This window comes from Enterobacter sp. PP-008-ECC_S150 (assembly GCF_045257065.1).
In the GTDB taxonomy this organism is placed as follows: Bacteria; Pseudomonadota; Gammaproteobacteria; order Enterobacterales; family Enterobacteriaceae; genus Enterobacter; species Enterobacter chengduensis.
In genome coordinates this window covers 1-57,671 of sequence record NZ_JBJHHG010000023.1, presented here as the reverse complement: position 1 = coordinate 57,671, position 57,671 = coordinate 1, and the positions used below count along the sequence as shown (strand labels likewise).

Sequence of the window (57,671 nt, the reverse complement as noted above, 5' to 3'; positions counted from 1 at the left end):
GCAGTCTGGGCAGGATGGTTGCCCAAAGCTCGGCTCAGAAGGGTCATACTCAGGGTGGTTCTCGATAATACTGAGGATCAGCTTCTCAGTCAGAGAACAATCTGTCAGTGGCTTATCAAGCAAACGCTCACCTTCTGCAATTTCTGCTTCGGTAACGAATGTGATTGCTTCTTGTGCCATTTTTGCCTGCTCCTGAGTGCAGGGAATAATAAACGACGCCTGAGTATAATTATCTGCCACAGTTGACTCCTTGATTATTTAATTAATGTATTTGATGAGAAGATCATAACAAATACACTAATACCAACTAATAACCTGAAGGCGTTTTTTTAGAAAAAATATTAAGAAGAAGAATATGAACACTACCTCATCTTAAATTAATATCATTCAGGATTAATATTCATTTTTGCAAATAAAAACCGCCAGACGGCGGCTTTTATAAAGAGGGAAATATCATTGGAAGTTGAAATTACTTCACGGCAGGCCGACAAATTACGCGACTGCTGTGAGCTGAAGCGAAACTTGTAGAGGAAACTATAATCACCTTTTCTAAGTCGTCGGCACTGTCAGCAATATGATGCCGGAAAGCCTCCTCTGCATCACCAGGGGAGTCGGCTTCGACCAGGTAGGCCTGATCATCATCATCAAACATAATGCGCCCGGAAATGAGATAAAGTCGGCTCAAATCTGGCGTTGCTGCGCTCGTGCTTCGTTCGTTCAGATTCATTTTTTCTCCGTCTGTTGCTCGTAAAAAGAATGACGCCGGTTTAAAAGGCGTCGCCAGGGTTCGGGCTAAAACGCAGGGTTGCCATCGAGGAAGCTCATTGGCTGGCCAATAGCGGATGCCACCCTGAGAATTTCACCTGGTGTGGCATAACGCAGCATTTCAGAGCGTCCAAATTTCTGATACTCATCTACTGACATCTTTCTCCACTCTGGGTGAGGATCTTTTCCGCACAGTGACCAGTTGCTTTCAGAGGAATCACGACGGAGAACGTACACATCAAGCGAGGCTGTAAGCCCACTTCCATATCCCCGCTGCGCTACAATACGAACCTGAGAACCATCGTCGCGTTGCAACGTCTGGGTTAATTTCGTGATAGGATCCTGAGAATGCATGCCATTTACCTCGTTTTCAAAAGATTTACCGTAAGTAAATGATACCGAATCGAGAATTCTGGCTAATAGGTCAGAAGAAAAAATAATGAATATTTTTGAAGTGTAGGATAATGATTAGAATAAAATGGCCTGAATAAATCGCTAGCGGTTAAATCCGCTTATTTCAGAGAAGCTCTGATTTAGTAGTTAGGGAAAACGATGCGGTGAAAAGTAACTTTTACACCGCAATTCAGAAAAAAGTTTCAATTAGTCACATTACGAATAACCCGGCTTACTTTCGCATGTGCGTTCCCCTGGATGTTAAAGTAAAGCCCCTCAGGCAGACTCGTCGCCCACTTAACTCCTCGCTCAGCCATACGCTTCGGTGTTTCCAGCCAACCACGAGGAATATTGCCCGTAACGTCACCGATAACCCGTGAAATGCATGCTGCTACCCGGATGCCGCCGGGAATATCGCATTCGGATTCAACAATATGCATAACCTCAAATAAAGCACCATGCCGCTGGACATGATCGCCAATGTGCAACTCGATAGGAGAAACCATTTCTGTATCTGACTTCATATCTGTCCACCTTTAATTTAGAAACCGTCTAAATTACCAATATAGTTAATGTACCGGATGTTAATTCAACAAGTTCTGTATCACAACCATCAGTTTTTTTTGTTGGGTCTATATCGGAGAAACAAGTGAATATTGAATACACTCGTTAATACAGACAACCGGAAATGAATGGCACCCTAATTATCTCTGCGGCGTATGCTAAGCCGTTAATATTGTCATTTTATGGTAGAAACAATGCAAAATGAATAAACCGCTTGTCGCTTCAAACCACTTTATCAAAACCGTTAACTTGCATTAAGCCCGATACAGTTCGGCGAGCTCGTCCAGCATGGGGTTACTCTTATATCCCGGTGCGGCCGTAAAAAGGTTTCGGGAAATCGCCAGCCATTCCATGATTTTGTCCGTCGCCAGCCAACGTCTGCCAAGTCGCTCGGCTGCGATGGGAACTTTATGCAGGCCAGCGAAGGGATCTACAACAAGATCTCCCGGCTCTGTCAAAAACTCAATCAGAAACGCTGCAAGCCTGGTAGGAGACGTTGCACCATGCAGCGGAAAACCTAGCTCGCGGGCAATGGAATGGCAAAATCTCGTATCAGCGCAGCTATTGCCGTAAAACAAAGTATTTTTGGGGATCGTTCCTTCTGTTTTATTTCCAAAGGATCCGCTTTTAAGCTGGTACGCCCCATCACCATAAAAGGTCGTGCGATTTTCACCGCCTGCTGCCTGCAATTTAAGATGCTGCTCTGAATGCGGTTGCAGTACACGTAAGTTGTTTGAACGAACCTTACTCGCATCATTGGTAAACCACAGCACAGGCTCATACGATGAGCAGAGCTGCACTCGTTGCTTACATGCCCAGTGCGTTGGCGATGGGGGCTTACTGCGATTCACCCACTGAAGCCTGTCCATGAGCTCAAGCCCCAGCTTGTCACATAATGCCAGTGTCAGACGCTCCAGATACAGAGAACGTGAAGGCCTGCCCCTATTAAAGCTATCTTGAGTGATATTCAATGCCACACTTGCGCCGGGTACAAGCTGTTTCACGATCGGTTCGAGGATACGCAGAAGCCAGTCAATATAAACCTGCTCGCCACGCCCCCCGCCATGCCCGTAGTCTCTTGAATTTCGAAGGAGGTAAGGCGGCGAGGTCAGGCAAAGATGAATTTGCTCTGTGATATTGCTGAAGAAGGCATAGGCGTTTCCAAAAACCGATGCCCCAAGAGAAGTTGAGAAACCGACAACACAGAGCTTTTCCCATGACTCGTGTAGGTTTGTTTTCGTCTTAGAGGAGTATCTCCAGACGCCCCGTTTTTCTGGAACGCGTTCGATGACTCCGGCCTGCCGAAGAGTCTGCTGAAACCAGCGTACTTTGTGTTTGACGCCGCTGGTTCTGGTTTTATCTGACCCAAATTCTTTCAGTTCGTGCAATTCGGCATCCGACATGCCAGTTTCACGCTGCACTTCGCGATAAAGCTCGTCGTTGCTCAACGGCAATTCGGAGGCTGCGTAGATCCGTGCAATTAAATCCGTAGAAATCGTGCTCATCAGCCATCCTTAATGGAGATGCAGTTTAAATATCGGCCTGATGGTTGGAAGGGGGATTACTAAATCAAACCGATCTGTTTATTTATAGGCTTTGTCAGGTCATGCAGCACAGCTGGGCATGCGCAAAGAGACCCAGTCTTCTTTAGCGGAGACACCTTCAAAAGTTGTACTCAATCAGCCCCAAGATTTTGAAACTCAATGTGCTTTTGCTCACACTCCTCCCTGCCCCACGAGCCCTGCCATTCACAGATGTCCCGGTACTTAATTTCCAGCTTATCCATCTGTGAGAGGTTAGCTGTTGCGAAGTCTGGCCATATGTCGTGCCAGCATGCGTTGTACGTGACGCCTGCTGGTGGGCAATACATCATTGCATCAGCATGGATAATTTCAACGCGAGGATCGTTTGCAAACGAGGCCGCAACGAGGTTAATAACGTCCTGTTCTTTTTCAATTACTGTTACATGGGTTACATCTTCTTTTTGAAGAATGGCGTGAAGCACCATCCCCAGACCAAGACCATTAATGAGCACGCGCCCGGTGGCTCGCTCTAAAAAATCCTGGCAGGTTCTGATCTCCATCGGGGTATTGGACATCACCACATCCCAGCCGTTGGACAAACGCCGATATCTACCGGGCGGGATAAACTCGTCTGTATTACCTGTATACTCGGCACGAAGGGCGAGGCTCATCGCCTTATCTGCGGTAATTTCGAATGTGTCCAGTTTCCAGGTTCCGGACGTGCCGTCTTTAACGGGTAAATCAGAAAAGCAGCTCTTCATCAAGGCAACCAAAATTCCAGTAATGTTGTTACGCTGAACCTATCACAAACCTGCTCTTAATACAGTTATCAGGAGTGACAGCGATCTTTGAGGAATCGTTTAAATCACGGGCATCCTGTAGCGGACGCCCGATATTTAATCAAATGTCGCAGGTGTTAAAGGAAGCGTTGCAAAGTTGCAACGTCTTCTGGAGCAACCTCCACGCAGCTCCTGACACTGTAGTGATTTTCGCCGTTGTAGTCGTAAACCCCACCGTCTTCAAAACTCAGCTGTTCAAGCTCGCCATGGCACTCTGAAATGAGTGCCGTCTGGCAAGCATTTTTCTCACAATCGCTGACGAGTAACCGAACATAGCTATTCTCATGGTCGCCGTTTCGGTTCTGGATTTTAACGATAAAGTGTTTTTCAGACATTTGTGCCTCCAGCACAGTTTGAGGTTAATTTAGCGTTGCCCCGGCTCACCGGGGCAAGAATAAATCAACCCTTAATGAAACTGTGCCCCCAGGTGTTAGGCTTAAATGCCTGCTCTTTGATATATGTTTTCATTACCTTGCAGGTTTTTTTCAGGGCTTTGGTATTGGCATCGGTTACTGAGATAAAATGGCGAGAATAACGGTTTTCCCGGTATTGCTTATCAGCGTTTGGGTCAATTGCTTCGCTTTGCAGGAGTCCTTCGTGCCTGCCAATTACTATTACGTAGTTCATTTCACCTGAAACACGATCCGTGAGTAATTGAATGGAAATATCAGTCGCTCGCGTGGCCTGGCTAGCAGAAATTTTTGCATGTAAGAAAGCTCCCTTTCGAAAGTTGGCCGGAGTCAAACCTGTAATATCCTCGGTGCTAAAATTAAGTGAAGATAGAGTTGAAAATAAATCACAGCTAATGACTTCAGTATTATTAGACATAACCCGGCTCCGCTCATATTCATGTTAAGGTAATTATATCAGGTTGATAGCATTACCTAATAACTTGGTGGCAAAAAGTTGTGGTTTTTGATTAACTAAAATTGATGTTCTCAATACTGCTCAAGAATTCTTTCTTTACACCCGGAGTAAAAGGTATACGTTCAATGTATTTATAAAGCGTCGCAAAGGTTTTGGTTTCAATGTTTCGTGAAATAACATCATCAATCGGGTCTTCGAACATATTAATAAAAACATCAATATGCTGCTCTCCGCTTTCTGAAGCTAAAGAGAGAATACAGACCACTTCAATGTAGCGGTTATCCTGCTCTGCAATGAACAACCAGTGCCCTTCGTTAAAGGCTGGTGCAGCACTGAAGCGTTTTACAACAATTTCTGAAAGAGCATATCCTGCCTGATCCAACAGATTAATAAAGTTGAGTTGAGTTGAAACCACGTCTAACGCTTTCATAAAACCTCCTTTTCATCTGTACTTATTATACTGTTACCCATCCCCCCAGCTAATAACCTCCCAGCAAACTTTCAAAAAAAATACCACCTTTAATTAGAATTGAACACATCCTTTTTAAATAACAAAAAGGATTATGAAACCCACAATGTTTGTGATGTGCCACCAAGGAAAAGTAACTTTTATGTGCTCATAAATCTTATTTCGTATTCACTTTCCTTTGTCTTTCGGTCGTAGATTATCAGGGGAAGCATAAGAAGAATATGTGAGGTTTAAGCAAATGCGGTGATCGGGCATTATAATTTGGTGAGGCTATTATAAGTGGATAAAGATAGTCGTAGGTATAGGATCAGGTTAAATTGCATTTTCCCGGTTGCCTTCCCTGGCCTACCGGTTTCAGCTCAGATACTAAGACCAGCGGTAATACTTAAAATATTCCTCATTTGCAGCTATAAACTCCCTCAAACCGTTCATTAATCCCTTCTCAAACGCTGTCACGATAAACCGGTAACCGTCCAGTGTTTCAATGTAGTAAATACCGCCTGGTGTAATTCCAACATGCAACACCTCGGCTGTCATCATAAACTGGCCTTCCGGAAAATCATGCGAAAGGTAAATGAAACCAGTAGTGGCCGATGCGGGTGTGGCATTCACTAAGACCCCGTTAAACTGCTGCCCGTGCCTCGCCGGTACAAGCTCACTTCCCCTGGTTGACTTATCAAGCAGCCTCTTAACATCTTTTTCTTCTTTTAACGAGGTATAGACCCGCACATCACTGTCATCACCTGGGCGAGAGCCGGTGCCAACATGAGCAAGACGACGGTAAGCACTGCGCATATTAACGTGGCAGGATGCCCCTGCTCTACCCTGAAGCCTTACGCCAAAGTCTTCGCAAAGTAACAAAATCTGACGTAGCTGGTTTTCATGCACGGACGCTGAGAGTGAAAGATTGAAACAGGAAAAGGTCAGTTCTAAAACCTTTTCGCGTTTGTCATTGAAATGAGCTTCCAGCCTGATGACTGGCTTTTCCGACATTGCAAAAGCTTTGTCCGTTACTCTGTACCGGCATTCATCTCCGAAACATTCTTTAACAACGCTGGCTATGACCGTGTCGTGTTCTCCATCTTCCGGAGCTGGCACAAAGATTTCAAATTGTGCCGGTGTATCCGGCTCAAGCAGAACGGGATAGAGACGCGGAGAATTAAGCAAAGCGCATTCAGAATTAATGAGCTTAACCCAGGCGCTTTTGTCGTCCGGATCCTTAAGCTGCTGTCCAAGGTTATCGCAAAAGTCAACTATCTGACGGGTATGCTCATCCGTGACTGCACAGATCAGGTTAAGACCATGCGTGGCCATACGCAGTTCCCGGGTTCGGGACTGGGAATTGATCGACCAGGGGTTAAGTGAAAGCGAAATAGGGCTTATGGAAGGGACGACCGTCTCATTCTGCAAATCTGTAAGCTGGCAGTTCGCAGTAGGCTTCGGGGAAAGGGTACTAAATATGTAACTTGCCTGTTGTTTAGTACTGGCCTGGATATAAAACATCGCGTCCATGCTTGTATCCCGGGATGAAATTGAAAATAGCTTCATTTTTAACCTTAATGGATGAGCGATTTATAGTCATGTGCAGACAAATGAACATTATGTGCGCCATCATTCCATTCAAAGAATAATCGATACTTAGAGTTTACTCGAATGGAGGAATAACGGTTTGACGTCATTCTTAAGCGTTCATAACGCAAGCTGTTGGATAATAACTCCCGCTCACTCTGGACATTATCCAGCGTTTCAAGTCGACACAGAATTGCGTTAATAATTTCAGAAGGAATACCTGCCGTTGTTTTTCCATTACGGAAGAACTTTTCAAGCCGTCTGTCTTTAAATGAATGGATCATAGTTCCTCCGTAATAATTGACCTTAAAATTAAATTAAAAGGGCTTTGAATTAATGAATACCTAAAATGCGGGCGGCAACTGCCAGCTGCTTATCACTTAACTGACGCTGGTGGGTTAAAGAAGACTTAAGGCTTTCCAGAAAATTATTACTACTGGATTGTTGGGTGATTGCATCAACCATTTTTTGATGAGACCTGCACCATGCTGTGAACGCAGAACTGTGGGCGCTTTCAGTCCTTAAACGCTCGTCTTGCAGGGATGCTGACACTTTGCGGGCAGCTTGCGCATTAATGCGGTACAGCGCATTCAGCGTGTAAGCAGTACGGGTCGTTTCGAGGCTGTAACCCGTGGCTTTACAAGCCATACAGCGACTTCTATAAAAATGCTTACGCTCTCCCCGCCCATTGCATTTATCGCAAACAATACGAAAAGTATATTCCGCAGTACCTTTTACAGAATCAACACAGCGGATTTTTGCGCTGGAGATTTCAATTCCACTGCGATCATAATATTTGGTCATAATGTGATTCCTCCGGTTAGTTCTGGAGTAATCATGACAGAATGAATCTACTGGCTAATAACCTGAGAGTAAATATTTTAAAAAAACATTGAGAGAGGGTCTGCAAATTTATACACGAAGGATTCAAATATAATTTGTTTAAAAAATTAAGAGCATTCTGAAGTAAAATTGCATCAAAAAGCATTCATGGATAAATCATGTACTGGTGCCAGCGATTTAAACGAGGACATTGTTCCGGTGTAATTACACAGTTTAGCATCATAGATTATAACCAAAAGGAAGGAGTCCTTCCCGTCTCGGGAATATTACTTTCCCGTTTGCAGTTTAAGAGACACTTAATGAGAAAGTAATAATTAAGTCATGCTCAACTCTACATTTTACATTGAGGATGGCGTAACAGGGTACGGCATACTACCGTACCCTTGTGTAGGGTTTATGTTTGAGGGAATTCTATAGCAAATGTGGCCGTGCCAGATTGACCACTTACAGCGGGAGTAACGGGATATGTGCGCTCTTCACCATTACCAAGATCCAGTGACAGCGATTTAGTTTCACCAGGCTGGACCGTAACTCCGGCAACCGTAACGCCGAACTGGGCGTTTTTCTGAACAGTCAGGGTTCCGTTTAACTGTCCGGTAATGATAGAACCGTCCTGACGACGCAACACACTGGTTCGGATGATGGCCAGCGGCGTGTTGTCCGTTGCTTTCAGTGCTACGGCTGTGGCCAGCGTCTTGAGATTATCCAGCATAATCAGGTTAGCTGGCTGGTAGGTAAAATTAAGCGTTTTAGTGGTCCGGTTACCTGATTCGTCAATAGCCAGAGCCTCCAGATGATACATCTGTCCCGATTCGTCAGTATTGGGGAAGATTCTGGGGTATTCAGGAATAAAGACATCCTTGGATAGCGGCGTGAATGCAAGGGTGACCTTTTCAGAGTTAGGTCCACCAGCGAGCTGAAGCGATATCAGGGAAGCATCCCCAGAGGCATCAGTAACGCTTATGCGTAGGTTCTCAAGCCCTTTAACCAGTTTTCCTTCTGCGTCTGCGCCATTAAAGCTGAACGCAATAACCGGAAGCGTTGAGTCAATTTTCAGCGGTGCATTAAGCGTTTTGGTTCCTGTGTTTCCAACAAGATCCGTGGCAGACACGCTAACAACCGTATAATCCCCGTCCGGTAGACCAGCGTATGAGAAAGTGGCGTTTTTGGTTTTATAATCGCTTTCACTGACAGTCACAGGCTTCAGGGTGAAAGTTTCCCCCCGGGCATTTTTAAGGGTGGCTTCGAAAACTTTGGTATCCCAGTAGCTGATGTTCCAGGCGTTGACGCGATCATTATCGGTGGCCGTCATAGTGATTGTCTTGGAGGCCTTGTTTACCTGAGCGACATTAACCACCGGTGGGTTGTTATCCCAGATAACCGTAAAATTACCAGCAAGCGCATCGAATATGCTGTCACCATCTTTTCCCGAGTAAAGATGCAGATACTCAAATCCTTTGTCACTGGTGTAGTTGAAGTTAACCGTCATCTCGCATGAACTTTGTCCGACAGGAATAGTGCAGAACCAGGCTGCATTTTTTACCGTTCTGAACTTTTGCACGTATGGTCGGGGTTCTGCGGTTACCTTTATGCGGCTAATGGTGGCGGTTTTAACGCTGATTGAGGCCTGAGTTAACCACTCACTGGTATCACTCCGGTACATCTCTTTAGCCACTATCTTCGGGGCTATTTCCATCGCCGGGGCTGGAGTGAAGTTGAGGGAGTTATGATGAATTCGTCTTACTCCTCCCGCCAGAGTCTGAAATTCATGATAAGTATCCCCCACATTTGGATATATGTATTTGAAAGTATAGATATTATAAGTGCTATCGGACGTCTGGAAATTCGAGTCCGCCCAGCCATATTTGGAACCGTTAACAGCAGTAAAGTCACTTTTCTTCCTTAATACCCGTACGGAAATAGGGTTCTGGAAGACGGTCATGCCAGACTGATAGGAGACCCATGATCCGGTAGTGGCGTCCTGCACCTGGATGATATCGTCAGGCTTAACCCGATCAATTACGCTTCGGCGGCTTAGTTCGCTCCTGTTTCCCGCTTTGTCATAAAGGTAGATCCCCACTTTATATTCAGAGCGGTTTTCCGGTGCCAGGGCATTGCTGCTTGCGTCGGCGACTTGAACGGTTACGCTACCTTCCACTGTATTAATTTCCGCTGGCTTTTTACGCTCCACTCCAGCGGCATCGGTTATGAAATATTCAGCATTAGCAAGCCCGGAACCTTTATCACTCAGTCCATTAAAGACCAGTGCCTGGACGCTGGCGTACTGCATACCGGCTGGTACTGAAGTGAAGATCGCTTCGCTGCCAAAGTTCCACCCATTTCTCGTATAACTTATGGTACCCGTTGCCGGAGGCGTTCGGTCAATTGCAAGCGGGTAATCCTGCCGGGAGACCTCCTTCCCTTGCAAGTCGGTAATCACCTCTCTGAGGGTGAAGCTATCTTCTCCCATCGCTGGTACGGTCAGAGTCTTGCCGTAATAATCAAAGCCTGTCGAAGATGTGGTACGGTCATCAACGGTAACCAGGCTGCTTTTCGTGCTCCAGATGAGGCTCCCGTCACTTTTCAGCAGACTGAGCGTAATATAACGGTCCAGACCGGAAATAACGGCAACGTCAAAGCTCGTTACCGGATTAATCCATACGGATGCAGGCGATACGGTCTTTTTAACGTTCAGGGTATCTTTAAAGCTGAATTCTGCGATTTCAGCGGAAGCTCCTGCGCTGAAACCTGCAAATGCAATAAGCAGGGCTAGTTTGATTTTCATGGGTTGTCTCCTGATCAGGTTCCCCATGATACTTTTTCAGTGTTCGTGATCTTTTCGGGAAAATAGCTATTTTTGATGTTTTTCTTTTCTGCCCGGCGGGACTTTTTTTGTTTACGTGAATGCAACAAAACCAGAAAAGTTACTTTTTGATAGGGTAAAATTAGGTTTCCCTAATTTCCAGAAGCAAGCGAAAGCAGAACTAGCTTAATAGCCATTAAGAACGCCATACCTATTGATAAATAACGCTCCTTACATTTAATGATTTGAGCATTTAAAAATGAATTAGCGAAAGAATTTTGGTTTGCTTTTTATTGCATGAGTAAAACAGTATTAATAATCCGGAGCCATTAGAACGTACTCTAAAGACTCCGGTATACAGATATCTTGCCAGTAAAAATGGCCTTACTCCTCATCATCCCCCAGCGCTTTTTTGATGGCGCGGCGGCGGGCTGCATCACCTACACGATATCCGACTGAATATACGTCATTCAACCGGCGCAGAATAAGATTTATTTCCTCATCCTGAATGTAGGCAGGTAAACACAGAACCACGTCGCCATCTTCATCATAGACTCGAACAACTTCCTTCTGCCCATCTCGCTCGCGAATAATCTGGACATGCTGAACCCTGGTGTATTCTGGGTTTACGCTCATTTTAAGTATCTCTCTGTAATTGTTGTTACCAGTTAGCTATAAGCCGGATAATTCTGGTATTCAGTGTTCTGCACAGCAATCGCCTGCTCGTGGATCATTGACACTGCCAGGCGGGCTTTAACTCGCTTGCTGGTGAGAAAACGCTTCACTTCTTTAAGTTCGCTGCCAGCCGACAGCATATTGAAGACATGCTGTTTGAGACTGTTGTTATTTTTGGCCACTTGTTTCTCCATCATCTTTGTACATGGTTATTTCAGGCTGGCCTGCCAGATCACACACGTTATCCATATGCTTTTGGACCCAGTCTGTTAGACCCAGACCTTCGGCCTTTGCCTGATTGACGTAACGCAGTTTACGTTCAGGGGTAACCCGCATCTGTAGTTGTGCCGTCGCTGGAACCGCCTCTTTCAGGGCGTTAAGGCCCCTCTGATCACGGGCCTGAATTGATGGTTTACCGCTAGGCATCTGATGTATCGCTCTCCCGGCGAGCGGTGGACAGCTCTATTTCTTTTGCGATAGCTTTATCTATGGCATCCAGCTGCATGGCAAACTTGATTTCAAGCGAACAGCGTAATGCCTTCAGGGCGCGTTCTTTGGTGCTGTATTGTGGTATGCCGTTCTGGCTACCATTCATGCCTCGCATGCGGCGGGAGGTTGCATCGACAACCTCTCCCTCTTCCCGTGTGCCGTGAACCGTAGTTCCGCTCCATGTCGGATAAACAGTGCCAGTGGCGGTGTTGAAGCTCCAGCCGTTTTGGTATTCCCCCGAGACCTCTGGTACGGGCATATCGCGTTCAACGCCATAGTCAGACCAGCGTAAAGCGCGGTTTATTCTGGCCTGTGCCACCAGCTCATCATACGCGGCTTGTTCTTTTTTATTCATCGCCATTTAGGGCAATCTCCTTAGAGGGGAATTAGGTGTTATATCGGTACGTAAGTGCTTTTCAGGCCTAATCTCTGACAAGGCCTGATGTGCCAGACTGCCGTTGCATTCACCGTTTTATGGCGGTTGACAGAGCCTCATTAAGAGCCGCAATTAGCTCAGGCGAAGTCGGCTCCAGATTTTTGGAAGCGTTCAGCAGCTCCTGAAGTGAAGAGATTTCCTTTGGCTCCACCTGGTTTGTTTCAGGTGCCGTTTTTTGCACTTCATCCAGTGTACGCTGTGCACCGTTATCCAGCACCAGCACCCCCCCGGCACGAATTTCTGAAATGGTGCGCAACGTATACATCAATTTATCCCAGACACGGCTACCAACCTCGAACCCGGAATCAGCTACTTTTTCTTCATTATGCTTTTGAAAAATTTCTTCTAACCAAGTGGTGAAGCGCTTTCCAAAAGTATTGGCGGCTAAAGAAGTGCAGGAATAAACCTGTTCGACCTGTTTTGTTCCATTTTTATCAGTGAATGTAATGAGACCGATTCGGCCACTGTTAACAGTGTAAAAGCGAGGTTGAAAGCCAGCTTTGAGAAGGTTTTCAATAGCTGAAAAAAAATCTTTTTTGAGCATCGGTTTCAAAATGGTTTTCCTTTTATGCCCGGTGCCGCCGGGGCGGTGGCGTTAAATATACGCCATGTAAGTAAATTAATTTATACCCATTTGATTGTCAATACAAACAAAAAAACAAACCATGTTTATTATTTTATCAACGATGCTATTTTAAAGTCCGTCTAAAATAAAAAACCAAAAAGTTAAATTTGAAGCCGTCCTTCCTAAATTCATTTCTTGCGCATATTAGCACCCTGCTTTAAGTAAATAATTTTTGAAAAAGTTGTCTGGAGGTTATTAGCTCGTGCATCTGGATTGGTAATATAAAGCCAACACAGAAAAGGAAAACAAAATGTATAAATTAGTATCTCCTCGTGAACTGACTGAGATTATTACCGGTTTACTGCTTAAACCTGAACTCCTTGGTGAGCTGGACTCACCAGAAAAGCATCGGATGTTTATGGCAGATTTAGGCCGCGTGGTGGCCGAACATTGTGGAGGTCTGGTAAACAGCGTCGTCTTGCCAGGAACAGAAGTTACAGTGTCGGATGGGTTACCGCTTAATGGCCAGCCGGTACGTTATCTCGGAATCAAAGAGAACATCCCTCACCTCCTTGTAGAGCCTGATGCTTCCTTACCTTCGCTCGCTAAAAACGTCTGGATGTATGCAGATCCTGAAGGCTGGAAAGAACATTTTGGAGCTGAGGAAGACTGCCTTACTCCTGAAATGATGCAGCTGTTCCGTAAAGGTATCCAGGCTCTTCAGAAAGAGCATGACACCCCTGAAATTAGCCTCACACTTCAGGACTGGCGCCTGGAGGAGGAAACACTGCCAGAAGAGGACAGTCAGGCCTATCAGGTCAGCGTTACCGGCCAACATAACATCCACTGTGAAGTTGTTAACAAGGAAGGTAACCCCTGTTTTGGTGTCATGTTCGAAATCGATCAGGGTGTGCCTGCCTTACACATCAACACCGGCGGGGATATGTTGCTCCACATTCATTGCGCCCATAACGGACTCGTTCTGACCCCTGATGCAAGCGGTCAGCGATTTGATAAGGCTCCCGTTGACCGCTTCTCTTATAACAGCCCATCCCTGCTGTTGTCTGCCGACTAACCAAGGCCAAATCTGAATTGTCCCGTTTAAGTAACCAACCCGCTGCCGCCAGGCGGGTAAATCCTCTTAATGGAGTTTTAATGCAAATCTCAACTGAAGTTCTGAACGTCTTATCTCGCTGCCGTGCTGAAGGGAACTTTCTTTTCCTGGCCGACCAGCTCGACCGCAGCATTTATGTTAAGACAAACAAAGTGCTCGAAGCCGCCGGTGGCAAATGGAACCGAAAAGAGCAGGCACATATTTTTACGGCGGATGCAGCTGAGCGTATCGAGCAAATCATTCTGACAGGTTCGGTTGACATCCCACGAGATCTGTTCAATTTCTTCCCTACACCTGAGAATTTAGTCACAGATATGGTTCTACGCGCTGAACCAGCTGCCGGGGAGCGTGTACTGGAGCCAGAGTTTGGTGATGGCCGCATTCTGAAAGCCTTAAAACTGGCGGCTCCGGATGCATTGATTACCGGGATCGAATTGAACGATGAGCGATTCCTTGCAGTGAAGAACGATAGTGTCCTTAGCACAGGAGTCGAGCTGGTGCATACCGACTTTCTTGGGTACCAGCCCGATGAAACTTTTGATGTTATCGTTATGAATCCACCATTCCTTAAACGCTCTGACGTTAAACAAGTCATGCATGCCATCGCAATGCTCGCTAAGCGAGGTCGCTTACAGGCCATTCTGTCAGCTGGGGTATTGTTCCGGGAAGACACACTGACAAAAGCGCTCAGGGAGCGAGTCAAACAACTTGGCGGACAAATTTCGCCTCTTCCGGATGATACATTTAGGGAGTCCGGAACAAAGGTCAAAACAGCCCGCCTTGAAATTGATCTTCGCCGCTAACTGACAAGCAACCGGAAAGAAATCTTAATACGAGTAGCCGGTTAAAGTTACCTGACCGGCTTAACTGACTAAATCAATAAAGAGTGAACAGAAATGACGCATACTGCCGTTTCTCAGGCTAATAGTGCTTTGCAGCTACCCACGGTGGAGCATGTCTACGCTCTTCTGAAAGCAAATTGTAAACCTGACCGCTTTGACGGGCGTGACGGACCCGTGTGGGGCCAGGAATACTCGTGGAATCTGGCAAAAGATCGCTTACAGGATCTGGAGAAATACGGTAAGGCATATGTCTCCCGTCATGAAGACCGTATGGGGGAAGGATTTAGTTTTGGTCCTGACCTGTTAATTATTCGCTAACGCTCCTAATGCCTGATGATATGGTAAGCACAACTGGAAAAATATGTTTTCAAAGCCTATGACCACTTTCACACCAGAACGTATTGAACAAATTTTGGAATTTGCCGAGGGTAGTAACCCAAGCGAAGCAATGAGTCTCAGAGCTGACGAAGTTGCTGTACTGGCACGTATTGGAAAGGCAGTTATGTCGATTGCGCCTGTTTATCAGTGCGAGTTTTGCCACCATGACGCAACCGGGCAACTTCAGTGGCACTGGGAAGATGTGAACAAAGCTTTTTATGATAAATACGATCCAGACAGACGCGGAAGACGTCGAATCCTCTATACCGCCCCGCCGATGCCTTTAGTTTCGGCTGACCTGCTTAACATGGCTTCATCTGCTATTGAAGACTTGCTCACTAACAAAGACAGAAGTGGTGCGGGAATGTGGAATGACATTCCAGAACAGCTACGACGCGCAGCAGAACTGGTAATGGATAATAGCCGGGCCGCTGAAACAGAAGCGATGCTGATGCGTCTTTATGTAGAATGTGACACAGGTGAGCGCAGGGGCAACGGCACTCAATCTGGCGTAGCAATGCCTTCTTGGCAAACCGTTGAAGAGGCACGTGTGTTGCTAGGGGTGAAATGATGCAGTTCTCGCCAGGGCAGTTTGTAATTCACAACAAGAAGCGCCTTGCGGAACGAAGGTAGACGTACTGACTGAGGTTCACTCCCCTCTCGACTGGTGGCGTAATGCCGCCAGGTTTTGATTCATATATGCCGTCCGTTAACGCATTTATATCTGACATACCTAATTTATCCTGATTCTTTTTTACACAAAGTAAAAGCATCACTTAATGCGATATGTGGATGCCGATAGTTTCAGGCTAATGTTATAAGTTTTGCAATCGTTGCCAGTTTGGACACCACAGAAATGTCAGATGTAATTCCAAAAAGAAAGATTTCCGTCCTGAACGCACAATAAGGTTTGTCGAAAGGCAAATTATAGATTTGTAATTTCGAGCACCATATGGAGAAGTTTTTTATACTTTTACGAACATAGTGACCTTTAGGAAAAGCTTAAAATAACACCAAACCTAAAGGGGAATAAGAATGAAACATCTCGCTTTTATTACTGCTGTAGCCGGACTCGGTATGTCTGTTCAGGCCCCAGCTCAGATATATGAATCGGCCTTTAAAGACACGAACGGTATTGAGATCCACGCCCCGTCTTCTCGTCTTATGCTTAATCCGGCATCACCGGTAACTTTGACACTTATTTCAGGTCTTGATCGTTTCGTTAATGTCAAAGTCACGAAAGACACTGGAACTGTCATTCTTAATACTACGACTACACGGACGGGTGTATCAGACCGACTAACAGCTGCTGACGGTAGTGAGTTCTACGGCAAAAAAGTAACTTTGCCTGCTTTGGGTGAAGGCAAATTTGTCGTTCAGATAAACGTGTTAGATCTCAATCAGAAGCCTGTAGCGACCTATAACTATAACTGGCTAATTGATGTCACCCCTCCAGCGGCAAATGCTCTTACCGCTAATACTGGTTCTGGCTCTACCGCTGGTGACGTGTGGAAGCTTGGATTAGAGGCAACGGGGCAGTATGACTTCACCTCTTCGGGCGTAAGTGATGCAAATGGTATTGATAAGGGCCTAATATATATTTACAGGCAGGACGGTAGCCTCTACAGCACTACACAGATGCAGTATGACGTATCCGGCCAAAAGATGTACCACACTTACTCTAAGAATTCAGTTAAGGGAACCGGAATACCAGACAGCAACCTGGATGAAGACTTTACTGCAAAAGTTGTTATCTTCGATAACGCAGGTAATAGCCGAACGCTGCCAACTCAAAAATTTCGCTACGACAACACGCTGGGTGAGATGACACTGTGGGCCGTTCATGATCCAAATACGTCTTCCAGCGTCGTACCCGGGGTTTCTAATTATCCGGCTTACAAAGCCGGTATGGTCGTTAACGAAAACCCTATTCGATTAGTCTACCGGATCCCAAAATCTAACTACCGTGCTTATTCAGAAGGTGGGCTTCAGTTCATCAATCAATATTCCGCCCCCAAAGAGATAGCTGTAGACAGCACTTATGCTTATGTTGAAATGACTCTTCCCTATGGCTCAATTAATGGGGATATGGCTCGTATGGCGAACTTTGGCCAGTGGGGAGGGTATTATCCGTCATACAGCCTCGTTCTAAACCCATCTGCAAACCAAACGCCTGCATTTGCGGGTACCTGGGTAGATTTCCTCGATGATAAGGGGAACTGGGTTAAGTGGAAGGATTTTGAGAGTGTGGCTTCATCACGACTGCCAATTAAAATTTCCCGACTTCGTTTTAACGTTGAAGCCCGGCCCTTTGCACAAGAGATCGGCGGTAAGGCGACCTGCACCATTCCGGCAGGAAAAACCTCGTGTGAAGCGCCTGAGACGTTTGATATGGCCTTGGGTACCCAGGGCTACAATAGGATCCTTTACTTCGTTCGCAGCATCAGCAATCCCATTTTGCGGTCTGAGCAATGGATTATGACACGCTGGAACAATAAACAACTGCCGGTAATAAACTCGATATCATATGACGAGACTAACAAGCAGCTGGATGTACTGGCGTCACTTGAAGGCGATGGTAACTGGTTCGACTCGGTCTCATTGAGGGAATTTTATCTTTCCGATAAGAACACCGGTACCCGGATGTCACCCACAGGCGTAATCAAATCTCGTATCTCAGGTAACTACACGATTGCTTATGATTTATCCCGTCAGTCTGAAGGAAAATACAACGTTGAGGTCAACATCAGGGACTTCTTCCAGAACCAGACCAATAAAACTTTCGGAGAAATTGCTCTGGATAACACTCCTCCGACAGTGGCCATAACATTCGACGGAAAGCCGGTAAAAGACGATACGGTAGTGTACGGCCTGGAGAACCTCAGGATCGCTCTGGCAGATAATCTGACAACCCCGAGGATAACCCGTCTTCAGCTCGTAGGTGGCCCCACAGCTGATAACGTTGAGCTTACGTGGTCACCGGCAGGCAAAGATACATACATGCCTGAGTATCCGAGGCTGTTCCCAAATTTCGAACCATCTGAAAATTATTCAATTAGCGTAACAGTTGCCGATAGTCAGTCGAATACCAAAACCTATACTCAGAAGTTCAGTTATCTACCGAATAACCTTGTGCAGTTACATAATCTACGCACATTATCGGTCAGTTCGCCTCTCAAAACGACAGATGGCGTACCCCTTGCGTACCTGTCCACTAACGTTCTGCGTAAGACAAATGGAGAAATTGCTAAAGGGGTCCAGAACGCAACGCTGACTGTGCGGAAGGATGCAGCCTTCGGTATTAAATTTAACGGGGCACAGGCGGCTCCAGGTGAGTCAGTTGAGGTGCAAATAGATATGGGCCAGGGGGATAATCTTCTGTTACCCGTTTATCCTTCCGAAAATGGGAAAGTTGGCACCTCAGAATTCATGATTCAGATCGACGAGTTGAAGTAACTACCCGGAGCCGACAGTAAAACTGACGGCTTCAATTTTACTGCCCTCCTTGACTCCGATCAGCCAGTACGTCTTCAGAGATTCGCAAGGAAGAACCGAAAGAAAAGTTACTTTAATCGTACGTTTCCAGCGATGCTTTTAAAAGACAATGCACACTCGTTGATTACGACAATGGGAGTGAGTGTCGAAACCCTTGAGTAAGGATACCCGGTAAATATACAGCCCCGGGGATCCTCTTCCTTCAACCGGGGATGACAACGGTAGTGAGTCCGGCAACTCACTCCCGTTGTCACTTCTCTGACATATCGTCATACGAGCTTACTCAAGTGCATCCACAAAGATGGGATCGTTTTGAATCTAAACTGGTACTGGTTAGCCAGTCACTTGCATCTATTCCCCCGTCGATACTTAAGTGACAATTGTAGTGATCTGCAATACTGGTGTCTCAGAAACACTGACGACGGTAGAGACTCAATACCCTAACCCCTGACAACAGGAGTGAGCTTAGAGGTGTTACGCTGCTGTCACTTAATGCTTGGGAATTGCCTGACTCACAACCATTGTCATCCGGAGCTACTGATTAACGTTGAACCGCTGGACTTTAATGACAGTGGTAGTGATGGATAGGCTCATTTCCATTGTCGTCATTTTATCGGACAAGCCTCTTCGTCCTACAGGTTTAAGCTGACAATGGTAGTGATTGGATGATCTCACTACTGTTGTCACTCAGTTCTTTGAGCGGACCCTTCCCTCGGTTGGTCGGCATTAACAACGGTAGTGACTCGATTGGCTCACTGCCATTGTCATCGTGTAAATGACGTACCTTATCAGCTCAGCTGAAAGCAATGACAACGGAAGTGACTCTAATTGCTCACTGCCATTGTCGTCGTGTCTATTGAGAGCCTTATCAGTGCACCTGAAAAGCAATGACAACGGTAGTGATTCTAATGGCTCACTACCGTTGTCACCGTGTGTATTGAGAGGATGGTCCACTTAACTGGACGTCTATGACAATGGTAGTGACTTTAATAGCTCACTACCATTGTCGGCGTGTGAATTGAGAGGATGATCAGCTCAGCTGTACGGCCATGACAATAGTAATGACTTAATGAGCTCACTACCGTTGTCACCCTGTTAATTAAGAGGCTCATCTGCTCTTCTGGAAGGCTATGACAACGGAAGTGACTTGCTGGGCTCAGTGCCATTGTCGCCGTATGAATTGAGAGGATCATCCGCTCTTCTGGATGGCAATGACAACGGTAATGACTTAATAGGCTCACTACCGTTGTCATCCTGTAAGTTAAGAGGTTGATCTGCTCAACGGGACGACTATGACAACGGTAGTGACTTGCTGGGCTCACTACCATTGTCACCCTGTGAATTGAGAGGTAGATCCGCTTAACCAGACGTCCATGACAACGGTAGTGACTTTCTGGGCTCAATACCGTTGTCACCCTGTGATTTAAGAGGTTGACCCGCTCTACTGGACGGCCATGACAACGGTAGTCACTTTCTGGGCTCACTACCGTTGTCGCCACATAGAATGAGAGGAGCATCAGCTCAGCTGAACGGCAATGACTACAGTAATGAGCTGGATGAAGCATAACCATTGACATCTGGCCCAACCGGAAGCCGTATTCGCCAATCCAATCGAGATTCACAATGGCCGTGACTCGCCGCATTAAGTTCCGGTGTCCTCCCAAAGCTGAACGCACACTCGGAGGACAATGACAATGCCAGTAAGGTACACATCATTACCATTGTCACTATAGCTACCAGAGAAGCCGGGATTTGAATGTCGATGGTAGTGAGTGGGTCAACTCACTGCCATTGTCACCCCGTTACGATATTTTCCGTTGGATGTACTGGCCAATGAAGTAAAGCGTAGAAACCGGGTGTTAACAGGTGACTCAGGAGAAAGCGTTGAATTCGCAATCTCGATCTACATAGGGTGGTAGAGAACAATGACAACGGTAATGACTTTTGACTCATTACCGTTGACGTGAAAGAGCGGGCTGGGACTAACGAAAATCGAAGAAGTAATTTAGCACCCGGAGCCTGAACCGCCGGGTTAACTTTAGCTGGCGTTGCTGTTCTTTTTCTGGCTTCGAAGACTACGAATATAGCGCAGTTCTTCAGCGGTTAAATCATGGACGGTAAGAACATCATCGCCGTCTATCGGGTCAGCTGGTGGGCATAACTCACCTTCTAAAACAGAAGACCCTGAGTTCTCTTCTTCATCTTCAACCACTTCTAAAGGAGGCTGAGTATTGTTCAAATTCAGATCGGGATCCCGCTTATGAATCTGGAAGTATACTTTTCCGTCTTTCTTAATTTCGGTGTACTGGAGGTATCCTATCGATGCCAACTCTTCAAGAGCCTTTCTCACGGTAGCATTCTGACTATTTGCTCGTGTTTTGAGGTTCAGACGATTTTTCAGCCGAGTAAGGGATATCGGTATAGGATTTGGCGGTAATGACTCTATGAACGTATAGAGAGCCTGGGCGCTTTCCTTCTTGGCCAACTCCTTAATTGCCTTCAGCTGCATCAAAACCTTATGATCGTATTGATAGAGCTCGAAAATCTTAGGATCAACCTGAAGGACAACCTGATCTGATTCCGGGTCTAACAGGGCAGACTGTACCAGATGCGTTGTATAGACTTTGGACGAGTTATTACTGGTGAACGACAAGGTAACGGATGCTAACCTGCGTAAGGAGGCGTCTATACGTTTTCTGGACGCTGTAGATGAGCGATAATTTTCAGGCGTACATAGCTTGAGGAATTCAGTGAATTTTAAGCTTATCGTGTCATTGTTAATCGGATGATTGGCATAGGTTCGAATGATGCCCATCCACGTCTTAAAATCTACTGACATATCAAGACGCTCACCGACAATTGAAATATTGGTGAACCCCTCGCTCTCCATTAAAGAGAGCGTCTGTAACTCTTTCGTTGCGTCAAAGCCAACCGTTTTATATTCCCGATTTTGACGCCCCACACTCTTTGGTGATGGGACGAACAGCCCGAGCCGCATCAAAGCAATAGACTGCACCGTACGGTTGCTGTTAGGACGCAAAATGATGTCTTTACCTGATTCTTTCTCTCTAACAGAGAAAGCCCTGGTGACCAGGTCCTGCTGCTCAGTATCTTTCTCTTTAGTCATAATAAGTTATCACTGAATGTGTAAACAGATTGGTGAATAGTAAGCCCCAGCGAACTCTATGTCACTGGATGGATCATTGTGATGATCCATATCTGTGCATAAGTTCTACCTAAAAAAACGACTCCACTCATTAAAACTTGGCAAAAACTCTTTGCATACAATGACCTGCAACTCTTATCAACAACGGATCAGATCAAGTTAAAAAGATCTAATGAAAAGTCACTACTATTGTCGCTCTGATCACTACTGATGTCAAAAAACTCATTACCAACGTTATAATAATCACTACCAATGTCAAAATAATCACTACTGTTGTCACTGATCACGTCTCAGGCCTTGTGCCGTCTGGCCTGGAGGCAGCGGGGATCTCTTTTGATCTATCAGGAACACTAAGGTACTAATTATTGGAACTACCTTGTGGAAAATGGGGATAAATAAATGCTTAGTTCTTATACAGGTCTCAACTTGCCTCCCTGATAAAAACTGTCGTCAAAGCTAAATCACAGCCACAGGCATTTTCGGTGGATAAATTTTTGAGAAATAGAAGCATACATGCAGACTCGTGTCGCAAGTAATTGAAAGTAATAATTTATTTAAATAATGCGAGTCACCTTACCTTACAGTGGAAGTTTAAGTCTAACCTCACTACCATTGTCACTTAAAATCATTACCAACGTCGAAATAGTCTCTACCATTGTCTTTTAAGTCACTCCCGTTGTCACTTATGTCGCTACTGTTGTCAGTGACAATGCTCCAGCCCAGTAACCATGCGGCCTACAGCGTACCGGGATCTTCTTTGTACTCTCTGGCACCTTTGGGATCATTTATTGGATCTACATGAGGGATAAAATCTTTTGACGATTTCGTAGTGCAGTTATACCAGCGACTTAGCAAGACAAAAGCTGCAATTTAGTGACGAGTTACTAGTCTGCCCAACAAGAGCAATGCAGAGAAGATATGTGGTGAAATGACCATGGTAGTGAGTCTAATCACTACCATGGTCCGCAGTAAGCGTTACTTACGCAATGAACGTCGGACTGATTTGCAACAACATGGGCTACGGCGCATCAGAAGACGGCCGTTGTGCTTCAGCAAAACAGCCCTGCTTTATTTTAATTCTTCAATGTTAATCATGAACTCAGATCTGCCTGTAAGGCCGGATACAGCAGGGAAAATAGGAAAGCTACGGCTGTCCCCGAGCCCCAAATCCAGTTGAAGCTCTTTGCTTTCACCTGGCATCGCAGAAACACCATTTACAGTCACGCCGAATGCAGCGTCCTTACGGACAGTAAGCACTGCGTCCTGAAGCCCTGTAGCGATTGAACCATCCTTTTTACGCAGCTGGCTGGCATACAGAACAGCCAGAGGAGTATTGTCAGATGTTTTGAGAGAAGCATTGACAGCTAAGGTTTTCAGATTCTCTAGCCTGACGAGATTGTTTGGAAGGTAGTTAAATTCGACTGAGCTTTCTTTAACGTTGTTCATCTCATCTTTGGCCTGAACTGTGAGAGTGTATGTTTCGCCTTCATTAAGAGACGGAAAGATCTTGGGATAATTAGGTGCATACAGGTTGTTTCCCAGATTCACCCAAGACAATTCCACCGCATCAGAAACAGGGCCACCGCGAAGAGTCATACGGCTTAAGGATGGTTTAGTTAGAGCATCGGTGAGCTGTATACGGACGTTCTCCAGCCCATATACTGTTACGTTTTTGCTGATCGGTTTTCCTTCGTAGCTAATACTTACAGATGGTGCTGTATTATCAACGACAACAGTTTGATAAGGGAGGTTACCGGTATTGTTGAATGTATCTTGGGCATTAATTACCACGTTATAACTGCCTTCTGGTACCTCTTTCATGTTGAACTCATACGTGTAGTTCCCAGACGCCATATTTCTACCTGTTTGTTTGCCGGTTACGCTTATTTCTGCGTTGTTACGGTTTTTATCTGACAACCAAACTCGATTTACATAAACATGGTCGAAATATGAACCATCTCCAGGTTGATTCACGTAAACCTGGAGAATGTTGGTGGTTTCAATGTAATCAAATCCAGTGACGGAGGGACCCAGTGTATGCCAGGCTATATTCTCCCATATAGGGGCAAAGAAGGTTGCTTCGGTGGTTGACCTTACTTCATAGCCACTATGAAGATAGCCGGTAGTGCCATTTATAATATCCTGGGGCAAAGAGACGGTACAGGTTGTTGAGCCAGCTGGAATACTGCATGTTGCTCCGCCAGTGATTTTTTGATCATATGGCCTAGCCTGTACATTGAACCGGATATTAGTAAGTTTTATAGGCATATCAGATGCCTTGAACAGGTTCCAGTTTACGCTGTTGAACCATGTTCCATCAGCCTTTTGTCGTTCTATGGGTGAACTTCCCCAAGCCGGACTCTTTACAGAGGCAGGATCCCAGTTGAGCCAGCTGGCATACTGACCAAGATCTCCTCCAGACCATTGATATGTATTCACAGGTCTATAGTAGTTTCCATCTAAGGCACCCTGTGGCAGCTTAACTTCCACGTAGACATAGGTGGCATCTTCGGAAAGGACCTGTACTCCGCCATAGTTATTGGTAATGCTCATGCCACCATTTCGATATGGCTTCCAGTTAGTTCTTGGGATACGTATAACCAACTTGTAGGGGTTTTCCAGCACTGTAAGGCCTCGTTTAAACGGGACGTATCCCGAAGAAATGCCGGGTACAACACTGGTGCTTACACGTGAGTCATGAACTGCAAATGGCGTAAATTCTCCCATTTGATCGTCATATAAAAACCGCTGGGGAGGAATGTTAAGCGTATTTCCTGCCAGGTCCGTAACGATGAAATTGAAGGTGAATTCTTCATCAAGATCACTTGAGGGCATGCCAGCCTGGGTGTTCATATCTTTAATCCACGGATAGAACGCACGTTTATTGGCTGTGTCATAACTCAGGTTATTGTCGGAGACCACAGAACCATTACTTCGTTTAATGACAAGACGGATCTTGGCAATTCCACTAGCATCCTCAATACCGTCTGCAAATATAGAAAACTGGCCACTACCGCCTCGGCCCAACTCCCAAAGTGGCCCAGAAAGTACCATGTCGTAACCTGCGTTTTGACTCGGATAAATACTCTTATAGCGTGGAGGAGTTGTATCAACGATGAAATGATAAGTAGATGTGCTCACTACAGTCTGGCGAATATCCAGAGTTTCATTGACTACAGTAAAGGTCCCTTCTCCGAGCGCCGGTAGAACCATATCCTTTCCATAGTATTCTGTTCCATCGGCAGCAACGATACGATCTGCAACGCTCGTTTTGGTCGAGACGGAGGAATACATAACCTTTTTATCGCTGTCTCGTGTGACCGTCACTCGCTCGTACCGATCAAGACCCGATATCAAGTTCAGAGTCAAAACACCAGCGGGATTAAGATATGTTTGTGTTGCAGGCTTAATATTCCGAACAGCCTTATTGGTATCTGTAAATGAGTAGCTAAATACCTGAGCATGTGCCGAAGATACAGTAGCAAGGGCAGTTGCAACCATGCAGCCAATTAGAGTTTTACGCATATGATGCTCCGGGAATAGGTTATAGCCTTATTCTACGGATTCAGCCTACAAGGTCCGGTCGGATAAAGTGATAATTTGCCTGTTAAAAGAGACATCAAGTGAGAAAGCAACCAACGTACAGAATGCAAAATGGCGGCAGTGCATCTGGATGACGCAAAAGTAACTTTTTGTACCCACTTTTTTGGATTTTAGCCTTCAAAATGAGTATTCAACCAATCATAAAAGTAACTTTTGATAGACGCTGCTCCTTTATGTTTGCCAATTGTGCTGATATGTTTTTAAATTCAAGGAAGCGAGATTTTAAAAGCATCTGTTGAGTCAAATTTATGTAAAATAACAGGGTAACCATCACTTCTAGGTTGAGGAAACCCAATGTTATACATGCTCTTATGCTGTTTTCTGATGCTCAACAGTACATTCGTTATGTTCAGAGCAATGTCTGCAATAAGTAAAGGATCCGCTAAAGAAAACCGGTCTGAAATATCGCTGATAGTCCTAGCAACACTTGGAATTGCATCACCATTCATTGTCGCAATGATTACTATTAATGAAAGTATGACATCTAAAACAGTAACAGATTTTTCTTTGGGTGCTCAGTGGTCCGGAATGGTTTCAGCGGTAGCGCTAATGGGGTTATATGCTCGACGCGTTTGGAAAGAGAAGAAGTCCTTATTTACTGGCGCTTTCCTGGCCTCTTCCTTAATGGCCTTTATTTTTACTGACAGCCTTGTTTTCGTATCCCAGAAGGACACCGGCGTTCTGGCTACTTTCGTACTCGATAAAAACGCTGGAGATATTGATTGTAGTCGCCCGGCTATGATTGTCCATTACAGTAAAGGTGTTCCAACGGACTGGCGTTGCCCAACCAGTATCATGTTGATGGCGTATTCTTCATATCCTTTTTTACCTTGGCCTGAGTATAGCCATGGTACCAGCCAGTCTCTTACGGTTGTTATTGATACATTTATGGAAAACGCTGTTAATCTCAGTCAAAAATAATAAATAAACCTCTCTAGTGAGAGGTTTTATAAACCTGAGCCACCAATCTAATTAACTCTATATTTTTGTTTTAGCTTTTTTAAAGGTAGACTTACCGAATAAAACAGCAATTATAGAGCAAAGGCCTGGCGTTAGGACAAAAGCTAATAATGCACTGCCAAAACTTGTCATTTCAGGCACCACGAACCAGCTGATAGGCCACGTCAGGGCAGGTAAATTTAGCGGATCATAAAGCGCATGTAGAGCGCTTAACACACAGTAAAGTGCTAAAAAGCAAACTAGATAAACAACGATCCACATTTTAATTTGCTCAGCAATTTCAAATTTAGGACTGCCCATGCTTTACCTCAGTGGCTGAATATTGATGGTTAATATCTTTAATCACCCGTAAGCACTTAGTGCATACCTTAGTTCGATTTGTCTGCTTGTCCAGAGTGTATTTAACTTCAAGTTGACCTCCAGCATTAAGCAAAGTGAGCATCTCATCTTCTAACACGCTTCGGTAAATGGTCTTGTCCGAGAGTGTGCCCGGTAACGAGTACTCAACATAATTGTTTGAAACTCTTACCGATTTAGGGATTTTACCACTGAGCTGGATTTCATTCGTTGAAGGCATTACAGTTACTTTAATCACAGTTGCCGGTGACCAGAAATCCTGATAACGCACTTTATGAATTTTATCAGCTCTAAGGCCTAACCACACATTTCCGGCGATAAGAACAATAAGCAATCCATAAACTGATCGTCGAATGTTACGCCTTTTAATCACAATGTCCCCCATCCCTCAAATATCATTCTAAATAACTGCACCAGGATATCATGAGCGTAATTAAAAGAATTCTTCATAACCGGGGTTTTCAGTTGAGTTTGCGGACTCTTTACTTTGCGGTTTCTCGCCCTCTATTTGAGTATCCCTGACAGGTTTGGATTTACCCATGCTCCTCTGAAAGGTATCCATAACAAACTCAATATCTTCTTCTGGCAGGCTGGTGGGTTGGTTGCTCATAGGACTTCCTCTTGTTGAATACGTTCGGCGTACAGGATGCGAACCGAAACGGTCGTGTTTTCAAACTCGTTCTCAAAAACGTCCATCCATTCCGTCCGGAATTCTTCCCCCAGAAGGTTATCGAGCCCCTGAAGAGATAATGGAAGAACGGCTGCTAGAGATCCCCCGGCTGCGAGATGAGATGCAGCTGCCTGGAGATGCAGCCTGGCCCGGTTATCGGCAAAAGGTGGGTTCATCACGACATAATCAAACTTCTTCTGTTGATTAGACTTAGACCATGTGAGGAAGTCAGCTTCTGTCGTATCGTATCCCTTAGCCCGGGAGATAAGGCAATTCAAAGTATCAAGCTCGATGCCAGTAACGATCACACCGGCAGGGAATGATTTAAGCAAATCCGCATGGCCAATATTAGGCTCCAGGAGGGTATCCCCTTCCCCTGCACCGAGCAGGGAATATACATATTCGCTGATTCGGCAAGATGAAGGGTAAAACTGATGCGATACAATATCAGGCATCTCCCCTATCTGGCCGATGTAACGAATAACCTCACACGGATCATAGGAAAATGTCACATCGTATTTTGTTACTGTTGCCCCTAAGAACCGAAGGGTGTCAGCGGCAACACTCGAAGATTTGCGTTCGGCGAGAGACCCTAAAGATGTCCAGCAACTCCATTTATTGTCCCCGTCATTTTTAAACATTAGTTCAGAAAGCTGCATCCGGGTATCAAAGTCGATGCACTGCTTAAGTACAGGGAATGCCTCCAAAGATTTCTTGCTATGAGCCATGCGGTCGGCAGGTAATGCCAGCGGTACGATAGCTGATAAAATATTGTTAAGCCGCTCGGCGATATCAGGGTGGACGTCAATATGCATTGATCCATTTTTGTAAACCCTGAAACGAATACTGTTGCCATCGATGCAGATCCATTTTCTGAACCCCTCATGTTCGACCAACGCCTCAACCAATGATTTGGTGTTATGGATCGCCTTCACCTGTTCGCCACGGAAGAATGCGCATATAACGCGGAGCTCGCTCAGTGGTGAAATGCCAGACTCTTTAAAATCCACCCTTAATTTCTGCCAGGGGTATTTAGACGGCTCGCAAACTCCGGTAGTGATCATGCGGGTGGAGAACCCAAAAGCTTTGTTTGTCTTATGACTGCGGCTCAGAGACTGGAAGACGTCGTAAACCCTTTCTTTAATAAATTGATTGCGGTCATTAAGCAAAGCAACGACTGTGCCTACTACAGCGTCAGCTGTGAAATCAGGGATCACCTGAGGCGGCATAATATAGCGGTCGGCCGTAAACTGCTTATCCCATTCGTTACGTTTGGCATCCGACATGATAGGCAAAACATCAGTGAGTGCCATAACGCGTTTCCAGTATTCAGATCTCAGAGCGTTTTCCGCGAACAAGGCATCCGCTTCAGAGATACTGTGGTTGTAGCCTGAGAGATAAGAATAAAGTTTCTGGTGATTGTGGGTTTTGAACTGGACAGCCATGTGTTTCAACAAGCAGAGTTCATCATTATAGGACTCAACAAGATCCGCGATAATGCCGAGCTCTTTGCGCATATCTGGAAGAAATGTTTCAGAAGAGCTAACCACCAGGCTATGAGAGGTTGTTAAAGCCAGTACGCTGTGACCTGCATTATCGGGTTTAGCTTCAGAATCAAGAGATGACATTTTACCGGTCCTTTAGAAAAAACTTTTACCAGGATAGCAACGTCGCTCTGTAACCTAATAGGTTCAGTGACACGAAAAAGTTTTTTATGTCTCTGAATAAAACTTAAAGATGTCAACTCATAGAAAGAAGCAAAAAAAAAGCCCCGCATAAACGGGGCAAGAACGATACATGGAGGTTTAAAAAAGGCGGGCAAAAAGCCTGAATCCTTAATGACTCTGACAAAACCAACACTTTGCCAAAAGTAAATTATTCTGCGTCCGGCTGTGGGTCAGTATCCTGATCGGTCTCTTCCCCTGCCTTCTTAGCATTTTTTTTACGTGGGTATTTTGGCTTCTCACCATTAAGTTTTGCCTGACGATTCTCCGCACGGCGAAGCTGCTTGTTCTCTGATTCTGTGATCTCTTTTGAAAGATTTCTCAGCATCTCCAGAGTACTGCGGTTCAACGTAATGTTGATTTCTTCGTCAGCACTTGAATCTGTCATCTCCGGCAATTCAATATCCCCCAGTTTCTGTAATAAGCTGGTGGTGATGAGTTTGACGCCTTCTACGGCTTTTGTGGCAATAACCGGCGGAATCCGTGCTGGCTTGAAGTCTGAAGGTCTGACTCGTACCTGACCATGTTGGGTTTTTTTCACCGTGATGCCATTCGCATCGGCCTGCTCAAGTTCCGCGATCATCTTCTTGATACGTGAAATTGCTTCTGTTTCACCGAGCTCATCGATCAGTGAAAGCACGTTAACATACGAAATAGCGTCAGCATGAATCCATTTCTTGATAACAACAGAACAGGTTGTCAGGCGGATAAGAGAACTGATGGTCGTCGGGCTTTTATTTTCACGTTGAGCAATTCGTTCGAGTGACCAGCCAGCAAGAGAATGTAGGCGACGATAGGACTCGCCAAGCGCAACAGGAGAAAGCGCAAGACCACGGTTACCATCAATGGTCGCGAGCTCACAGCCAATTTCATCTTCTTTAATCTCAACGCAAAGGATTGTGATGTCATGATCTTCATCACATGCCATCATTGCGGCTTTTAAACGGCAGTGCCCCTGGCGAACAAAAGGTACCCCATCAATGACACGTACTCGGATAGGGTCTACATAGTCACCTCGAATGTAGGCATTCTTGATGTTGTAGATGTGTTCTTCAACCTCAGGGAGCTTATAGTAATCGTCACCCATTCCCATTTCGCGGGAGTTGAAGCCTGGCGTGACCTGAATTACTGAAGGGTGGATAGCCCATGCTTTCTGGTCACTTACTTCAGTACAAAGTTCAGGGTTTGCATCACGGAACTGTTTAAGCCCAGTGACGTAACGACCTGTGCCAGTAACTACTGAAAAGGCAACATGGGCCGTTTTAAAGACCTTGTCATTAGCTTGCTGTGTAGGTTCTGTCAGTAAAACACTCATAGGGGCTCCGTTACATTTTTCTGCTTACTTTCTGCGTAGCGGGGATACTACCGAAAAAAAAATCCATAATTTTTCGCAAAAAAGGTACTTTTTGAGCCTATTCTGATTTTTCACAAAAAAAGAGGGCTCCCCATTTCTTGTGATGGCATCAAAATCGCTTCATAAACAAAGACATAAATCCAAAACATAAAGTTCAGGTATCAGTGAGGAAAAATCTTATAAATCCGCAATGCTGAAAGTCAAAACTGTGCGTCTTAAACAACTTTTTTTTGCTCCCTAAGTTATTAGTTAAAGCCCGTGGTTAGGTACGATACCAGCACCTAAATTTCTCTCTCAGGTATAGACACTTTGACTCGACATCTCAGACACATGCCGATAATCAAATGGGCTGGTGGAAAAACGAAACTGATGCCTTTCATCAGCCATCACTACCCACACGATCATAGTTGCCGGTGGGTAGAACCCTTTATAGGCGGTGGTGCCGTTTTTCTGAACATGTTTGCACAAAATGCATTGCTTGCAGATAGCAATCCAGACTTGATCAACCTATACAGGACTATTCAAAGACAGAAAACTAACTTTATAAATCAGGTCCAAAACCTAGCGGATAAAACCTTTGTCGAAAAGGACTACTATGAGATGAGGGACCGTTTCAACAAAACCTGTATTTCTGGTCAACCGCTTCAAAGAGCGGCTTTGTTTTACTCCCTGAATCGCCTGGGCTATAACGGTATGTGCCGCTATAACTCAGAAAGAATCTATTCAGTGCCCTGGGGGAAACATACAGAACTGAAGCTTGACTTCAATAAAATAGACTACCTTTCATTTCGTCTTTCAGGTATTGAACTGATCACCGCTGGTTTTGAGGAGACTCTGGCCGCAACCGGCGAAGGAGATCAGATTTATTGTGATCCGCCATATGACAAAACAAGCAAAACTAGTTTTGTCAGTTACGATGGTAAACCGTTCAGCCAAAGCGACCACGTGCTGTTAGCAAATATGCTCGTTGACGCTCACAGAAAAGGCGCTGCTGTTGCGATATCAAATAGCCTGACACCATTCACTTTGGGCCTCTATGAAGAGCGTGGATTCGTCATACACAGACTCAGCGCTTACCGATCCGTAGGAAGTAAGCCAAATACACGGAAAACGGAAACAGAAATACTGGCCGTGCTGAAATAGAGTTAATTCTAATCAACGGGGCTAATCCATTCCTGAAAAGTTAATACCTCAGGGTGAGTTCGTTGAACATAAGGTATAAACTGAAGCTCTTCTATTCTCCGGTCGCCCCTCTTTCCTTCGCAAATAAATGAAATGAGTCCTTGCTGAGAAAGCCCAGTAAGGACGCTCATAAGTCTTATATTTAGAGTTTTAAGCTGTAAGTCGTTATTAATGTCCTCCACTTTATGAGAGCTCTGGCCTGAACGTTTAAGATACTCGTAAACCATGAAATTCGAATTTCGTCGTTTTAACAATTTTTCGGTTATGCATTCCTGAATGAAACCGCCAAGAGCATCTAAAAGCGGACTGAGAACTACCGGGAAAGTTAATGTGTAACTTTGAGAAGTTTTAGACAAAGTAAATGAATTTAGAAAGCTAAAGTTAAGTCTCTTTTTTGAATATGGAGCGTAAGCGACAAGAGTAGTTGACATAACAGTAAGTAAAGCTTCAAGATGTTCCACTGTTATTAATGTGGTTTTATCTGTATTTCTTAGATTATGGAAATCAATAAACGCTACTCTTGAACGGCTAAGCCAATCTTGTACTTTAATGTCGATAGAAAATTGCGATATATGATTTGAACATTCATTTTGGTTGATAGGGCATGCAGACGAAAGATGGTTATGGATTATCATGCATAGCACAAAAAAAGGAAATCGGCAGGCTGTGGGGCATTGAAAACCGGTTAAAGAAAGCTTAGACGTTTCATATGCGCTTACCGGAAAAGTAACTTTTCTTAACGTTGGCTTTGACGATGTTCTTGCATTTTTACAAATGAAACCGAGACCCAGATCATTGTGCATTTTAAAGTCCATCTCCATCATCACCTTTTAGCCTTAACTGTATGGTATTGGTATACAAAAAATTAAAAATTATAATTAATAAGATTATCATTTTTTTACTATTGAAAAGGTTGTGATAGAGGGGAATTTAAATGTAAAAGATTTATACTCGCAGATCTTTATGAGGGATAAAACCCATTGCGTAAGCAACAATATTACGTGAGTGAGTCCTAACGACAGTTTAAGTCTTGGCTCTATATTTAAGCAGTAAAACATTTAACTGTCTTGGAGTTTACTTAACTTAAAAACTGTTATTGCAGCATAATTTTTCGAATCAAAATCATAGAATTTTCTGACTTTTCCAGTCAAATGATAACGTTCACCCAATAAAATGTGATCCTGTTTATCGGCCGTTAAAGCGATCCCGTCATTTCTAACTTTACCAGTAAATGTAAAAAAATAACTCCCTTTACTTTTTGCGTACGCGGCCCTGACTTCAGTAAATGTTAGTTCAATGCTTATGACCTGGCCGATATTGTAGCTATGTTTTAAAATTTCTTGTTCATTTTCCGGAGTTTCAGACAACATCACATCAAAGGTTGTAAAGAAACAATCCAGCTGGCGTTCTGTCAAAAAACGGTTATTGTCTAGTTGCGCCAATATACTATTAGAAAACTTAGTGTTAGCCTTTTTTGCTTTCTCAATAAGTACGTGGTTTCTGGATTTCCATGCTTCGAGTGTTGGGTTAACACGCAGTTCCGGAATGTTATCGAGAAAGGTAATTGGCTCTAGTACCACTAATTTTTCAATAATGGGTCCAACTGTTTGCACCCCATGACACTTTTCACATACATCAGCCCCTTTGTGGCCTGTGCCCGCACATTCGTTACATTCTCTTTCGATAGGTGCATAATAATTTCCATCTCCGTTAAGGGATACATTCACTGAGGCTGGTACCATATGACCATCAAGAGTAAAGAAAAGAGATTTCATTTTCGAAACACCTCCAAACGTGCCTCTACGATTGCTACAGCTTCTTTCACAGTTTTTTCATAGTGGTCATGCCCTTCAGGAAATTGGTCAAAACGTTTACCGTGTTCTAACTCTTCCATGTTGCGTTTAAGGACTTCATGAGTTAGAAGCAAATCATTATAATTATCGATAAGAGTCAGCTTTATAGGTTTAATCACTCAACTAATCCTCGGGTTTTTATTCCTTAAGGAGATCTCGAATTTCCAGAAGCTCTTCTAATTTTGGTTTAGAAAGAATGATTGCTGTATTTTCGTCGTTAAGTAAAGACAATAAAATATTTAGCTTTTCATCATTCAAGATTATTTGAACACCATCATCAGAAAATATTACATTTTTACTATCAACATTTTTGAACAAGTGTGCACTATCTCTACCAAATTTTAGTTCTGTTTGAGTATTCGTTATAGATTCCGTATGTGTACTTTCCACAAGCTCAAGAAATTCAGATTTTAGCCGTTCTGTTTTCTTATGCGAGAGGCGCTTAATACCCAAAGTCTTACGTGTGACTGCCGAATTTTTCTTTTCTGGTCCGCCTTTATTTAAGGTGTCTGGTCCTGCTCCAGCTGCATTGTGTTCAGGTATGCCTACAATTTTGCTCGTTGTAGTCTCAATATTCTTAACGCCAGGTAAGAAACCTTCTATATGTTTTAAAACCATTTTGTGATCGTTGGAATATTTTAACATTATTTCAATGGCGAGCGTTTTTTTGATTAGATTTAGGCTAATCAAACGTTGAAGCTCTAATGGCATATCAAGGATTTTTAGCATATTACGAATTGCGGTAGTTGATCGTTGATATCGCATTGCTAGTTCTTCAACCGAATACCCGAGACTAACAGCATGAGCTAATGCATGAGCTTGCCCAACCGGATTTAGCCCATTGCTTCTGTTACCATCGAGGTTCTCAAGGTATTCTTCAATTTCGTTTTTATAATCGATTAAGATAACAGATAATTTTGGAATATTAGCACCTTCAGAAATTGCTAATTTTAAGCCATGAAAACGAGTATGACCTTGACGAACTAAATATTTACCTTTTCTTTTTACGACCTTGATCATATCAACCTGCCTTCCTTCCTTAAAGGCTTGTTTGATTGACACAATCATCGATTTGACAGGTTCTTGTTCGTAACACAAATCTCCGATTACCGCCTCTCGGGGATTAAATCCCTTTTCAATTTCAACTAGATTAGTATCCACTTCAATGACTGTATGTTTGCTGTTGTTCATATCTTCCTCCTGTTTACTACATGATACATGAACCTCAAATTTGCCAAATAGGGCTGATACATCTAAAAGGTAAACTCAAAAAATTTGCTTAATAAAATTAAAATAAAAACTGTCTTGAATAAAACAATGATAGTAAACCCACTTTCATTTCCGTTTGCGATCTGTAGATATTGATAAAGGAGCGCTATTCCTTGTTTTATATGGACTTATCATTGTTTTCAACAGGTTAGATCAATTCTTTAGATCACTAAAGATCAATAGAGTTCAAGTAAAGATCACGGCATCTTTAACTCATTGATTATAGTAACTTTATGAAAGGATCCGGCATTCGGATGCATGCGAAAAGCATTTGAATGAATAAGGAAGGCATTTACTGGAATGCTTATGGCATTTAGGTAAATGCGTAAAAAGCATTTGCAAGAATATGTTATAAACAGTTTGCCAAATGAAAATCTTATCACCGACGAGTTAAGTTAATGATTAAAAACAACGAGTTAATCCATCCTTTTGACGTAACCAGTAATGAATCAGGTAAGACTTATCAACTGACGCCTAACTCGTCCAAGTCGGTTCAGCCCGTGGCCCTGCTGAGATTGAGTGTATTTACCCCTGTCGGCACAAAAGAAAACCGCGACCGAAACTTTGAAGTTGATGCCTCTGATGAGCTTTCGTGTATGGAAATTGCAAGATCGGAGGGTTATGACGACATCAAGATAACTGGTGTCAAACTATCTATGTCTACCGACTTTAAGTGCTGGCTCGGGATCATCATGGCTTTCAGTAAATATGGTTTTACTTCCGAGAAGATTAGCCTGACTTTTAACGAGTTTGCGAAGATGTGTGGTATCAGTTCAACAAACATCAACAAACGAACTCGTGCGCGCTTTAAAGAGTCATTAATGAACCTTGCATCGGTAGTGCTTGCCTTCTCAGACTCTCGTAGTGGTCGGTTCACAGTAACGCATCTGGTGCAGAAGGCTATGATTGATCCAAAAAGCGATACTGTTGAGCTGGTTGGGGATCCTTCTATGTGGGAACTGTATCGTTACGACCATAAGACATTGTTAAGCCTTCAGGTTCTATACATTTTGGCTAAAAAAGAAGCTGCGCAATCTCTCTATATTTATTTTGAAGCAATGCCAGCTGGTACGTTGTTCGTTAATATGAAACGGTTGAGGGAAAGGTTGCTTCTTACAACCCCTATTCGTACGCAAAACCAGATAATTCGTAAAGCAATGCGGGAACTTGAATCTATCGGATATCTCGATTATCAAGAAGTTAAGAAAGGTCGCGACATACAATTTCAGATCTTCAAAAGAAGCCCTAAGCTGGCCCTTGCCAAACAAGGTTGAAAGCTATCTGGTATGCACTGGTTATAACCTGCTGAAAAATAAGTTATTTATCAGTGCTATGCTTAGTGCTTCTTTTACTACTGGTCTTACATCTCGGCTTAATGTGCAAAAAAGTAACTTTTCAAACGAACTCCTGACTATTCATCTGTATGCCTTTCTGACTCAAGCGTACATGCTAGCCCATTCATTAAATGCCGTTGAGCAAGATGGTTTCGTGCGCACTCTATTCACGTGAATGCCTTTTGTGGATTACGCCTCTTACATTCATACAAATGCTTTTGATGTCGGTATCCCAAAAATTCATTCATTGAAATGCTTTTGTTTGCCACTGTATCCCGAGCATAGCTATGCAGTGGTATAAAAAGGCATTTTGGTGAATGGCATTAGGTCGAATGACACACAGTTCAGCTTTGTTAAGAGCGAGAATGGTCCAAGACATCTATGACATTGGGCATCAGAAGGACTATGTGCTTGATATGAGATCAAAAAAATATCAGAAGCATCACAACTCCAATGGCATTCAAAGAAATGCCTTTGTTTTGTTAGTACACCAAACAACCCAAAATTCATGCAGTTATATCAAAGACTCATTCGCAAAAGGACTCAGCCAGAAAGCATTTGCTTAAATAGCATTGGCCAAAAGCATTCGAATGAATGATGTTCGTATGGACAAGACAAAGTCCCACTCACGCCCAGAGGTGTAAAAGGCATTTAGATGAATGACGCACCGGCCCGAGGATTGTATGTAGTTTCTCCAACTGATAGTTGCCGAACCAGGGAGCACAGTGATATGCGGCCTTCTCAGAATCAAGAGATAGATAATAAGGGAACAAAAAAGATTAGATATGAAGCTTAGTTACCTGCCCGATATCTAGTTAGAGCTTTTCAAACCATCAAAAGTGACTTTTATGCTTGAGGAGTCTCATCAGCTTCAGGATTGAGCTTAACGTAATCTTACCCCCTCCCCTCTTTCAAACTTTTACTAAGCGTTCACTGGTACCTTTCAAAGATTATGCTTTAGGCCCTTTGCTTAAAAATTCACCAATCGCTAAACGTTAAAAAAAGGGGGTTTATGCGAACGGAAGGATCGGAATAAAAAAGTATTATTCATTCGCGTTTACGTGAACTCAAATCTACACGGAGTAATTATGGAACTTTCTTTAAATATTGGCCTTAGTGAAAAGAAATCTAACACGGCTGCACTTTTTAAAACAAAAAGCGCAAAAGTGATTTTGTTTGTTCTGCTGACCGTGCTTTTTTGCGGTCTGGCATATGCGGGTTCAGATGATGGGGCACTGGGAGATATTTGGTCATACATGAGTGAAAGTATGACTGGAGCTCCGGGCAAAATTCTGGCAGCCGCGATGTTGATCTCAAGCGTATATTTCTCTGTCCTTAAGCCTAACCCGGGCCTGGCACTGGTTTCATTATTCATGATGCTGGTAATGGCCAACGGCGAGAAAATTATCAGCACCTTTATGGATGCTGGCGTACCGCTGTAATTTATTGTTAATCATGCATGAGGGGGTTCATCCCCCTCTCTGGATTTTTAATGAGTAAGCAGAACGACGTTCCTCAGCATACCTATAGATTCCCTTTCAGGATCAACATGCCTCTACTGATTTTGTTTTGGGATGCCAAAAAATTAGGGCTTGCATTCATTCTGGTTGCATTTGGGAATATCTTCGAATGCTTCGGGTTTTCTGTTGTAGCAGCGGTTGTGTATTGGATTGCGTATAACAAAGCAGCTGAGTCAGGAATAAGAGGATTGCTAAAACACAAACTCTGGTGGCTCGGTTTTTTGCCAGGTAAAGCAGTTTTTAGTAGCCGTTATTTCAACGATCCATTTATCAGAGATTTGTATTCTTGATGGAGCTATGAATGAAAATGCTAAGTGGCATTAACATCCCTTTTTTCAAAAAATCTAAAAAGGATGAAAACGGTGATCTTGAACAGTCATACGTAAAGAAAGATGAAAGTGCTAAGGGACGTTTTTTGGACATTAAAAAACGATTTAGCCCACAAGCTGAAGCGTCAGGTGCTGGAATTACATACAGCGCCCTGATTAATCGTGATACAAAACTTATCCGCATTAATACTGTTTCAATAGCCGTCATTGGGTTATTGGTTGCAAAGATTCTTTTTTTCACTGACCCAGTGACGATTGTTACCCCTCCAAACATGAATGAAGAGATCACGGTTGTTGGTAACAAAGCATCGGAATCTTATAAAACACAATGGGCTCTCTTTTTTAGTACCCTTTTAGGGAATATTAATCCAACTAATATTTCCTTTGTGACGGCCTATGTCCTCGATGCCCTTTCACCTGAACTACAGGCTAAAACGAGTGAGTCTTTACAGGAGCAGATAAATATCATGCAGGCTCGTGGTGTTGAGCAGACCTTTAAGCCTAATGATATTTACTTTGATCCAAAAAATGACATGGTCTATGTCTGGGGTACCAAAACGACTCGACTTGTAAATGTTCCGGACAAAACTGAATCATCGAAATGGACTTATGAATGGGTTCTCGGGATGAAAAATGGTCGCCCAAGAATTGCATATGTAAATCAATATTCCGGAACACCGAATATTAAAAAAATTACGATAAACGGCAAAGAGCAACTGGCAACGCTGGATAATCCGCCACCGTCTACAGGTAACAAGTGATGATTAAAAAAAAGGGCTTAGGCTTCAACGCAATTACAGCATTGATCATGCTCACGACTTCGAACTGCGTAATCGCTGAAGAATACCAATTGCCAGCAACAATTAATAACCCGGTTGTAATGCCAGTTGGTGCTGACGGATTTCAGAATGGAGCTGCAAAAGCCATTATTCCGGGTCAAGCTGGTTCTGAACAGTCAGGTGCACAAACAAACCTTAGTGAAGCCGGTAATGCGCAGGGACAAAAACCTACAACTGATCTCCCTACCGTGCAACTTTCCCCAGCCAGCAATGCTTCGCCTGCGGTAAGCGCTATTACTGGAGCATTATCAAATAATCCTAGTCTCCCCGGATTTGACGCACAGACCCGATCTGGTGCAATTGATAGCTATGGGAGACCAACAGGTACCTCTTCCCAGCAGAATGCAACCAATGCGACCGCCACGTCAAAAGCCGATGAACTTTATGTCGAAGCTCGTAACCGATATAAAGAAGTTCAGCGTGTAAATGTGCCGCCTGGTGGGAATGTGGTACTGCCAGTTTCACGAGGACTTCAAAACAGAATATCGACCAGCTTCAAGAATGCTTCTGTCAGTACTTCTACCCCTGCTGAAGAGGCAAGCATATTTGTTAATGGTGGCGATGTCTTTATTTCAACTAATACCGATAAACCAATCGGGATTATGTTGTCTGAAGATCAGGTACCTGAATCGACCTATAACCTGACCCTGGTACCGCTTGATGTTCCCGGTGCGATGATTTCAGTTACTACATCTTTAAGCCCATCTATGCAAGCCAAACGTGAAACCTCATTGGATAAGCAAAACTATGAGGAAATGTTGGCCCGCTCCCAGTCAGAAGAACTGGCTCCAACGGATCCAAAACAAGACGATCATAAACAAAGAATCATTGATTTATTGACTCCTGTGGCTCTTGGTGAGGTCCCTTCAGGATTCAGTTTACAACAGGACCGACTTTCTCGTATTCCTGCGCCAGAGCAGTCACCATGTAACTTTAATATGTATGCAAAGCTCGGTCAGAGACTGGTTGGCTCACGTGAACTTATTGATGTAATTCTTGTGAAAAACGATAAACCATACGGTCAAATCGTTGCTGATCAGCAGTGTATGGCAGAAGGCGTTATTGCAAGTGCTTTATTTGATAAAGCATACCTGCAACCGGGAGAAGAAACAGAGCTTTACATAGTCCGGGATAAATTGTTCAAGGAACGCGAGGCCCGGGTTACAACCAGACCAAGTCTAATCAGAAAATAATATGGGAAAAGTTACTTTGCCTGCTCTGCTTGGGGCCACCGTGATTGGTTTTGTCGTATTTGCTTTAACCAGCTTTTACTACAGGTCAGAATATATACCAAAAAGGAGTGTATTAATCGTTCCGGACGCACCCATTAGTATCGAAGATGGCAGTAACGCTTTTCCCGTTCAGACAGTAATAATGAACGATCCAACTCTTATTGATAAATTTGTAGGAGAGGGCAATATTAATGAGGAGAATGCTTTTGACTATCACAAAAGTAACGTTTTGGAACCTAATTACAAACATGAAATATCTAGAACGAGCCAGATAGATAAAGCTGAAATGAATCATCCATCTGTTCGTGAAAACTGGGCCAGAGCAGGTGAACCCTATATCGTTCCTCAGATGTCTGACAGCGAACGAAATCTAAAAATTAAACGATTCCAGAAACCTACAAGTGGAGCTAATCATGGACATTAAAAAGGCCTGGGAAAATAAGACCGTCAGACTTTCTGTTATTGGCGCTCTGCTGGTAGTGATTGTTTATATTATTAGCCAGTCTATTTTTTCCACACCAGTTAAGAAAGAAAAGAAAACACAGAAAAAAGACATGCAGACCAATTTGTTGTTAGATGATTCGCAAATGAACAAATTGAGTAATGAAGAAAGCCAGAAAGTATATAAAGAAATGGTTAAGCAAAACCGACTTGACCAAAATGCGGCGAAAGAGGACCGCGAAAAAGCAGAAAAAGCCCAACAGGAAACTAAAGCCCAAGTTGCAAGTTTAACTTCTCAACTTCAGCAGCTGTCTCAGCAAATTAATGATATGCAGACAAATCGAAACGGCAATCGTAACTTGGATGCTGGTAGTTCGCGTAAAACGATTAATGAGCAGGCACCGGCAGCTCCTTATCAGCTTAATGCTAATGCGCCGATTAATGGCGTAAACCCTAATTACGCTTCTATCACACCTACGCGTAATAGCCCAATGAGAACAATCACACAAAGTTCCATTAAGACTAATGGTACCGATGGTGTCATTCAGGTTATGCCCGTGTCTGAAAACAGAATCAAGGAAGGCAGAGAGGTCATTGCAGGAGATAAAGCGCCAACTCGGACTGTACGAGGTGATGGTACTGCGCCAGTTGATAGCAAAGCGCGGCATGCTGCCCGAAAAGATGAAATGTTTCTTCCGGCAACATCTATTATCACTGGTGTTCTGATTACCGGGCTTGAAGCGCCTACAAGCCTTTCTTCCAAATCAGAACCAATGCCAGTAACGATGCGTATTAAAAAAGATGTCATCATGCCCAATAATTTCACCATGGATTTGCGTGACTGTAACCTTCTGGGTTCAGCTGTTGGTGATCTGGCGTCACAGCGTGCTTACATACGTGCCACTTCTATCTCTTGTGTTAATTCAAAAGGGAAAGCTTTTGACGTAAAACTGGAAGCATATGCTGTAAGTGAAAATGACGGAAAAAATGGGATCCGAGGCACGCTTATCAGCCGAAATGGTAACGCAATTGCAGGAGCTGCATTTGCCGGTGGACTTTCTTCACTTGCCGGTAGCTTAAGTCCCAGTAAGGTATCTTCACTTAACATCGACCCTAATTCACAGGCTCAGTATCAGTCCCCTAATTTTGGTGCACTTGGGGCATTAGCCGGGGCTGGTGCAGCTCAAGGTGGTCTTAATCGACTCGTCGATTACTACACCGCAATTGCAGAACAACAGTGGCCAATCGTAGAAATTAGCCCTGGCCGAGCTATTACATTTGTCGTTCAGACCGGAACTACAATTCCAACGAATCTGACCAGTCGCTGAGGTTTAAATGGATAGTTTAGAAAAAAAAGAATCGCCTGAATCAGCTGGACCTGAAATCACTAAAAAAATGGTGCGAGAAAGGACAACAAAAAAAATTACCTTCGAAATTGATATTGAAAAAATATTGAAGTATTTATTTTTCTTCGCCTTTGCCGTATTGGTCATTATTTATGGTTATAAAGGCTTTATGAATGTTTACGATTACTTCAATAAACAATCCCAGCCTTCGTACAAGATTGCAGTGCTTGACATGCCTGAATTACGTAAGGAATTTTTCAAGCATCACGGAGGCCGTACTGCTGACAATGATAGATCTCAATTCGAAGAATATTTCAGAACATTAATGAAGATCTACCGTGACCGTGGCTATTTAATTATTGATGCAACGCTTGCCGTTACTGTACCGGATAGTGTTGAAATCGTCACTTATATGGAACTTGAAGATAGCTCTGAAGCGGTACAATCAAGTTCTTATAATGCAAAGAAGTAGAGGGCACCCAATAGTGAAAAAGTTACTTTTCCCTTTAATGGCGGCTTTCGCCATTATGGCGAATACGGTCACTTATGCTTCAGAGCAGGTCCTAACTAATAGTGATGCTGCTGCGTTAATGGCAAAGGCAAAGGAAGGTGGCGTTTCACCCAGTCAGATCTCGGGTGTGTTATCAAAAATGAAAGGATATAAACCTAAGGATGCCATATACATTCCTTCTGGTGGGCTATACCTCTTTCAGGACGAACGTTCGCAGCTAATGGCAGTAACGACCGATGGCCGATACTCCCTTACTGGGGGAAGCCTTGTTGATGTAATTAAACGTAAACCTGTTCTGACTGTAGAAGAAATCAGGAATTCCTATTTTATTAGTCTTGATGAGGCCCCCTTCCCTCTGGAAACTGTAGCGTCCATTCCTCTGGGAAATTCAAAGCTTAAAAGACAAGCAGCCATTTTCATAACACTTGATTGTGACGGTTGCATGGAACTTGTTAAGAAATTCTATGCAGATCGGGACAAGTATCGGATAGATATTGTTTTAGTTCCCTCACCCGGTGAGCCAAAAGAAGAGCTTAGAAGGCTCTGGTGTAGTAAAGAAAAAGGAAAAATAAACAACCTCGATATTCTTCGTTGGCTAATGGGAAGCAAATCCGACATTGAAAAAAGATTGCTCTCTCAAAAAGAAGCAGAAGAATGTCCGGCGGAACCTTTGGTAGCGTCATTGATGCTCGCAGGAATTTATAAATTGCAGGGTGTACCTTCAGTTGTCAGACAGGATGGTTTGGCTGGTAATGGCATTCCAAAAGATTTCGACTACTGGTTGAACCAAAGCGTTGAACCTCTCTTAAAAAATCCATTTGAGACAAATTAAGGCTAGTTTATGAACATCAAAAGATTGGTACTCAGTGCTCTGGTTGTAGGTACATCCTCATATCTTACGGGGTGCTCCATCGGTAGTTCCGAATCCGAATGTCCAGGCATTGAAAAGGGCGTTATCTGTAAAGGTCCTCGCGAAGTTATGGAGTTAACTAATAATCGAGATGATCTGTCTGCACTGGCGGGGGAAGAGTCGGAATCGGGAAAGGAGAAATCGGCTGTCAATGACAGCCGTTATCCAACTGAAATTAGCCCTCCAGGGGAAGTCAAATATCCACAGTCTACTACCCTTAAAAATCAGCCTGTGGCTTATTCAAAAACCGAAATTAAGCCAGTTGGTCAGTTACCTGTCATGTACGATAAAACTTTAAAAATGGGTGCCCCTACTTCATCCATTGGACCACGGCCTATTTCTGGTGTACCGGTTAATTCAAACGTAAGGATGACTAGCAGTTATAGCACTGCCTCTTCAACTGGTAACCCTTTCGTTCATCCGGCTGCGGAAGTCGTTAAACAAACAAGCTATCCGGTTTCTGCTGGAAATGCCCCACGCTACGTTGCACCTAATTCTGATATCAGCCCTGGTAAGGATATGTACTCTCTTTACAATGGCCAGCCCGTTAACCCGACTCTCAACCCTGGGCAGATCCAGCAATACCGTTCGCAAGGTTATAAACAAGCTGTAGTGGCTCCTGAACCACTTGCTGTTCTGCAACAGGGGAAAGTAATGAGAATTACTTTTGCACCTTATACCGATGATAACGATGCGCTTAATCTTCCCGGCTACGTTTATGTCAACGTAAAACCGCAAACATGGATTGCTGGCAAGAATTCGACCTCAAACCCAGCTCGCATAGTTCCTTTAGAAGTACAGGATGCGGCCCGGGAAAATATGCAGCAGCAACAAAAAGCAACTAAAGCTGTCTCTTCGAACGGCATTGTTAGACAACTGTAAGGTCAAATATGGAAGCTATCAATAATTACAATAGCGGTTTAAATCGCCATCAATTAGGTGGGTTTATCCCTGTTTACGATCAATTAGCAGGGACTCACTATTTTTTGATTGATGGCAACAGATTAGGGTTTATGTTTATCTGTAATCCATCCCCTGGAGTTTTTGATAATCAGCAAGATGTTCTTGCTGAAATGTTCAAAATGGATTTCCCTACAGATACTGTCTGTCAAATATCTCTGACTGCATTGCCAGACCTGACTTTACAGCTTAGTGCTTGGTCAGCTGTGCGAGGTGGGCGTATGACTGGGAACGATAAGCTTAAAGCAGATCTGCTTAATGGTTATCAGTTGGACTACTACGACAGAAGTATGCATAAGCCTTTAAAACCTGATCATGATAACCTTATGTTGAGGGATTTTCAGGTATGGATCTCGCTATCGATTCCTTTACAGTCTGCCCTTCCTACCGAGCTGGAACATTCGCGTATCGATTCACTTTACTCTGAACTTGTAAGTAAGTTAATTACGATTGGATTGCATCCGTTTAAGGTCGATGCAGAAAACTGGCTCTATTGTATAGATAAGGTCGTAAACCCCGGAAAGAACTCCCGGTGGGCTGAAGGTTTCATAGACGTTAACACTATGAAAAGGCTTAATGAACAAGTTAACGTTCCCGGCCGTAAGTATACAGTCACAGAAAATCATTTCTCATCAGTCACACAAAGTGACGACGAATCTGAGCATCGTTACTTCAAACAACTTTCCGTTGTAAAGTTTCCTGAATACGTCAATTTCGGTTGTATGTATGAGTTAGTAGTTAACTGGATGCATGGACGTAAGACAATTTTCAGCCCATTTATGATCACTCAGACTGTTCAGTTTGCCGATCCGCTCAAGTTGTCAAAAGAAAACGTCCGCTACAAAGCAATCACTAATAAACAGGCAAGTATACCTTCAGTTGTCACATTCTGCCCTCGCCTGCGGGATATGGATAATGACTACATGGCCGTAACTCGCGAGCTTGAGGATGGCGCAAAGCTTTTAAGAGGGTATCTTACTTTCACTGTTATGGGTAGTAATGCCAATTCTGTGCAGACAGCAGCTAACGATCTCAAATCCTTTTACCTCGAAAGCCGGGTCAAAGTAGCAGATGATTCCTTTATCGTTTTCCCGTCATTTATGTCATGTCTGCCAATGTGCAATGACCCAAAGACAATTTTCGACCTTGACCGTTCCGAAGTAGTGAGCAACACCGGAGCGGCTCATATGACACCGATCTTTGGGCCCTGGAAAGGTAATACAGATAGACCAGTACTGAGTTTAGTTTCTCGTGAAGGTCAACTCATGGGACTTGATATTTTCAAGACTTCTGCAAGCTATAACATGGTTATTGGTGCAACGTCAGGTGCAGGGAAGTCATTCTGGACAGCATATCTAATCAATAACTATCTTGGAGCTGGACCGCGATCTAATAACCTCGTTCATTATCGCTCAACATTTAAGCATTTTTTAGAAAACGAATACCCAGATGATGATCCTGACGGTGCTCAAGTATTTGTTGTGGACGTGGGCCGTTCTTACCAGGGGATTGCGGAACAATATACAAACAGTCAATTTATTGATTTCGGTAAAACCCCTGACTTCACCCTAAATCCCTTTGCCTTCCTAACTGACATCACTGTTAACGACGATGTATTTAACGAAGCACCTGAATTTACCGGTGAATCAACTTCAAACGATGCAGAAAAAGACAAAGTTGCTCAGACCATAATGGTTTTGAATCAGCTAAAAATTATGGCTTCAGAGAAAGGCCTTATCGATGATTATCAACAATCAGTGATGCTTCAGCTTATTGCAGAAGAGTACCAAGAATCCAGAAAATCAGGTCGGACCGGTTCAATAACCGGCTTTGCTCTGCGTTGCAAGAAGCATGAAGACAAACGTATAAAGGATATTGGGGAGCAACTCGGAGCATGGTGCGAAGGTGGAATTTATGGGCACCGGTTTACCGATACGTTGCCTCCAATCAACTTCGACAGCAGATTTATTGTTTTGGAACTGGAGGAGCTAAAAGGCACCCCCCACCTTCAGACAGTTGTATTAATGTCTATCATTCAGGCTGCTCAGCATGCAATGTTCATCAAAAAAGATGGGCGTCGTCGCTTGTTCATCCTTGATGAAGCATGGGAGTACATTCGTCCTGATAATTCATCAGGTGCCGGAAATCAATCAAACCAATTCTTCTCTTCCTTCCTCGAAGCGGCATGGCGTAGGTTCAGGAAAACAAACTGCGCTGGCATCTGTATCACACAGTCGTTTGAAGATTATTTTACTTCTTCTGTTGGCCGGGCCCTGACTGCTAACTCGCCTTGGAAGATAATCATGAAACAAGAAAAAGAAAGCATTGAAGCAATGAAGGCTAATAAATATTTTTCTACTTCAGATGCAGAATATGAACGTATGAAAAATATTCGTACAGTCAAAAAGGTGTTTTCAGAGATGTTAGTCAGGTTCGAAAACTTCCAAGAGATCTGTCGGTTATACGTAGACCGGAAAATGGAGCTTTGTTTTACTACGGATAGTGCTGACAGGAGTAAATTATGGGAAATTCAAAGCCGCGAGAATTGTAGCTATGGCGAGGCAATAGAAATTCTCTATGCTCAAGAAGTAGCAGCGGGTTTGGCCGCGTAGAGTAAATATCTTCAAGCAAAAATAATTAAACCAGATGTCTCATAAGAATCTGGTTTTTTATTGTATGCCTTAAGTAAACAAATGAGGTTGTGACTTAATGAGTTCATCACTGTGCTGCAAATTTTGGTTTTATAATTAATGTGGTGTAAAAACAGTGACATAAATACAAATCGCAGTTAGGTTGTGTACGCATTAAGTAAACAAAATTTATAACTTCAATACTGACATTATAAGATGAAAATCACGTAAATTACATTTTTGTTTACCAAAGGTAATCAAAGTAGCGCGGCATTATTAGTGAAAACAGATCACTGGTGTCATTTTGCATACAAAACTTAATATCCTTTAATCATTCTTCTAAAAGTTTATTATTAACGGTTTGGTTTCTGAAAATTTATCCAATTTGCTCACCGAAGACTTTTAACTTATTTAACCCCCTTTATCGCCAAACTGTGATTTTCTAATGTTAGTCTACAGTTCTAGGGCCCTTGCTCCCATGATGCGAATCCTGCCACCTAATAAAGATTAACGCCTCATTCCTGTATGCCGGTCTTACGACGCCAGTGCACGGACTATTTTTGGTCATCACAAGGACAGGCGGGAGATTTAATCAGGGCGTGGTGTTGCTGAGCAGCAGCTGCGGCACTGTAAGCCGAAGGCGGAATTAACTCCTTTATCACCATCTGGGGACGTCATTATGGGTAGCCCTTTTAACTTGCTCAGGACCATTAAGCTAAAATTCCGGATAGCGATTGACGTAAGATTTAGGCTAAGCAGGTAAAGTGATCCCCGCTCCCGGGGTGACAACTTTATACAAAAGGCCGAGCGGAAGATTGTCCTTAGGGAATATTTCTTTAACACAGCACGGGCACTTACTCACGCTGCCGGATTTAACCCCCTTAATCGCCAAACTGGGGTTCTGTCCTCATGCTGGCCTTCAGTTCTGGGCGGGGTTGCTATCACTTGCTCCCTAATGCGAGATGTACCTGCTGATACAGATTAACGTCATATTCCTGCGTGCCGGTCTGCCGACACCAGTGCACGGGCTTTTTTCGGTCATCACATTACCGGGCAGGAGATTTTATCAGGACGTGGTGTGACTGAGCAGCAGCTGGGGCACTGTCATCCGCTTGCAGATTTAACCCCCTTAATCGCCAAACTGGCGTTCAGTCCTGATAGTGTCCTTCCGTCCTGGGCAGGGTTGCTAACACTGGCTCCCTTAATACGAAATGCGCCTGCTGATAAAGATTAAAGTCACATCACTGCATACCGGTTTGCCGACTCCGGTGCATGGCCTTTTCCGATAATCACAAGGACGGACGGGTGATTATATCTGTGCATAGTATGTCTGAGCAGCATCAGAAGGCACTGTCAGCCACTGGCAGATTTAACCCCCTTAATCGCCAAACTGGCGTTCAGTCCTGATAGTGTCCTTCCGTCCTGGGCAGGGTTGCTAACACTTGCTCCCTTAATACGAAATGCGCCTGCTGATAAAGATTAAAGTCACATCACTGCATACCGGTCTGCCGACTCCGGTGCATGGCCTTTTCCGATAATCACAAGGACGGACGGGTGATTATATCTGTGCATAGTATGTCTGAGCAGCATCAGAAGGCACTGTCAGCCGCTGGCAGATTTAACCCCCTTAATCGCCAAACTGGGATCAGTCCTGATAGTGTCCTTCCGTCCTGGAGAGGGTTGCTAACACTTGTTCCCATGATACGAAATGCGCCAGCTGATACAGATTAACGTCTCATTGCCCATGCCGGTCTGCCGACACCGGTGCATGGCCTTTTCCGATATTCGCAAGCACAGATGCTTGATTTTTTCAGGGTGTAATATACCTGAGCAGCATCTGAAGGCACTTTCAGTCGCTGTCAGATTTAACACCCTTAATCGCCAATCTGGGATTTTATGATGTTAACCTCCAGTTCAAGACCCTTGCTCCCATGATGCGAACCTTGCCACCTGATAAAGATTTACGCCTCATTCCTGTATGCAGGTCTTACGACTCTAGTGCACGGACAATTTTCGGTCATAACAAGACCTGGCGGAAGATTTAATCAGGCGTGGTGTGACTGAGCAGAAGCTGGGGCAATGTCAGCCGCTGGCAGAAAAAACCCTTATTCGCCATCTCAAACCGTCATTATGGGTAGTCCTTTTAACTTTCTCAGGACCATTAAGCTTAAACTCCGTTTAGAGAATGACGTAAGATTTAGGCTAAGCAGGTTAAGTGATCCCTCTCCCGGGTTGAACACTATATTCATCGTACGAGCGGAAGATTGTCCTTCGGGAAATATTTCTTAAACACCGCTCGGGATCTTATTGCCACTGGCGGATTTAACCCCCTTAATCGCCATACTGGGGTTCTGTCCTGATGCTGGCCTTCAGTTCTGGGCTTGGGTTGCTATCGCTTGCTCCCATAATGCGAAATGTGCCTCCTGATACAGATTAACGTCATATTCCTGCGTGCCGGTCTGCCGACACCAGTGCACGGGCTTTTTTCGGTCATCACATTTCCGGGCAGGAGATTCTATCAGGGCGTGGTGTGACTGAGCAGCAACTGGGGCACTGTCAGCAGCTTGCAGATTTAACACCCTTAATCGCCAAACTGGGATTCTGTTCTGATGTTGACCTTCCGTTCTGGGCGGGCTTTGGTTTACTAACACTTACTTCCATAATACGAAATGTGCTTGATGATGCAGATTAAATTCACATTACTGCATACCGGTCTGCCGACACCGGTGCATGGGCGATTTCCGACGATCTCAAGAACATATGGGAGATTATATCAGGGAGAGTAGTATGCCTGAGCAGCATCTGAAGGCACTGTCAGCCGCTGTGAGATTTAACCCCCTTAATCGCCAAACTGGGGTTCTGTCCTCATGCTGGCCTTCAGTTCCGGGCTGGGTTGCTATCACTTGCTCACATAATGCGAAATGTACCTGCTGATACAGATTAACGTCATATTCCTATATGCCGGTCTGCCGACATCAGTGCTTGGGCTATTTTCGGTCAAAACAAGACCTGGCGAGAGATTTAATCAAGCGTGGTGTGACTGAGCAGCAGCTGGGGGCACTGTCATCCGCTTGCAAATTTAACCCCCTTAATCGCCAAACTTGGGTTCAGTCCTGATGTTGGCATTCCGTTCTGGGCGGCGTTGCTATCACTTGCTCCCATTATGCGAAAAGTGCCTGCTGATACAGATTAACGTCATATTCATGCATGCCGGTCTGCCGACACCAGTGCACGGGTTTTTTTCGGTCATTACAATACCGGGCAGGGGATTAAATCAGGGCGTGGTGTGACTGAGCAGCAGCTGGGACACTGTCAGCCGCTGGCAGATTTAACCCCCTTAATCTCCACACTGGGGTTGCCTCCTTAAGTTGGGTTTTATTTCGGGGTGAGGTTGCTAACTCTGCTCCCATAATTCGTAGTGTGCCTCCTCAAGAGATTAACACCTCATATCTTTAGACTGGACTGACGACAACGGTTCACAGTTAGGAAACGTATATCAGCACACCGGTGAGATAGATTTTAGGGTCTAAGCAAGAAATAGGGTAGGCGTGAAGATTCATTAATGGAGCTCTTAACTTCAAAGCGTAGAGAAGGAGACAAGAATCGTGGTTTAAACAGGTTGTGCATTAGGTATGGACTAGAGAGTCTGAGCTCACATCTGCAAGTTAAGCTCACAAAAAATCATAAAAAAGTAAACAAACATTAGCTTAAGATTGAAACTAAGGATAGAATTGTACGCATAACAAGGAAATGGACGCATTATACGTAAAGTTTACATATATGCGTAAAAGTCGGTTTTCAGTGCAAAAAGGTCATAACCATGAATTTACTTGAAAAGATCGCCCTCGTTGGTCAGCGCATGAAAAGCGAGCAGATTTCTCTAAAGGAATCTCTGATGGCTTCATCAAGAGTATCTGTTTCTGATGATAGTGTTGATGGTGTTGATAGACTGATCTATAACCACTGTTTGAATAAAAAAAATCTCTCTGATTTTTTTGGGAAGTCACGAGTAACGTTCAATAAAATACTTTCGGACTTAGAAGAAAAAGAACTTGTTGGTGCACCTATTTATCAAAACAAAAATCATCTTTACACCCGCTGGGATGTTCAAAAAATAATGGATGCCCTGGGTTATCCCAAGTACCGCGATCATTACTTTAGCAGAGCTATTGTTACTCAGAATCATAAAGGCGGTACAGGGAAAAGCACTACATCTGTAGCTTTAGCAGTAGCAGCTGCTTTAGATCTACAACTCAATGCACGTGTATTAATGATCGAATGGGACCCACAAGGTTCGATTGGAAGCAGCATGATTCAAAGTGTCTCAGAAGATGATGTCTTCCTTACAGCAATTGATGCAATCCTTGGAATTTATGAAGAAAATTCTGAGTATAAAAAATATTTAGATTCAGGATTCTCTGAAGAAGAAATCATCACTAATATGCCTTTTTCAACGCATCTGCCAAACTTGGACGTAATAACGGCTTTTCCGACAGATGCTCGTTTTAAAGATAAATACTGGCAATGTTCTAGAGAAGAACGTACGTCTTTGTTACTACGTTTCAAGGAAGTTATCTTACCGGTACTGAAGCAGAACTATGATTTGATTATTATAGACACTCCACCTGAAGATTCACCTTTGATCTGGGCTGCTGACGAAGCGGCCGATGGGATTCTTGTCGCAGTGTCACCACGTGAATATGATTACGCCTCTACTACAGACTTCATGCTTACAATAAGTGAAAGGTTTAAACAATCACCAAGTAAGGGCGACAATTTAAAATGGTTCAAAGTTCTTGCTGTCAATGTAGATGACAAAAGTCCATATGAAAGAATAGTTTTGGATAAATTAATCAGAACTGTTCAGGACCTTTTGATGTCCGCTAACATAAAAAATTCTGAAGCATTTAAGGCAGCTGCTTCCAAAGGGCGTACAGTGCTTGATATCAAAAAATCAGAGGAACTTTGTTCCGCAAAGCAGCTTGATGTCGCAGAAGAATCTGTATTACAGGTATATCAGCAATTTATAAATGAAATAAAAAGTTTTTCAGCTAAGCAAGGAGTTAACGCATGAGCGATGAGCAACATATCGGGAATGATAAATCTCGATATTTAAACGCACCAAAGCGGACAGAAGTCGGTCACCGTTCAGGTCTTGCGGGTTTGAAAACAGCACCTCGCATAAAAAAGTTATTCACTCTTCATAAGGGCCGGAGACTTGAAGCGGAACATGTGATTGTTCCAGCCCAGAGAGTGGAGAAGGAGACCTTAGTCCATCCAGCGAACCCACGAAATCAAGAAGCCCTTACAGATTATTCTGTTAGAGATATTCTTAAGCAGATTGAAGAAAGAGGGGTCGATACCGAAGGGATCGCTGTAAAAAGAGATGGGGTTTATTTATTAATAGAAGGAAGTCGCAGACGTTTCTGCTGTATAAAGGCAGAAAAGGATCTCCCCCTGTGGGTTCTTCCGGATGAACTAACCGAAGATGATATAAATTCAATTATATCCGCAGCACAAACATCTCGAAAATTTTCATATAGAGAAGTTGGGTTTCAATTTATCAAAAAAATGGAAGAAAAAGGATTTTCTACTAATGAAGAACTCGCAGCATATCTTGGGATTAGTCATGTATCGGTAGCCAAAAGAATCCAGGCGGCCCGTATTGACGAAACATTGATCTCTTTATTCCCGGATTATGAAGGAATCCCGAACTCCTATTATAGTCGCTTGTCTCGTTTACAGAAATATGTGCAAAAAAATCTATTTCCTTTAGATGAAGTAATAGATAATGTTAAAGAGGAAACAAAAGATTTAGACATTGGAGATCTCCAGGTTGCTCAAAAAGTTGTAATGGAAAAAATCACACAATCTGTGGAAAGTGTTTGTGAAAAAACTTATTCCACAAAATGGGAAACAAGTGATCTTATTACTTTTGATAACAAAGATAAGTATGCAAGAATCAGTAAAAACAATACTGGTAGAAAAATTCGCTTTGAATTCAATAGGATAAATGCGGGTTTTATTAAGGAACTAGAGGAGTTCATAAAAGAAAAATTAAAAGTACCAGAATAAATATTGAACTGCATCTTTATGATGCAGTTCATATGATTTATATTTTTAATTTCTTGTTATATTAATATGGGGTGTGCGCAGGTTCTGACATATAAGGTCTTAGTTCTATATGAACAGAAGCGCCATTCCCATCATTTACTACGTTTAAAGGTGCTTTTCCCGGCAATGACATAGTTGCAACGTCAGGTCCAGAAACAGCAAAATTATTTTCTGCTGAAGGCATTACTGTAAAAATCTTTATAGCAACATTTTCATGTCTAAATAATGAAATCCCAAAAGTAGAACCAGCTTCGGTATTGCTCACGTCCACAACCACAGGGGTTTTTCCTAGATATTCATTAGTTAGTATGTTTTTTACTAATGCCCCTTCCGGGACAGTATAGATACGGTATGGATATGCTAAAGCCGTGTGACAAAAACATATTAAAATAACAATTAATGTTTGTTTCATAGATTATCCTCATTCAAAAATAAAAGATATAACTCTTGAAAATCGTGGTTAGTAATTAGGTCCGCTTTTCCGGGAAAATCGTAACTAACAGAAAATAAAAGCGAAAGCGAATCTTTTCCTTTTGCTTTGGGAGAGATTCTGCTAAAAGCACGGTTAATAAACATAAGTTGATCTTCATTGTTGAAGCAAAGTCCAAGCATTCCAACCGTAGGAACTACGAATGTGCTTACGCTGCCTGGGGGCAAAAGTTGCTTACTACGGGCATTGTAAGCACAACGACTACCACCTAGCGTTAGGCCTGAAAGCTCAATAAAACTTCTGGTTCCATTCTTGGCGACAAGCCAAACATCAGTTCCTGAACTTTCGACACGTAAAGTAACTTTTCCGTCAGTAAAGGCCTCACTTTTATTGTATAGAATAGGGTCAAAACCAACTGTCGGGAGTTCTTCGATTTTACTTTCTACTGACTGACAACCAGTCAGTAATGCAAACAATAAAAGTGTGATAACTTTAATCATCCCGCTTCCTTAGATTGTTTTTGGCGCTCGTTATAAAAGATAATGATTCACCGGGGTAGAGAATTGTTTCTTTCGTCCAATAACCATAACCACCGAGGATATTTTTTCTTTTCTCAATATAAACGGGTTCAGAAAATACTAAATGTTGATATTTAGGAAGAGATAAGATTTCATATTTTCCTTGTCCAACTAAGAGGTAATTCTTCTCTTTAGGATTGATGGTTACTGGATTACCAACACTTTGAGGTATGTTAAGTTTTTTTATATTTAGGTCAGAATAGTCAGGAACGGACACTTGATCATTAGACGTATTTCCGGGAAGAGTAAACCCTTTACCCTGATCCGGTCCAAAGATGGCAATTATATCTTTGTTGTTTCTTGTGATCGAAACGATAGCCTGAAGGGGCGTATTAGCAAGGTCATTTATAAACGATATAGTTAGACTTGATTTTGGCTCGACCCAAACAATGCTTTTTCCGGATGTGCCTTCGCTTAATGCAATTTTTTCATTTAGTAAGATTTTATTTTTGGCAATGATATTATACTCAAGTTTTGGTATCACAATAAAAAGTGATTCTTTATTTGAAACATTCATGATTTCTAAGAAATTGGTTTTGGTCATGCTGGTCTTTAGAACAGGCCTATATTTACCATTTATAAACCACCTTCCGTTTATAAGCTCCGCTTTAGCAGATATAAGTGAATCACTTTTCTGTGCGGCAGAAGAAAAAGCATCTTTTCTATGCTCTTTCTCTTGATGTGGTGCAGCTGCTGCGTGAAGATGCAAAAGTAATGTTGAAATTGAGATAATCTTCCAATTTATCTTCATCTTGTTACCTCAATGTTGTTTTCAATCGAATCGAGTTCTAAAGGATAGGTTTTAAGTGAATAAAACTTGTTTGTTGTTTGTATTAGCTGATGACACAATAAAACTGGATTGTTCTTCATGATTATTTCTACTAATGTAAGTGCTGGTGAGTCAGTTTGCGGTATACCCGGAGCAACTATTACCTGGTCTTCTAATTTTGACATATAGAGTGATCCAGTATTTATATGCAAACAATTACCGATCAGTACTGGAAGATTGTTTTGAGTACGACCATGGGCTTTTCGAATGCTGTTTACAGGATTCCTACCTAGGACCATAAGGTTGACGTCATTTATCATCATTGGTATTACGGCATGGTCCATACCGAATAGAAACTGGCTCTGAAAAATATTCACATTGGCATAGTTGAATGCTTGAAGCGCATTATAAGTATCAGTGAATGATGTGCGGATAGGGGCGTAATCAGAAGGGCAAACCCCAATTTTTATATCGCCTTTTAGTAAAATCTGCATCATCGTACCAAGCTGGGTATTAAGAAGTTTTTTTACCTCTTCCTCTAAATAGTAACGATTCACAGCTTTATGCCACTTTCCGCCCATTACACACCATCTCTCATTGAGGTATGTGCTGGGGTAAAATGTTCTCCGGTCTTTGTTTAATGGTAACAATTTTTTTAACATTTCTTCTCCGGCTCCGGCAGCTGAGAAATGCCTCACAAAACGTCCATCGAAAAAGCCACTGTTTATCGCCTTCATCAATTCTATGGGTTCCGGCCCATAGTCAAACAAATTTCCAGTAGAGAAAATTACTATCTCTTCTTCTGGCTTTGTAACTGATTGGATCAAGTTGCACAGCGCAGAGTAATGTCCATGAGGATCTGCCAGAAAGAAAATCCTTCCGGAGAAGTTTGTAAGGTCTATAGTTTGGACGTGCTCAGCTGCCATAAATTCCTCTACGTATGTTTACATCGATGATACGGTATTTCGAACTATGATTTTTTTACAAAAAGGCGTCATTTTGGATTCTAAGCCTAAGGACCTTTGTTACTTACAGGTAAAGGCCCCAGTCCTGGCTCTCAAACAGTTCATACTTAGGATGCAAAGTAACTTTCTGATTATAATTGGCTCCTTTATAAACATGGTTAATACATGAATACAGGAAATTTAACGGTAAGGTGTTTAAAATGGAAGGATGCTGAAATAACATAGACTTACGTATTTTTTTAATAGTGTTAATGTTGATAATAGGTCACCATTAATGTATAAAGTTAATATCTAATATGGTCCTATTAATAAAAGAGAGTTTTTATGGCTGAACTATTAAAATCTGAAAGTCCTGTTTCACCATCAGTGCAGGATATCACTGAAGCTTTAAAAATCGTTGTCGATGATGGAAGTAAAGCTGCAAAACTGGTTTGTCTTAATGAAAGAAACGAATTAGTTCCCTTGCTTACACAAAATAGTTTTGTTCCAGATTTCCGTGTTCGCCATGAGGGTCTCAATCCTTTTAACTATCTTATTGATGGGCTGGAAAGGTTTTCGCATCACAGCGAATCTAGTAACTCACTGGAATCGACTGATGTATCTCACCAATACGATGAAATTAGCCGGTTAAATGTTCACCATGCACTTCATGCTTCTGGTTTAGTTCCTCAGGATGTTCACCTCTTTGTTACTTTACCACTTAGCCAGTTCTATACTGCTTTAGGGGAAACGAATATTGAAAATATTCAGAGAAAAAAAGATAATCTGATGAAACCAGTAGAGCGTTATCTTGACGGTAAACGCTATTCTTTTAACGTTTTGTCTGTGACTGTTTTCCCTGAATCTTTACCAGCTGTGACCCGGGCAGATGAAATTGAGGATATTGCTTCATTTGAATCAAGTTTGGTAATTGATCTTGGTGGTACTACTCTTGATGTTGCAAGTATTACTGGGCAATTAGAACAGATTTCGAAAGTAAAAGGTTTTGACCGTATTGGTTGTTCTATTGTTTACGATGAGATCAGCAGGTATCTTGAATCTGAGAAACTGAATACGAGTAATGCTTACATTCATCATCTTGTTGATAATCGTCATGATAAATCAGCTTTGAAGGTTGCAGAGGACAAGCGTGACGGTGTTTTTGATGCGGTAAACTCTGCGGTACAGAAGTTGCAAAGTAAAGTAATCAGAGCGGTTACACAAGTCGAAGAGAGGCCTCATAATGTTTTCCTTGTTGGGGGAGGTTCATATCTCATCGAAACAGCTATTCGTAAACATTTTGAAACGGCTAAAGTTATCATGGTAGACAATCCGCAGTTCGCATTATCTTTGGCAATTGCTGATACTATTTATTCAGAATAATGAGCTAGAACATGGCTAAATACCCTATCTCAAATAAGGCAGATAACGACCGGATTCAGATCCGGTCTTTCTGGATATCCGAAAGAAAAGCACCCTATGTTTATAGTTTCTTGAAAAAAACAGAACTTTGTCATAGGGGTGACCAACTGGATTTAATTAGGTCGGCTATTAGTACCGGGTTGGTATTAAATAATTTATTTCCTGACTTGGCAAATTTTATAAATGGTTTAAACGAAAGATTAACACTTGCAGATCTTAATATGTTTCTGAATGATGGAAATACTATAGATACTGAACCTAAGCCTCCTATTAATGTATTGCTAGAGAATGTCTTAGATCAAAAGTTTATGGAGTATTTAACACCTCTACAATTAGATAATTCAAAGCAGGATTCTGTTTCTGTAAAAGAAACCTTCCTTGTACAAAAGGAACATGCCTGCTTTGGTGTGAAGATTGAAAATGAGGGAAGCGATACCTCTATACCATCTGAAAGCCCACTTTCTTCAGGTGCATGGCTTTGTTGAATAAATCGAACTTTTGCTGAGTTGAAGGATCAGATCACGCATCTTCCCGACAACGCAGACCGTTCCGTGGCAAAGCAAAAGTTCAAAATCACCAACTGGCCCACCTACAA

The 57,671-nt window shown here is 43.2% G+C and carries 56 protein-coding genes (1 of these 56 running past the window's edge); 24 read left to right on the top strand and 32 right to left on the bottom strand.

Features of this window, described 5'->3' with window-relative positions; translation table 11 throughout:
- The 17 genes from ACJBF3_RS21310 to ACJBF3_RS21230 all read right to left on the bottom strand — a co-directional run.
- Positions 1–240: the start of a hypothetical protein gene (locus ACJBF3_RS21310; RefSeq protein ID WP_000774871.1), read on the bottom strand. Its footprint begins 552 nt before the window's first position; only the first 240 of its 792 coding nucleotides appear in the window; the start codon lies at positions 238–240; its stop codon lies beyond the left edge, outside the window.
- Between the two features lie 229 nt (positions 241–469).
- Complete coding sequence (locus tag ACJBF3_RS21305) at positions 470–727, bottom strand: hypothetical protein (RefSeq protein WP_001052325.1); 258 nt, start codon at positions 725–727, stop codon at positions 470–472.
- A 65-nt stretch (positions 728–792) separates the two neighbouring features.
- The gene (locus ACJBF3_RS21300) at positions 793–1,119 is read right to left on the bottom strand and encodes a hypothetical protein (RefSeq protein WP_000556022.1); all 327 of its coding nucleotides are present in this window, start codon (positions 1,117–1,119) and stop codon (positions 793–795) included.
- A 242-nt stretch (positions 1,120–1,361) separates the two neighbouring features.
- Positions 1,362–1,682 (bottom strand): hypothetical protein, encoded by a 321-nt coding sequence (locus tag ACJBF3_RS21295; RefSeq protein ID WP_000834113.1) that lies wholly within the window; start codon positions 1,680–1,682, stop codon positions 1,362–1,364.
- A gap of 294 nt (positions 1,683–1,976) precedes the next feature.
- A complete protein-coding gene (locus ACJBF3_RS21290) occupies positions 1,977–3,227 on the bottom strand; it encodes a site-specific DNA-methyltransferase (protein ID WP_000104393.1) in 1,251 nt (416 codons plus the stop codon).
- A 170-nt stretch (positions 3,228–3,397) separates the two neighbouring features.
- Positions 3,398–4,006, bottom strand: a complete 609-nt coding sequence (locus tag ACJBF3_RS21285; RefSeq protein WP_000833775.1) for a hypothetical protein — start codon at positions 4,004–4,006, stop codon at positions 3,398–3,400.
- A gap of 155 nt (positions 4,007–4,161) precedes the next feature.
- Positions 4,162–4,419: a hypothetical protein gene (locus ACJBF3_RS21280; RefSeq protein ID WP_001290639.1), complete on the bottom strand. Its 258-nt coding sequence runs from the start codon at positions 4,417–4,419 to the stop codon at positions 4,162–4,164.
- Positions 4,420–4,483: 64 nt separating this feature from the next.
- On the bottom strand, positions 4,484–4,912 hold the full coding sequence (locus tag ACJBF3_RS21275) for a hypothetical protein (RefSeq protein WP_000069824.1): 429 nt from the start codon (positions 4,910–4,912) through the stop codon (positions 4,484–4,486).
- Between the two features lie 91 nt (positions 4,913–5,003).
- Positions 5,004–5,381, bottom strand: coding sequence for a hypothetical protein (locus tag ACJBF3_RS21270; RefSeq protein ID WP_000645320.1), 378 nt, complete (start codon positions 5,379–5,381; stop codon positions 5,004–5,006).
- 405 nt (positions 5,382–5,786) lie between these two features.
- Entirely contained in the window at positions 5,787–6,932 is a 1,146-nt protein-coding gene (locus tag ACJBF3_RS21265) for a hypothetical protein (RefSeq protein WP_000339750.1), read from the bottom strand.
- Between the two features lie 44 nt (positions 6,933–6,976).
- Positions 6,977–7,273, bottom strand: a complete 297-nt coding sequence (locus ACJBF3_RS21260) for a type II toxin-antitoxin system RelE/ParE family toxin (RefSeq protein ID WP_000581857.1) — start codon at positions 7,271–7,273, stop codon at positions 6,977–6,979.
- Between the two features lie 49 nt (positions 7,274–7,322).
- Positions 7,323–7,793, bottom strand: a complete 471-nt coding sequence (locus tag ACJBF3_RS21255; protein ID WP_000170639.1) for a hypothetical protein — start codon at positions 7,791–7,793, stop codon at positions 7,323–7,325.
- Between the two features lie 433 nt (positions 7,794–8,226).
- Positions 8,227–10,617 carry an Ig-like domain-containing protein gene (locus tag ACJBF3_RS21250; RefSeq protein WP_000694551.1) on the bottom strand — a complete coding sequence of 797 codons (2,391 nt, stop codon included), beginning with the start codon at positions 10,615–10,617 and terminating at the stop codon, positions 8,227–8,229.
- Between the two features lie 402 nt (positions 10,618–11,019).
- Positions 11,020–11,271 carry a hypothetical protein gene (locus ACJBF3_RS21245; protein WP_000115760.1) on the bottom strand — a complete coding sequence of 84 codons (252 nt, stop codon included), beginning with the start codon at positions 11,269–11,271 and terminating at the stop codon, positions 11,020–11,022.
- Between the two features lie 32 nt (positions 11,272–11,303).
- Positions 11,304–11,507 (bottom strand): hypothetical protein, encoded by a 204-nt coding sequence (locus ACJBF3_RS21240; RefSeq protein WP_012477421.1) that lies wholly within the window; start codon positions 11,505–11,507, stop codon positions 11,304–11,306.
- Between the two features lie 221 nt (positions 11,508–11,728).
- Positions 11,729–12,160: a hypothetical protein gene (locus ACJBF3_RS21235; protein ID WP_001251242.1), complete on the bottom strand. Its 432-nt coding sequence runs from the start codon at positions 12,158–12,160 to the stop codon at positions 11,729–11,731.
- Positions 12,161–12,263: 103 nt separating this feature from the next.
- The gene (locus ACJBF3_RS21230; protein ID WP_012695482.1) at positions 12,264–12,779 is read right to left on the bottom strand and encodes a hypothetical protein; all 516 of its coding nucleotides are present in this window, start codon (positions 12,777–12,779) and stop codon (positions 12,264–12,266) included.
- A 331-nt stretch (positions 12,780–13,110) separates the two neighbouring features.
- Here ACJBF3_RS21230 and ACJBF3_RS21225 point away from each other — a divergent pair, with 331 nt between their 5' ends.
- The 5 genes from ACJBF3_RS21225 (at position 13,111) to ACJBF3_RS21205 (ending at position 18,590) form a co-directional block, all read left to right on the top strand.
- The gene (locus ACJBF3_RS21225) at positions 13,111–13,875 is read left to right on the top strand and encodes a hypothetical protein (protein WP_000277498.1); all 765 of its coding nucleotides are present in this window, start codon (positions 13,111–13,113) and stop codon (positions 13,873–13,875) included.
- 80 nt (positions 13,876–13,955) lie between these two features.
- Positions 13,956–14,717: a methyltransferase gene (locus ACJBF3_RS21220; RefSeq protein WP_001167418.1), complete on the top strand. Its 762-nt coding sequence runs from the start codon at positions 13,956–13,958 to the stop codon at positions 14,715–14,717.
- 93 nt (positions 14,718–14,810) lie between these two features.
- Entirely contained in the window at positions 14,811–15,074 is a 264-nt protein-coding gene (locus ACJBF3_RS21215) for a hypothetical protein (RefSeq protein WP_000149862.1), read from the top strand.
- Positions 15,075–15,117: 43 nt separating this feature from the next.
- The gene (locus tag ACJBF3_RS21210) at positions 15,118–15,705 is read left to right on the top strand and encodes a hypothetical protein (protein ID WP_000491820.1); all 588 of its coding nucleotides are present in this window, start codon (positions 15,118–15,120) and stop codon (positions 15,703–15,705) included.
- Positions 15,706–16,169: 464 nt separating this feature from the next.
- On the top strand, positions 16,170–18,590 hold the full coding sequence (locus ACJBF3_RS21205) for an Ig-like domain-containing protein (RefSeq protein WP_000681217.1): 2,421 nt from the start codon (positions 16,170–16,172) through the stop codon (positions 18,588–18,590).
- 2,077 nt (positions 18,591–20,667) lie between these two features.
- Here ACJBF3_RS21205 and repHI2 read toward each other — a convergent pair.
- Together repHI2 and ACJBF3_RS21195 are read right to left on the bottom strand one after the other, a co-directional pair.
- On the bottom strand, positions 20,668–21,756 hold the full coding sequence (repHI2, locus tag ACJBF3_RS21200; protein ID WP_000159528.1) for an IncHI-type plasmid replication initiator protein RepHI2: 1,089 nt from the start codon (positions 21,754–21,756) through the stop codon (positions 20,668–20,670).
- Between the two features lie 1,107 nt (positions 21,757–22,863).
- Positions 22,864–25,320 carry an Ig-like domain-containing protein gene (locus ACJBF3_RS21195; RefSeq protein WP_001232713.1) on the bottom strand — a complete coding sequence of 819 codons (2,457 nt, stop codon included), beginning with the start codon at positions 25,318–25,320 and terminating at the stop codon, positions 22,864–22,866.
- Positions 25,321–25,692: 372 nt separating this feature from the next.
- Here ACJBF3_RS21195 and ACJBF3_RS21190 point away from each other — a divergent pair, with 372 nt between their 5' ends.
- A complete protein-coding gene (locus ACJBF3_RS21190; RefSeq protein WP_000966518.1) occupies positions 25,693–26,319 on the top strand; it encodes a hypothetical protein in 627 nt (208 codons plus the stop codon).
- A 57-nt stretch (positions 26,320–26,376) separates the two neighbouring features.
- Here ACJBF3_RS21190 and ACJBF3_RS21185 read toward each other — a convergent pair whose 3' ends face one another.
- From ACJBF3_RS21185 to ACJBF3_RS21165, 5 genes are all read right to left on the bottom strand, one after another.
- A complete protein-coding gene (locus ACJBF3_RS21185; protein WP_000535423.1) occupies positions 26,377–26,658 on the bottom strand; it encodes a hypothetical protein in 282 nt (93 codons plus the stop codon).
- Complete coding sequence (locus ACJBF3_RS21180; protein ID WP_001805248.1) at positions 26,645–27,088, bottom strand: hypothetical protein; 444 nt, start codon at positions 27,086–27,088, stop codon at positions 26,645–26,647. The genes ACJBF3_RS21185 and ACJBF3_RS21180 overlap by 14 nt, the downstream gene beginning before the upstream one ends.
- Positions 27,089–27,148: 60 nt before the next feature.
- Positions 27,149–27,325 carry a hypothetical protein gene (locus tag ACJBF3_RS21175; protein ID WP_000070862.1) on the bottom strand — a complete coding sequence of 59 codons (177 nt, stop codon included), beginning with the start codon at positions 27,323–27,325 and terminating at the stop codon, positions 27,149–27,151.
- On the bottom strand, positions 27,322–29,013 hold the full coding sequence (locus tag ACJBF3_RS21170; protein ID WP_000096325.1) for a DUF4942 domain-containing protein: 1,692 nt from the start codon (positions 29,011–29,013) through the stop codon (positions 27,322–27,324). The genes ACJBF3_RS21175 and ACJBF3_RS21170 overlap by 4 nt, the downstream gene beginning before the upstream one ends.
- A 247-nt stretch (positions 29,014–29,260) precedes the next feature.
- Positions 29,261–30,424, bottom strand: coding sequence for a hypothetical protein (locus tag ACJBF3_RS21165; RefSeq protein WP_000114860.1), 1,164 nt, complete (start codon positions 30,422–30,424; stop codon positions 29,261–29,263).
- Between the two features lie 369 nt (positions 30,425–30,793).
- On the opposite strand from ACJBF3_RS21165, the gene ACJBF3_RS21160 reads away from it, so the two are divergent.
- Positions 30,794–31,606, top strand: a complete 813-nt coding sequence (locus ACJBF3_RS21160) for a Dam family site-specific DNA-(adenine-N6)-methyltransferase (RefSeq protein ID WP_001121574.1) — start codon at positions 30,794–30,796, stop codon at positions 31,604–31,606.
- Positions 31,607–31,614: 8 nt separating this feature from the next.
- Here ACJBF3_RS21160 and ACJBF3_RS21155 read toward each other — a convergent pair whose 3' ends face one another.
- From ACJBF3_RS21155 to ACJBF3_RS21140, 4 genes are all read right to left on the bottom strand, one after another.
- Positions 31,615–32,469, bottom strand: a complete 855-nt coding sequence (locus ACJBF3_RS21155) for a hypothetical protein (protein WP_000970401.1) — start codon at positions 32,467–32,469, stop codon at positions 31,615–31,617.
- A 234-nt stretch (positions 32,470–32,703) separates the two neighbouring features.
- Positions 32,704–33,420: a zinc finger-like domain-containing protein gene (locus tag ACJBF3_RS21150; protein ID WP_000838219.1), complete on the bottom strand. Its 717-nt coding sequence runs from the start codon at positions 33,418–33,420 to the stop codon at positions 32,704–32,706.
- Entirely contained in the window at positions 33,417–33,617 is a 201-nt protein-coding gene (locus ACJBF3_RS21145; protein ID WP_000594930.1) for a hypothetical protein, read from the bottom strand. The genes ACJBF3_RS21150 and ACJBF3_RS21145 overlap by 4 nt, the downstream gene beginning before the upstream one ends.
- A 19-nt stretch (positions 33,618–33,636) precedes the next feature.
- Positions 33,637–34,689: a hypothetical protein gene (locus ACJBF3_RS21140; protein WP_001065778.1), complete on the bottom strand. Its 1,053-nt coding sequence runs from the start codon at positions 34,687–34,689 to the stop codon at positions 33,637–33,639.
- Between the two features lie 476 nt (positions 34,690–35,165).
- Between ACJBF3_RS21140 and ACJBF3_RS21135 the strand changes: the two genes are divergently transcribed.
- The 14 genes from ACJBF3_RS21135 (at position 35,166) to ACJBF3_RS21070 (ending at position 52,894) form a co-directional block, all read left to right on the top strand.
- Entirely contained in the window at positions 35,166–36,041 is an 876-nt protein-coding gene (locus tag ACJBF3_RS21135; protein WP_000594611.1) for a RepB family plasmid replication initiator protein, read from the top strand.
- Positions 36,042–37,189: 1,148 nt separating this feature from the next.
- Positions 37,190–37,543, top strand: a complete 354-nt coding sequence (locus ACJBF3_RS21130) for a hypothetical protein (protein WP_000423602.1) — start codon at positions 37,190–37,192, stop codon at positions 37,541–37,543.
- 17 nt (positions 37,544–37,560) lie between these two features.
- Complete coding sequence (locus ACJBF3_RS21125; RefSeq protein ID WP_001447770.1) at positions 37,561–37,911, top strand: type IV conjugative transfer system protein TraL; 351 nt, start codon at positions 37,561–37,563, stop codon at positions 37,909–37,911.
- An 11-nt stretch (positions 37,912–37,922) separates the two neighbouring features.
- Entirely contained in the window at positions 37,923–38,711 is a 789-nt protein-coding gene (locus tag ACJBF3_RS21120) for a TraE/TraK family type IV conjugative transfer system protein (protein WP_000783153.1), read from the top strand.
- Positions 38,711–39,982 carry a type-F conjugative transfer system secretin TraK gene (locus ACJBF3_RS21115; protein ID WP_000592092.1) on the top strand — a complete coding sequence of 424 codons (1,272 nt, stop codon included), beginning with the start codon at positions 38,711–38,713 and terminating at the stop codon, positions 39,980–39,982. Before ACJBF3_RS21120 ends, ACJBF3_RS21115 begins: the two co-directional genes overlap by 1 nt.
- A 1-nt stretch (position 39,983) precedes the next feature.
- Positions 39,984–40,445 carry a plasmid transfer protein HtdO gene (htdO, locus tag ACJBF3_RS21110; protein WP_000521242.1) on the top strand — a complete coding sequence of 154 codons (462 nt, stop codon included), beginning with the start codon at positions 39,984–39,986 and terminating at the stop codon, positions 40,443–40,445.
- Positions 40,435–41,790 (top strand): IncHI-type conjugal transfer protein TrhB, encoded by a 1,356-nt coding sequence (gene trhB, locus ACJBF3_RS21105; RefSeq protein WP_000351841.1) that lies wholly within the window; start codon positions 40,435–40,437, stop codon positions 41,788–41,790. The genes htdO and trhB overlap by 11 nt, the downstream gene beginning before the upstream one ends.
- Positions 41,791–41,797: 7 nt before the next feature.
- The gene (locus ACJBF3_RS21100; RefSeq protein ID WP_000377632.1) at positions 41,798–42,280 is read left to right on the top strand and encodes a hypothetical protein; all 483 of its coding nucleotides are present in this window, start codon (positions 41,798–41,800) and stop codon (positions 42,278–42,280) included.
- Positions 42,281–42,398: 118 nt separating this feature from the next.
- On the top strand, positions 42,399–43,151 hold the full coding sequence (htdT, locus tag ACJBF3_RS21095; protein ID WP_182911723.1) for a protein-disulfide isomerase HtdT: 753 nt from the start codon (positions 42,399–42,401) through the stop codon (positions 43,149–43,151).
- Positions 43,152–43,160: 9 nt separating this feature from the next.
- Positions 43,161–44,111, top strand: coding sequence for an IncHI-type conjugal transfer lipoprotein TrhV (gene trhV / locus ACJBF3_RS21090; protein ID WP_001022588.1), 951 nt, complete (start codon positions 43,161–43,163; stop codon positions 44,109–44,111).
- Between the two features lie 8 nt (positions 44,112–44,119).
- Positions 44,120–46,801 carry a TraC family protein gene (locus tag ACJBF3_RS21085; RefSeq protein ID WP_000387412.1) on the top strand — a complete coding sequence of 894 codons (2,682 nt, stop codon included), beginning with the start codon at positions 44,120–44,122 and terminating at the stop codon, positions 46,799–46,801.
- A 2,548-nt stretch (positions 46,802–49,349) separates the two neighbouring features.
- Positions 49,350–49,511 (top strand): hypothetical protein, encoded by a 162-nt coding sequence (locus ACJBF3_RS21080; RefSeq protein ID WP_001371949.1) that lies wholly within the window; start codon positions 49,350–49,352, stop codon positions 49,509–49,511.
- A 1,128-nt stretch (positions 49,512–50,639) separates the two neighbouring features.
- Complete coding sequence (locus ACJBF3_RS21075) at positions 50,640–51,893, top strand: ParA family protein (RefSeq protein ID WP_001050364.1); 1,254 nt, start codon at positions 50,640–50,642, stop codon at positions 51,891–51,893.
- Complete coding sequence (locus ACJBF3_RS21070; RefSeq protein ID WP_031942295.1) at positions 51,890–52,894, top strand: ParB family protein; 1,005 nt, start codon at positions 51,890–51,892, stop codon at positions 52,892–52,894. Before ACJBF3_RS21075 ends, ACJBF3_RS21070 begins: the two co-directional genes overlap by 4 nt.
- Positions 52,895–52,955: 61 nt before the next feature.
- On the opposite strand, the gene ACJBF3_RS21065 is transcribed toward ACJBF3_RS21070, so the two are convergent.
- The 4 genes from ACJBF3_RS21065 to ACJBF3_RS21050 are packed head-to-tail and all read right to left on the bottom strand — an operon-like array spanning position 52,956 to position 55,636.
- Complete coding sequence (locus tag ACJBF3_RS21065; protein ID WP_000815011.1) at positions 52,956–53,345, bottom strand: hypothetical protein; 390 nt, start codon at positions 53,343–53,345, stop codon at positions 52,956–52,958.
- A complete protein-coding gene (locus tag ACJBF3_RS21060; protein WP_000598517.1) occupies positions 53,342–53,863 on the bottom strand; it encodes a hypothetical protein in 522 nt (173 codons plus the stop codon). The genes ACJBF3_RS21065 and ACJBF3_RS21060 overlap by 4 nt, the downstream gene beginning before the upstream one ends.
- Positions 53,856–54,692 (bottom strand): hypothetical protein, encoded by an 837-nt coding sequence (locus ACJBF3_RS21055; protein ID WP_000700976.1) that lies wholly within the window; start codon positions 54,690–54,692, stop codon positions 53,856–53,858. Before ACJBF3_RS21055 ends, ACJBF3_RS21060 begins: the two co-directional genes overlap by 8 nt.
- Positions 54,689–55,636, bottom strand: a complete 948-nt coding sequence (locus ACJBF3_RS21050; RefSeq protein ID WP_000718595.1) for a metallophosphoesterase — start codon at positions 55,634–55,636, stop codon at positions 54,689–54,691. The genes ACJBF3_RS21055 and ACJBF3_RS21050 overlap by 4 nt, the downstream gene beginning before the upstream one ends.
- A 363-nt stretch (positions 55,637–55,999) precedes the next feature.
- Between ACJBF3_RS21050 and parM the strand changes: the two genes are divergently transcribed.
- The 3 genes from parM to ACJBF3_RS21035 form a co-directional block, all read left to right on the top strand.
- Complete coding sequence (gene parM, locus ACJBF3_RS21045) at positions 56,000–57,037, top strand: plasmid segregation protein ParM domain-containing protein (protein WP_000818954.1); 1,038 nt, start codon at positions 56,000–56,002, stop codon at positions 57,035–57,037.
- Positions 57,038–57,048: 11 nt separating this feature from the next.
- A complete protein-coding gene (locus tag ACJBF3_RS21040) occupies positions 57,049–57,561 on the top strand; it encodes a hypothetical protein (RefSeq protein ID WP_233904141.1) in 513 nt (170 codons plus the stop codon).
- A 21-nt stretch (positions 57,562–57,582) separates the two neighbouring features.
- Positions 57,583–57,671, top strand: an 89-nt coding sequence (locus tag ACJBF3_RS21035; RefSeq protein WP_225526352.1) for a hypothetical protein, incomplete at its 3' end; no start/stop codon positions are given.

Excerpts from the sequence above, each read along its gene's own strand:
- ACJBF3_RS21215 (WP_000149862.1), top strand. The coding sequence starts at position 14,811 with ATGACGCATACTGCCGTTTCTCAGGCTAATAGTGCTTTGCAGCTACCC.
- ACJBF3_RS21150 (WP_000838219.1), bottom strand. The coding sequence starts at position 33,420 with ATGAAATCTCTTTTCTTTACTCTTGATGGTCATATGGTACCAGCCTCA.
- ACJBF3_RS21100 (WP_000377632.1), top strand. The coding sequence starts at position 41,798 with ATGGATAGTTTAGAAAAAAAAGAATCGCCTGAATCAGCTGGACCTGAA.
- ACJBF3_RS21060 (WP_000598517.1), bottom strand. The coding sequence starts at position 53,863 with ATGATTAAAGTTATCACACTTTTATTGTTTGCATTACTGACTGGTTGT.
- ACJBF3_RS21190 (WP_000966518.1), top strand. The coding sequence starts at position 25,693 with ATGTTATACATGCTCTTATGCTGTTTTCTGATGCTCAACAGTACATTC.
- ACJBF3_RS21155 (WP_000970401.1), bottom strand. The coding sequence starts at position 32,469 with ATGATGGAGATGGACTTTAAAATGCACAATGATCTGGGTCTCGGTTTC.
- ACJBF3_RS21255 (WP_000170639.1), bottom strand. The coding sequence starts at position 7,793 with ATGACCAAATATTATGATCGCAGTGGAATTGAAATCTCCAGCGCAAAA.
- ACJBF3_RS21225 (WP_000277498.1), top strand. The coding sequence starts at position 13,111 with ATGTATAAATTAGTATCTCCTCGTGAACTGACTGAGATTATTACCGGT.
- ACJBF3_RS21270 (WP_000645320.1), bottom strand. The coding sequence starts at position 5,381 with ATGAAAGCGTTAGACGTGGTTTCAACTCAACTCAACTTTATTAATCTG.
- ACJBF3_RS21295 (WP_000834113.1), bottom strand. The coding sequence starts at position 1,682 with ATGAAGTCAGATACAGAAATGGTTTCTCCTATCGAGTTGCACATTGGC.
- ACJBF3_RS21290 (WP_000104393.1), bottom strand. The coding sequence starts at position 3,227 with ATGAGCACGATTTCTACGGATTTAATTGCACGGATCTACGCAGCCTCC.
- ACJBF3_RS21240 (WP_012477421.1), bottom strand. The coding sequence starts at position 11,507 with ATGATGGAGAAACAAGTGGCCAAAAATAACAACAGTCTCAAACAGCAT.
- ACJBF3_RS21280 (WP_001290639.1), bottom strand. The coding sequence starts at position 4,419 with ATGTCTGAAAAACACTTTATCGTTAAAATCCAGAACCGAAACGGCGAC.
- ACJBF3_RS21220 (WP_001167418.1), top strand. The coding sequence starts at position 13,956 with ATGCAAATCTCAACTGAAGTTCTGAACGTCTTATCTCGCTGCCGTGCT.
- ACJBF3_RS21165 (WP_000114860.1), bottom strand. The coding sequence starts at position 30,424 with ATGAGTGTTTTACTGACAGAACCTACACAGCAAGCTAATGACAAGGTC.
- ACJBF3_RS21210 (WP_000491820.1), top strand. The coding sequence starts at position 15,118 with ATGTTTTCAAAGCCTATGACCACTTTCACACCAGAACGTATTGAACAA.
- ACJBF3_RS21185 (WP_000535423.1), bottom strand. The coding sequence starts at position 26,658 with ATGGGCAGTCCTAAATTTGAAATTGCTGAGCAAATTAAAATGTGGATC.
- ACJBF3_RS21040 (WP_233904141.1), top strand. The coding sequence starts at position 57,049 with ATGGCTAAATACCCTATCTCAAATAAGGCAGATAACGACCGGATTCAG.
- ACJBF3_RS21140 (WP_001065778.1), bottom strand. The coding sequence starts at position 34,689 with ATGAACAACAGCAAACATACAGTCATTGAAGTGGATACTAATCTAGTT.
- ACJBF3_RS21260 (WP_000581857.1), bottom strand. The coding sequence starts at position 7,273 with ATGATCCATTCATTTAAAGACAGACGGCTTGAAAAGTTCTTCCGTAAT.
- ACJBF3_RS21305 (WP_001052325.1), bottom strand. The coding sequence starts at position 727 with ATGAATCTGAACGAACGAAGCACGAGCGCAGCAACGCCAGATTTGAGC.
- ACJBF3_RS21070 (WP_031942295.1), top strand. The coding sequence starts at position 51,890 with ATGAGCGATGAGCAACATATCGGGAATGATAAATCTCGATATTTAAAC.
- ACJBF3_RS21050 (WP_000718595.1), bottom strand. The coding sequence starts at position 55,636 with ATGGCAGCTGAGCACGTCCAAACTATAGACCTTACAAACTTCTCCGGA.
- ACJBF3_RS21120 (WP_000783153.1), top strand. The coding sequence starts at position 37,923 with ATGAAAATGCTAAGTGGCATTAACATCCCTTTTTTCAAAAAATCTAAA.
- ACJBF3_RS21175 (WP_000070862.1), bottom strand. The coding sequence starts at position 27,325 with ATGAGCAACCAACCCACCAGCCTGCCAGAAGAAGATATTGAGTTTGTT.
- ACJBF3_RS21265 (WP_000339750.1), bottom strand. The coding sequence starts at position 6,932 with ATGGACGCGATGTTTTATATCCAGGCCAGTACTAAACAACAGGCAAGT.
- trhB (WP_000351841.1), top strand. The coding sequence starts at position 40,435 with ATGGACATTAAAAAGGCCTGGGAAAATAAGACCGTCAGACTTTCTGTT.
- ACJBF3_RS21055 (WP_000700976.1), bottom strand. The coding sequence starts at position 54,692 with ATGAAGATAAATTGGAAGATTATCTCAATTTCAACATTACTTTTGCAT.
- ACJBF3_RS21085 (WP_000387412.1), top strand. The coding sequence starts at position 44,120 with ATGGAAGCTATCAATAATTACAATAGCGGTTTAAATCGCCATCAATTA.
- ACJBF3_RS21245 (WP_000115760.1), bottom strand. The coding sequence starts at position 11,271 with ATGAGCGTAAACCCAGAATACACCAGGGTTCAGCATGTCCAGATTATT.
- ACJBF3_RS21205 (WP_000681217.1), top strand. The coding sequence starts at position 16,170 with ATGAAACATCTCGCTTTTATTACTGCTGTAGCCGGACTCGGTATGTCT.
- htdT (WP_182911723.1), top strand. The coding sequence starts at position 42,399 with ATGGCAAAGGCAAAGGAAGGTGGCGTTTCACCCAGTCAGATCTCGGGT.
- repHI2 (WP_000159528.1), bottom strand. The coding sequence starts at position 21,756 with ATGACTAAAGAGAAAGATACTGAGCAGCAGGACCTGGTCACCAGGGCT.
- ACJBF3_RS21285 (WP_000833775.1), bottom strand. The coding sequence starts at position 4,006 with ATGAAGAGCTGCTTTTCTGATTTACCCGTTAAAGACGGCACGTCCGGA.
- ACJBF3_RS21160 (WP_001121574.1), top strand. The coding sequence starts at position 30,794 with ATGCCGATAATCAAATGGGCTGGTGGAAAAACGAAACTGATGCCTTTC.
- ACJBF3_RS21065 (WP_000815011.1), bottom strand. The coding sequence starts at position 53,345 with ATGAAACAAACATTAATTGTTATTTTAATATGTTTTTGTCACACGGCT.
- ACJBF3_RS21195 (WP_001232713.1), bottom strand. The coding sequence starts at position 25,320 with ATGCGTAAAACTCTAATTGGCTGCATGGTTGCAACTGCCCTTGCTACT.
- ACJBF3_RS21115 (WP_000592092.1), top strand. The coding sequence starts at position 38,711 with ATGATTAAAAAAAAGGGCTTAGGCTTCAACGCAATTACAGCATTGATC.
- ACJBF3_RS21075 (WP_001050364.1), top strand. The coding sequence starts at position 50,640 with ATGAATTTACTTGAAAAGATCGCCCTCGTTGGTCAGCGCATGAAAAGC.
- parM (WP_000818954.1), top strand. The coding sequence starts at position 56,000 with ATGGCTGAACTATTAAAATCTGAAAGTCCTGTTTCACCATCAGTGCAG.
- ACJBF3_RS21135 (WP_000594611.1), top strand. The coding sequence starts at position 35,166 with ATGATTAAAAACAACGAGTTAATCCATCCTTTTGACGTAACCAGTAAT.
- ACJBF3_RS21275 (WP_000069824.1), bottom strand. The coding sequence starts at position 4,912 with ATGTCTAATAATACTGAAGTCATTAGCTGTGATTTATTTTCAACTCTA.
- trhV (WP_001022588.1), top strand. The coding sequence starts at position 43,161 with ATGAACATCAAAAGATTGGTACTCAGTGCTCTGGTTGTAGGTACATCC.
- ACJBF3_RS21300 (WP_000556022.1), bottom strand. The coding sequence starts at position 1,119 with ATGCATTCTCAGGATCCTATCACGAAATTAACCCAGACGTTGCAACGC.
- ACJBF3_RS21235 (WP_001251242.1), bottom strand. The coding sequence starts at position 12,160 with ATGGCGATGAATAAAAAAGAACAAGCCGCGTATGATGAGCTGGTGGCA.
- ACJBF3_RS21250 (WP_000694551.1), bottom strand. The coding sequence starts at position 10,617 with ATGAAAATCAAACTAGCCCTGCTTATTGCATTTGCAGGTTTCAGCGCA.
- ACJBF3_RS21130 (WP_000423602.1), top strand. The coding sequence starts at position 37,190 with ATGGAACTTTCTTTAAATATTGGCCTTAGTGAAAAGAAATCTAACACG.
- ACJBF3_RS21230 (WP_012695482.1), bottom strand. The coding sequence starts at position 12,779 with ATGCTCAAAAAAGATTTTTTTTCAGCTATTGAAAACCTTCTCAAAGCT.
- ACJBF3_RS21125 (WP_001447770.1), top strand. The coding sequence starts at position 37,561 with ATGAGGGGGTTCATCCCCCTCTCTGGATTTTTAATGAGTAAGCAGAAC.
- htdO (WP_000521242.1), top strand. The coding sequence starts at position 39,984 with ATGGGAAAAGTTACTTTGCCTGCTCTGCTTGGGGCCACCGTGATTGGT.
- ACJBF3_RS21170 (WP_000096325.1), bottom strand. The coding sequence starts at position 29,013 with ATGTCATCTCTTGATTCTGAAGCTAAACCCGATAATGCAGGTCACAGC.